This is a genomic window from Methylophaga sp. SB9B (genome assembly GCF_004832235.1).
In the GTDB taxonomy this organism is placed as follows: Bacteria; Pseudomonadota; Gammaproteobacteria; order Nitrosococcales; family Methylophagaceae; genus Methylophaga; species Methylophaga muralis.
Genome location: NZ_SSXS01000003.1, coordinates 179,768 through 221,369 on the forward strand (window position 1 = coordinate 179,768; position 41,602 = coordinate 221,369).

A 41,602-nucleotide genomic window follows, 5' to 3' on the forward strand; every position below is an offset into this window, starting at 1 on the left:
ATTCACAATAGGTATCTGAGCCGGTTAGATTAAATTTTTGATTAATTTGATAAGGATTTTCAATCGCACGGTTTTTGACCATTACAGCGAGTTCATCACTTTCATTTAAATGCGTCAGCAATACAACAGGCACTTCCATAAACTCAGCAAATAAATCGATCAGATCCTGCCATTGCTGGAAATAATCGTCGCTGACTACCGGATGAGACATATCTGCTCTGTTTTTCAAGGAGTTGATCCTTTTTGTAAAACTAATGTGGAGCATACAATAAATTTAAAACGAGTCCTTAACCTATTTAATATGTCACAACTCAAAATTACCGGTTACAGGTTAAAACCACTCTAATGCCAACAAACTATCGAATTACCGTTTTAGTATATTTAATGCTCTTGTTGAGCGCTTGCGACCCATTGGCAAAACCGGACACATTAATGGACGAATACGTGAAGCGTTTAGCAAATGTGCTAGATGTTGAGCCGAATTATTCGGAATTGGTGGCTATTGAAAGAATACCGAGATCCCGTGAGCGCACCTTATCGATAGCTGAGACTGATATAAACATGCTCGATTTTTTAAAGCTGTATGGTTGTGAACTGCAATTTGTGGTGGGTGAAAAAAATGCAATCCTTGGCCGTGTTATGCAGCCATTAAACAGTTTGCGTTATGAGTTACGTTTTATCGAAGCAGCCAGGACATGTTTAGCTGAAATAGATAATGAACAGCTAAGACAGAAAGTAGTTGTCGCCATCGAAACAAAACAACAAAACTTACCGAGGGTGATCTGGAATGCTACGTGGGGAACTGACGAAATAGCTCAGCTTACGAGCCTTTCAAATGGACTTTATCAACCGGAACAGAGCCAACACGAAATTTCACAATACGGAAATGATATTCAGTATCTGAATGATGTCATTGGAAAACTACAATCCGGTGATTATTCGGTAGATCTGACTTATCTTGGAAACATTCAACAAAGTTGGCAATACGGAAGCAGGGCAGGCCAGTTACATAACAGTGCAAGGTTGCTGATCACTCGTCTTGATGATGCTACGCAGATACTGCAGCAGCGGATTCACCAGCAGCCTTTATGCTCGCAAAGCAAGCCTAATAAGCAGGCGCGAGTTGTAGAGTCTATGTTTTATAGTGTGTATATCGGGAAAGTTCAGCCGTATATGGCTAGTGTTAATCGTGCAGCGGGGCAGTTATTCGAACCGCTATCTGAGTTGGCTCAACTTCAACAGCATGTTATGCCTGAATCCTTTAAGCCTTATTATTCTCTTAGCCTAAACTGGGATGACGAGACAGGTCTCTGGGCTTTATATCAACAGCGGGTCAGAGAACACACAGAGGCCTGGCAAGATTTGCTCGAACAATGTGGTTTACGACCCGCTGCATAATGAACAACTAGACTTTAAAGCGACCCATCATTTGTTTCATGTTATCTGAAAAGTGTCGGATTTCCTGAGCTAATTCTTCACCGGTTTCAGCAATTTCACTGGCCGATTCGGTCTGCTGGTTTAAACCGTGCAGATTTTTACTGATCTCTTCGGCAACACAAGTTTGCTCTTCTGTTGCTTGAGCCGTTTGGGTAGCCATATCATTAACACGATTTGAAGATTGCTGAATTTCGTTAAATACCGCATCAGCTTCAACAAAGGTATTGGCTGTTTCATCAGCATTTACCTTACCTTCAGAAATCGCTTTGGAGGAAGAGCTAACTGATAACTGCAATTTTTGAATGATCTTATCTATGTCATTGGTACTTTGTTGAGTTCGAGTTGCCAAGGTTCTGACTTCATCGGCGACCACGGCAAAGCCACGACCATGTTCACCGGCACGGGCAGCTTCAATAGCGGCATTTAAAGCCAGCAAATTGGTTTGTTCAGCAACACCTCGAATAACTTCCAGTACTGAAACGATGTTATTTGAATTGGCTTCCAGTTCTTGAGAGGAATTTAATACCAAATCCATATTGCGTATCAGTGCAGAAATTTTTTCGTTAGAGCTTCTGACAACCGCCATACCACGGTCCGCCAATCCCGCTGTTTTGTCTGCTTCGGAAGCAGAGTTAGTCGCTACCTGAGCCATTTCTTTATTAGCCAATGTCATTTCATGAACCGCACTAACAATCGACTCAGTAGATAAATTCAAATTTTGATTTATGCTTTTGGTGTGCACAGAGGCGTCTGACAAACTGGCCGTGAGGTTACCCAGGCTGCCAACTTGCGCGAGAATGTTTTTAATCAAATCCTGCAAATTGGTGACAAACACGTTGAAGGCAACGGCTAGATTACCGAATTCGTCTTTTGATGAAACATCAATCCTGGCGGTTAAGTCACCATCACCAGAGGCAATTTCATTTATCCGTTTAACAAGATAATTAATATCATCAGTGAGTTTTTTAGGGATGAGATAACTAAACGCAATGGCAATTAACAGTACGATACCAACAGCAATAAAGGTAATTGTCATTTTGGTCCGAATATCGGCGGCTAATTGCTCTTCAATCACCTGAAATCCGGTGATAACCGCTTCGCCTGATTTATCCAGAATATCCCGTAACTCAGCGAACTCCTGATCTTCTATTTGTTCAAGACTACTCAGTGATTGATTCCTATTAAAAGCATCAACCAGCGCATTAGAAGATGTCACCCATTCCTGATAAGCCTTATCAAATAAAGCTGGATCACCCGATATCTCGGGATAGTCCTTCAGATACTCTCGATATTCGGCATATCGATCGGCGACTTGTTGCATATTCTCCTGACGATCTGCTTCTTGCTGTGCACTGTCTGAGCGTTCGGAAATAATATTAAGTTGTGCAAGTTTTGCTTGATAAAGATCACGATCTGCATTGAGAATCACCTCACTGGCCGGCATGAAGTTTCGTGCCTGAATTTCTATAAGCCGATTCTGTAACGACATCATCCACCAAAACATTGAGATGACAATGATAATGGTCAACCCCATGACCAATACAGGTAAAGAGCTTTTCGTGCGAATACTATGAATATTCATTTTGGTATCATCCCAATGCTTCATTGCTTAAGTTTAAGCAGCTTTCGTTAATAGCTATATCAAATTTACTGCTGTACAGCATGGTTGTCGACTGAATATAAAAAATCTTTAGCTAAAATATAAGCTAAACATAAGACATAAAGACAATTAGATGTTTTTCAATATCTAAGTTGCTGAGTTTTATGAAATTTCAACAGGGCGAGAAGGGGAGTTGTGTGTCTCCAGACAATGTAGAAAATGCATGATTGTTTATATTCAGATCGAACTTGCCTTCTAAGCATATATACATAGTGATTATGCAAGCAACACCCAGGGCTAGGTGAGAATTTAATGACTCATTTTTTTGATTTGGATTTTTTTAGTTTTTTGACTTTATCTTTCTTTTTATCGGTTTTCTTAACTTTGATTTTTTTATCTGCTTTTTTGGTTTTTTTAGAATCAGATTTTTTTGACTTGCTATTTGGCTTGGATTCTCCTTCAGTTACCTCAGGAAAACAGGCAATACCGTTTGCTCGATAACGTCCCAGCCAGTAACGAACTTGCCCTAAGCTTAATGTTGTCTTTTCGGCCGCCTCTTCCTGGCTTGCCCCCTCAGATAAAATCAATAAAGCCTTAGCTCGAGTACTATGTACTGAGCTTTCATCACTTATTTTAAGAAGTTGTTTCTTGGCTTTTTTCTTTAATTCCAACACTGCTGTCGAGTCGTTCATGTGACATCCTCAAAATAAACAAACGATATCTTATCGTTAAATGTTTCAACAATACTGCGACTATATTTATAAATTGTGACAACTCAACCGGAAGCCAATTGAGCCATCGTTTGACGCAGTTGCTGGTCATATTCAGCGTTAATAATGCGCCCGTTATCAATATCAAAATTATCATAAAAAGAGGGGAGTGACATACTGCCTTTTATTTCTGCAGCAAAGCGAGGAAGAGAACTAACGGCAATATCCATCACAGTTGCACCACCACGCTCACCAGGCGAGGTCGAAAGAAGAATCGTAGGTTTTTTCTGAAAGATTTTTTGGTCGATTCGGGTGCACCAGTCAAACAGGTTTTTCCAGGCAGCCGAATAATTTCCATTATGTTCTGCAAAGGAAATAACTAATGCATCAGCGCTGCCCAATTTGTCGAGAAATGCTTGAGCCAGCGCAGGCTGACCGAGATCTTTTTCAATATCAACACTGAATAATGGCAACTCATAATCATTTAAATCCAACACTTCTACATCAGCATTGTCGATAAGACTTGCCGCGTAAGTAACAAGTTGTTTGTTGATAGATTGTTTACTGCTGCTGGCTGCAAAGGCGATTACTTTCATACTGACTCCATTATTTGTGTGCATTGTAGTGAGAGACATGAACGGTTGTTAAAAGTTGAGCATACTGAAAAAAAGTGAAAAAAAAAGGCATCCGAAGATGCCTTATTAATATTGCTGACTAATCGTAGCTGTAATGTTTTTTCAGCTGTTTGGTGACTTGCCACATGCTTTTCAAACCTGTTGGGAAAATCACGTAATCACCAGGAACAATCGTGACTGGTTGACCACCATCTGGAGTAACAACAATTTCACCTTCCAGAATGTAAGCTTTTTCGGTTTCATCGAAATCCAGACGGAATTCAGTAACTGGGCAATCCCAAATTTCCCAACCTGACACGCCTAATTCTTGTAAACGTGCTTCGCTCGGGTTTTTTTCAATAATAATTTCTGGCATAAAAATCCTGATATTTAAAAGTATGAATCATGGTTGTCATGCGACAAACCGATTGCTTTTCTCGTCGACCATGCCCAACAACATAGCGACATGTCAGTATTTGACCGGCAAATAATAGCAAACCTCATTAGTTAAATCTTGATTGTCTTCAATTGTTTTTTTGCATAACGCTTCATACTTATCTAAACGATAATGATTTGTATTTACTGTTAATCGGCCTCAGCGTAACATATGTTTTTTTTATCGGGGCTGGAGAAGGTTCATGCGAACAAAATTATCATCATTAGCGAAGTCAATAAGTTTAGCGTTGCTCGCAATACATTCAGTTAGCGCCGCTGAGATGGTAAATGATTCGGAAGAACTTGAATCTATCACGGTCACCGCCAGTGCGGATGCATCGGCTGAAGGTTTATCTCCAGCTCATAGTGGCGGCCAGGTTGCAGTGGGTGGAAGAGCGGGCATTCTTGGAACCCTTGATCATTTAGATAGCCCATTCAGTATCACGGCGTATACCAATGAATTTATTCAAGATCGTCAGGCACGAAGTGTTGGCGATGTTTTGCAAAATGATCCATCAGTAAGGGTGGCAAGAGGATTTGGTAACTTTCAGGAATCCTACTTTATTCGTGGCTTTGTGTTGAGTTCTGATGATATTGCTTATAACGGTCTTTATTCACTGTTACCTCGCCAGTATATAGCTACAGAACTTTTTGAGCGTGTAGAGCTTTTACGAGGTGCTTCTTCATTTCTTTCCGGCGCTTCACCAAGTGGTGGCGGCATCGGCGGTAATGTTAATTTACTCCCAAAGCGTGCGCCTAATGAGCCATTGAATAGAATTACGGTTGGAACAGAACACGGGCAGCAAGGGCTTGTTTCTGCCGATATCGCCAGACGATTTGGAGAAGAAAAACAGTTTGGTGTACGTGTTAATACGGCTTACCGCGATGGTGGCACTGCAATTGATGATGAAGAAACCCAATTAGGCTTGTTTTCTGTTGGCCTGGATTGGAGAGGGGATAGAGCCCGCTTATCAGCAGATATCGGTTATCAGGATAATCAACTGGATGAAACACGTACTAATGTAACTCTATTAGGGCTTGATCGCATTCCTTCTGCCCCAAACTCTGATAGCAATTGGGCTCAACCCTGGTCGTATTCTGATGAGCAAGACTGGTTTGGCACTATGCGTGGTGAATATGATGTCACGGAAACGACAACGGCGTGGGCTGCTTATGGATTACGTCGCACCGAGGAGGAAAACTCCTTAGCCAATATTCGTGTAACAGATGCTAATTCTGGACAAGGAAATTTCTTTCGATTTGATAATGCTCGTAAAGATGAGGTCGATACCGGTGAACTTGGTCTTCGTGGCTTATTCAATACAGGTAATGTAGGACATGAATGGGTAATGTCTGCTTCATTTTTTGAATTAGATTCAAAAAACGCTTATGGGACAGGAAGTACTTTATTAACCAACTTATACAATCCTGTTGATGTGTCACAACCACCACTTGGTTTTCAAACTAATTCAGATTTGACTCCCACTTTAACAAATTCAGTTCAACTTCAGAGTTATGCCATTGGCGATACTTTGTCATTCTTCGACGAGAAGTTTCTATTAACACTTGGTATCCGTAGGCAGACGATAGAAGTAAAAACCTATGATTACAGCACAGGTGACAAAACCAGTGACTATAAAGCAACAGAAAACACTCCTGTAGTAGGAATGGTTTATAAACTCACACCCCAGTTGTCTGTGTATGGTAATTACATTGAAAGTCTGCGTCAGGGGGAAACGGCCCCAGAACAGTTTAATGGTATCGACCTTGTTAATAGAGGTGAAGCACAGTCTCCATACGTAGCCGAACAAAAAGAAATCGGTTTGAAATATGACTCTGATTATTTAGGTTGGGGACTCGCATATTTCACCACCGATATGCCACGTTCTTTTACCGATACCTCAGATCCTGCCAATCCAGTGTTTGAAACTTCTGGCGAGAACAACCATCAAGGTATCGAGTTAACGACCTTTGGTTTATTAACTGATGATATTAAGTTACTGGGTGGTGTGACTTGGCTGGATGCTAAACAGGATAAAACAGGAAGTGATGATTTAGACGGGAACCGTGTAGTGGGCATTCCTGAATATCAAGCAAATATTGGCGCAGAATGGGAAGTACCACAGGTCAGTGGTTTGGCACTTGATAGCCGAATTATCTACACGGGATCAATGTACGCAGATTCTGCCAACGATTTGAAATTACCTAGCTGGACGCGAGTGGATATCGGTGCAAGGTATTTAATGCAAGTGAATGGTAAAGATCTCACATTACGAGCCAGAGTGAATAATGTTCTTGATAGAGACTACTGGGCTTCGGCAGGTGGATATGTAGGCGCTAATGGAACGGTTGGTACAGGGTATCTGGTATTGGGTGCTCCTCGCACAGTCACCCTAACAGCCACAATGGATTTCTAATCAAATAGTGATATCAGCTTATTCAAAAGGGCTTGTAGTTGTTCACTGCAAGCCCTTTTTTATCTTATACATTCACACGCTGGTAATCACGATAACGTGGTTTCCAGAAGTTATCTTCAATAGCCTGCATTAGTGAGGCTTCGGACATTTCTGGGGCTAATTGTTTTCGTTGAGCGAGTATTGCAACAGCAAAGGCAATTTTTTTACTGAGTTCGGCGGTTTCGGTCAGGGGTGGGAGAAGTTCCTGGTGACCATCGGTAGCCATCGGTGAGGCGCTTGCCAGTATTTCGCTTGTTACCATCAACATCTCATCGGTGATCCGTTCTATCTTGGCGGCAACAACTGCCAACCCCAATCCCGGGAAAATATAACTGTTATTGCATTGAGCAATGGGATAAAGCTTTTGCTGGTAAATAACGGGCATAAAAGGACTGCCGGTCGCAATAAGTGCATTGCCGTCTGTCCATTCGATAAGCTGCTGTGGATGAGCTTCTATCTGCTTGGATGGATTACTTAACGGGAAAATGATCGGTTTCTGACAATGCGAATACATGGATTTAATTATTGCTTCGGTAAAAATTCCTGCCTGACCGGAAACACCAATTAACACCGTTGGACGGGCATTCTCAATAACTTCCGCCAGATTGGGATTGATACCAGAGATATTCCAGTTAGCACACACCAGATCCAGTTGGGCAAGCTTTTGCTGAAACTCAGGTAGCCCGGGTAATGATTGGGTCAGTAAACCTGGTCGATCAATCATGAATATCCGTTGGCGTGCAGCGAGTTCGCTGGTACCTTCAGTCATCATTTGAGCGACGACTTGTTCGGCAATACCGCATCCTGCAGAACCGGCTCCAACAAATACGATGGTTTGTTCAGAGAGAGTTTGTTGTTTGGCACGACAAGCGGCCAATAATGAGCCAACAGTGACAGCGGCTGTTCCCTGAATATCATCATTAAAACAACATAATTCATCGCGATAACGATTGAGTAATGGCAATGCTTTGCGTTGTTCAAAATCTTCAAATTGCAGCAGCACATTGGGCCAGCGTTTTTTGATGGCAGTAATAAACAAATCCATAAACTCATCGTATTGCTGAGCATCAATTCTCGGATGCTGCCAGCCAATATATTGAGGGTTATTAAGCAAATCGGCATTGTCGGTCCCGACATCCAGCATGATGGGCAGGGTATAAGCCGGGCTGATGCCTCCACAAACGGTATATAAAGACAGCTTACCGATCGGAATGCCCATACCGCCAACACCTTGATCACCCAAGCCAAGAATACGACTGCCATCCGTCACTACAACAACTTTGACATTGCGTTTCGTGGCATTAAGCAGAATCTCATCAATATGATGTCGGTCGGGATAAGAGATAAATAAGCCTCTGGCCCGGCGATAGATCTGTGAAAAGCGTTCGCAGGCATCTCCCACTGTAGGGGTATAAATGATTGGCATCATTTCTTGCAGATGATGTTCGAGCAGGTAATAGAACAAAGTCTCGTTATTATCCTGGATAGTCCGCAGGTAAATATGTTTGTTAATCGGTTCGATAAAACTGGAATATTGCTGATAGGCGCGTTCAGCCTGTTGCTCGATCGTTTCAAAACGTTGCGGTATCAAGCCCTTAAGATTGAATTGCTGTCGCTCGGACTCGCTAAATGCTGTGCCTTTATTCAGTAATGAAGTAGCTAACAGGACTGGGCCAGCATAAGGGATATATATGGGTCTAAGCGACATTTCAATAACATTCCGAATTATGAAAAGTGATGACCAGTATAAACATCACTCAACGCCTAAATTCAAATGTTATTGGGCAATAAGTAGCAGTTTTTGATCATGGAGATAACGAAATTTACAAAAAAATGAAAAAAATTTGCCAATTTAGGTACTTAGCTGTTGACGAACAGCATCTTAAAGTCGCATATTGTCTCGAATTTAACTGAGAGCAGCGTCAACTTTGCGAGGAAAATCATGTCTTTAACATCTCTTATTTCAGTGTCAATGGCGACATTGTTAGTTTCAGCATCGGCATTTGCCGGGAATTCTTCTTCGCATGAAAGCAGCATGGCCTGCGGTGCCAATAGCATTACCATTGGTATGAGTACTGACGATATCAAAGCGATATGCGGACAATATTGGGAGCCGGCATTTGTCAGCGTGCACACTCGACCTGTGCTGCGTAAAGTCGCTGATTCAGATCAAGAAAATGACCAGTTTGAAAAATGGCTTTATCGGATTGTCGAAAAGCAGGAAACACATGTCATTATCAAGAATGACAAGATTGTGAAAATATTTAATACGCCACAACCTTGATAATCACATAAGCATATAAAAACGGTCTTTTCAGGCCGTTTTTTTTGCTCAGAGTAATTGTTTTGATGGCGGATTTTTATGATTTATTGATAGTCGTATCTATGCTGATATTTATATAAATCGTCGAGATGCTGATGAAAACACCTATGTTTCTGGTTCTACCCATTTTTGCTTCATTGAGCCTGCCACTTCTTGCAGACGAGATGGAAGACAACAAACAGTGTGAACTTATCGCCAATCTTACTGGCGATTATTACCATCACAAGCAGTCTGGAAAATCCAAACAAGAAGTTGAACAGAGTTTGCGCCCTGAATTTGCAAATGATGAATTTTTACGAGTGGTTGATTTGGCAATTAATCTCGCTTATACCTTCCCGAATGATCTACCTGAGGAAGCTGTTGAACAGCAAGTCTTTCAAGGCTGTGAGCAACATCAACCCTGAGCATAATTTCCCTGCTTATGCATTCCATTTGATCTGCATCAAAAGACTAGTTCTTAGACCAAACCTCACGGTTTCATCAAACATTTTTGGCGTACACTGCTCGCATTGATAGAGAAATATTGATGAGTGGAATAATTAGTCATTACGGTTCAATCTTTCCGTAGACTATCTGCCAACCAACACAAGATGGAAAAGCCACATCTATCCATCAATAACTCTGACTGTTAATCATTAGTATCGCTGTTCAAACTGGTTTGATTTTATAAAGGACGCTTCGGATGACAACCTCCCGAAATACTCACTTGTTGCGTGCCGCAATTCTCTTGGCATTTATTGCTCTGTCAGCATTCTTATTATGGCGTTTGTTTCTCGCTCCCGATCCCTATGCAGGTTTGGTTTATGGAAATGGCCGGATTGAAGCCACGGAAATAGATGTGGCTAGTAAAACCGCAGGTCGTATTGAGGATATTTTGGTTGATGAAGGCGAGTTTGTGACTGCAGGTCAGGTAGTCGCCAGGATGGATACAGAAAACCTGATGGCTCAATTACGAGAAGCGCAGGCCTTATTTCATCAGGCTGAAAGTTCTGTTGCCATAGCCAATAGTCAATTAGTGCAACGTGAGGCTGAAAGACAAGCCGCTTTAGCACTGGTTGCACAACGTGAAGCTGAACTGAATGTTGCCCGCAAACGGTATGAACGATCATCTTCACTGGCAGGGCGTGGGGCAACCTCACAGCAGGAATCTGATGATGATTTTGCCAGACAACAAAGTGCTATTGCGGCTGTAAGCGCGTCAAAAGCACAAGTTGCCGCTGCAGATGCAGCTATTGTGACAGCCAGGGCACAAATGGCGGGAGCTGAATCGGCTTTGTTAGGGTCGCAGGCGAGCATTGATCGTATTCAGGCTGATATTACGGATAGTGAACTCAAAGCGGTACGTGATGGCAGAGTTCAATATCGAATTGCTCAACCGGGCGAAGTCATTGCAGCGGGTGGCCGGGTTCTGAATCTGGTGGATCTGCGTGATGTCTATATGACCTTTTTCTTACCTACAAACCGGGCGGGTCGTTTGGCATTAGGTACCGAGGTCAGAATCATTCTGGATGCGGCACCCAACTATGTTTTTCCAGCCAACGTGTCATTTGTTGCCGATGTCGCACAGTTCACTCCGAAGACAGTTGAAACCGCCAGTGAACGGGAAAAGCTGATGTTCCGGGTGCGGGCACAAATCCCGAAAGACTTGCTGGATGCGAATATCCTCAGAGTAAAAACCGGGTTACCCGGTATGGCTTTTATTCTTGAAGACTCACAAGGAGAGTGGCCAGAACATCTGGCGGTGAGGATCCCTTAATGTCTGCCAAACCGTTGACGGAATTAAGCAGCCAGCAATTAGTGGCAATGCTGAAAAATGTCAGTCTTCGTTATGGCAAAACGATAGCGTTAAATGAGCTGAATCTCACGATTCCTGCAGGCGTGATGGTTGGTATCATCGGTCCCGATGGTGTAGGTAAGTCCAGTTTGTTTTCGTTGATATCCGGTGCGCATGCCATTCAACAGGGTGAGGTTGAAGTACTCGGTGGTGATATGCGAAACAAACAGCATCGTCAGAAAGTGTGTCCACGGATTGCTATATGCCACAGGGCCTTGGCAAAAACCTATATCACACCTTATCCGTATTTGAGAACGTCGATTTTTTTGCACGATTATTTGGCCAGGATCGGGCTGAACGTGAACAACGGATCAGCCAGTTACTTGATGCAACAGGTTTGACAGAGTTTGCGGATCGACCCGCGGGAAAATTATCCGGCGGCATGAAACAAAAACTCGGTTTATGCTGTGCACTGATACATGATCCGGATTTACTCATTCTGGATGAACCGACAACCGGTGTGGATCCGTTATCCAGACGTCAATTCTGGACATTGATTAATCGCATCCGCAGCGAAAACCCGACCATGAGTGTTTTAGTGGCCACAGCCTACATGGAAGAGGCTGCGGATTTTGACTGGTTGATAGCCATCAATCAGGGAAAAGTGCTGGCTACAGGCACCCCGCAGCAAATTCTTCAGCAGACTTCCACCACCTCACTGGAATCAGCATTTATTGCCTTATTGCCTGATGAACAGCGAGATCGCCATAAACCCGTAGTGATTCCACCACGTAATGCTACGACGCAGGATGAATTTGCCATTGAGGCGGATAAGCTGACGATGCGGTTTGGGCACTTCACTGCTGTCGATAAGGTGAGTTTTAAAATACCTCGCGGTGAAATTTTTGGTTTTCTCGGATCCAATGGTTGTGGCAAAACCACGACGATGAAAATGCTGACCGGCCTGTTGGCTGCGACAGAAGGCCAAGCCAAATTATTTGGCTTGGCAATTGATCCGCATGATCTGAGTATTCGCCAGCGAGTTGGCTATATGACCCAGTCATTCTCGTTATATGGTGAACTTACGGTAAGACAGAATCTGGATCTGCATGCACGTTTATTCAAATTACCCACCCAGCAAATTGCTGGCCGAATCCTGGAAATGGCCAAACGCTTTGAATTGGAAGCCGTGCTGGACAGCTTGCCGGATGCTTTACCGTTAGGACAAAGACAGCGATTATCCCTTGCAGTGGCGATGATTCACGGACCGGAAATGCTGATTCTGGATGAACCGACGTCGGGAGTGGATCCTATTGCGCGTGATGCGTTCTGGCAGATATTGGTGGATTTGGCGCGTCAGGATGGCGTAACCATTTTTATCTCCACACATTTTATGAATGAAGCAGAGCGTTGCGATCGGATTTCATTGATGCATGCGGGCAAGGTACTGGTGACCGATACCCCGGAAAATTTAAAAAATGCCAGACATTCAGCTTCTCTGGAAGATGCCTTTGTTGAATATCTGCAGCAAGAAGTGCTGCGTGAAGCTAAACCGCAAACTGGCATTAATGAAACGGTCAAACCTTCGATGCCTCCAACCAGCCAATCGAATCGAGCGGTTAGCACTACCGATGCGTTTAATCTGCGGCGTTTATATAGTTACAGTCGCCGGGAAACACTCGAACTACTGCGGGATCCAATACGCCTGACGCTGGCGATGGTGGGCACCTTACTGCTGATGTTTGTGGTGGGATATGGCATTAATATGGATGTTGAAGATCTCAAATTTGCCGTGTTGGATGCTGATCAAACAGCTACCAGCCGTGATTACAGATTAAATCTATCTGGTTCACGTTATTTTATTGAACAACCCGAGTTGTATAGTCATGCTGAAATAGAGCGGCGAATGCAATCAGGTGAGCTGAGTCTGGCAATAGAGATCCCCTATGGTTTCGGCAGAGATCTGGCACGTGGGCAGACCGTTGAAATTGGCGCGTGGATTGATGGTTCGATGCCAACCCGCGGTGAAAATATTCGTGGTTATGTGCAGGGAATGCACAGTCATTGGCTTATCACCAAATCAAGAGAAATACTTGGCTCTGCAGTTATTGCCCAGCCAGCCATCATCGAAACACGCTTTCGTTATAACCCGGATGTAAAAAGTCTGGTGGCAATCGTACCGGCGATGATTCCATTATTATTGATGCTGATTTTATCGATGTTGACGGCGCTTTCGGTGGTGCGTGAAAAAGAGCTGGGCTCGATTGTGAATCTGTATGTCACGCCAGTGACCCGATTGGAATTCCTGCTGGGTAAACAACTGCCGTATATCGCCCTGGGTATGTTGAATTTTGTGCTGCTAGTGCTGTTTGCAGTGTTTATATTTCAGGTGCCGTTTACCGGCAGCTTTTTCACCTTGGCATTTGCTGCATTGCTGTATGTTTTTTGTGCCACCTCACTGGGTTTATTGATTTCAGCATTTACCCGCAGTCAGATCGCAGCGTTATTTGGCACAGCACTTTTAACACTGGTTCCGGCAGTGCAGTTTTCCGGCATGATTGATCCTGTGTCTTCAATGCAAGGTGTCGGCAGGTGGATTGGTGAGGTTTATCCCGCTACGCACTTTTTGACGATTTCGCGAGGGGTGTTTTCTAAAGGCTTGTCCTATGCCGAATTACAACCGGCATTTATCGCGCTGTTTATTGCTGCACCGGTGTTATTGGTTATCGGTGTCATGTTATTGAAAAAGCAGGAACGCTGAAATGGCCGTTAGCAATATTTTGCATCTGGGAATAAAAGAGCTGCGTAGTCTGTGGCGTGATCCGGTGTTGATGATTTTTATTGTTTACGCATTCAGTTTGTCAGTTTATACGGCTGCCACAGCGATGATTGATTCGTTGAATAATGCACCGATAGCGATTGTTGATGATGATCGCTCTCCCTTATCAATGCGCATTGTGGATGCTTTTTATCCGCCGTATTTCAAACCACCGGTGCTGATTGAACAGCATGAAGTTGATGCCCGAATGGATATGGGGATTGATACCTTTGCCTTGCATATTCCGTCCAATTTTCAGCGTGATCTGCTGGCGGGGCATCAACCCGCCATTCAATTGAATATTGATGCCACGCGCATGGGACAAGCATTTACCGGTAACAGCTATGTGCAGTCGATTGTCAGTGGCGAAATCACCACGTTTGTAGAGCGCCACCGACAGGTCAGCGTGACGCCGGTGGATTTGGTCTTACGTGCCAAGTTTAATACTGAACTCAACAGCCAGTGGTTCGGTGCAGTTATGCAGGTCATCAATAACATCACCATGCTGTCAATTATTCTGACCGGTGCAGCACTGATTAGAGAGCGTGAGCACGGCACAGTCGAACATTTACTGGTGATGCCGGTGACACCTTTTGAAATCATGGCCAGCAAAGTCTGGTCGATGGCTTTAGTCGTGTTGGTGGCGACAGCTTTGTCGTTATGGTTAGTGGTGCAACTTTGGCTGGCAGTGCCGCTGCATGGCTCAGTCGGACTGTTTTTGTTTGGCACGTTGCTGCATCTATTTGCCACAACATCGTTAGGTATTTTTCTTGGTACCATCGCCCGATCTATGCCTCAATTCGGTTTGTTGATGGTATTAATTCTGTTGCCATTACAGGTGTTATCGGGTGGTACAACTCCCCGCGAAAGTATGCCGGATATTATTCAGCACATTATGTTGTTGGCGCCCAACACACACTTTGTGATGCTGGCCCAATCAATTCTTTATCGTGGAGCAGGGATAAGTGAAGTCTGGCCACAGTTTTTAAGTTTGATTCTGCTGGGTGGCGCTTTATTTGGTTTATCGTTGAGTCGTTTTCGCAAAACTATCGCCTCAATGGCCTAATGATAAGTTTCACGTTTTAAAAATATTGGCTTCATCACTTATAAAGGTACCAATGCCGCGAATTTGCGAATTTCGTTCAGCGGTTTGTTCAACTGCTAATTCAATTTCATTATTCGAGTTCTGTATCTGATGCATAGTTGAGCTTATTTCCGCTGAAACGGCGCTTTGTTCTTGCATCATTTGCGCGATTGATTGATTTAATTCACTGATTTGTGTTGAAAAGTCTGTGGAATGTCCAATCATTGAATTGGTTTTTTTGACCATTTCGAGAGCGGTTCCGCCATCTTTATTGCTTTCCAGTAGTTTACTCATCACGGTGTCCGTCGCCGCATTAATCTTTTCAGCAACAGCCATAATATCTCTTGAGGCATTTTGACTCTTCTCAGCCAGATTGCGTACTTCTGAGGCTACAACTGAGAAACCTCGTCCATGTTCTCCGGCTCGTGCTGCCTCAATTGATGCATTCAACGCTAACAAATTAGTTTGGGCAGAGATTTCAGTGATTAACAAAACAGAAGATTGAATGGCACTGGTATCATGTTGTAAACGATCAAATTCCTGTTTTACTTCGCTCAGCTTGTCGATAAGTGAATTAACTTTGGTAGAAGCACTATCTGCCATTGATTGGCACTCACCCAATTGTTTGACTGTTTGAGAAGAAAGGTTTGCGGCACTTTCTGTTGTTTTGGCTACTTCGTTGATACTGGCAGACATTTGTAGACTGGCTGAAGCAACAGCTTCAACACGTTGGCTTTGCACATGCAGAGATGAAAGGTTTTGTTTCGCACTAATAACCGATAAGTGTGTGAGATCGTCGAGTTGTGTGCCAGCGGATTTAAATTCATTAATGGTGCGATTCATAAGTGCATAAAAATCTTCTACTGATTTACTGAACGTTGAATCGTTTACATTTTTCGCCTGAATATTTTCTATCTTAATAGTCAAATCACTTTGCTGCGCTGCAACCTGCATCGCGGCCATAACTTGAGTGGATAAGCGGTATTGTGAATTCATTCGCAGACAGAAATATACCAATACAGCCGTTTCCAGAATGACAAAGGTTGCATGCACAGCAAACGTCGCCCAATCACAACCTTGACCGTAAACAATGTACGGTATACTGCCGATACTGGTTTCCGCTAATTGCAGCGGTACTGAAGCCGCATGATGTATGGCAATCACAGAGGCAGCAACCAGCATCACACGATAATCACGCCAGATAATTAAAAACGCTAATGCAGCAAAAATATGAAAATGCATTTCCAGTCGGCCTAGCTGCTGCATAATCAGGATCATCGACATCATCATCATGGCTGCTGACATCACACTTCTTGAAAACAATGTTCCAGGCAAAGTATGAAACACATACCAGGCGGCTAAAACCACTATAACAGCAGGAATGGCCCCTTCAATATGAGTTCCATAGCCTATCGGTACTAGAAAAAAGATGAACGGCAAGTGGGCCAACAATAACCATAAAACAAATTTGTCGTTACTGACGTTGTCCTGCCAATGGCGTTGTTTTATGTTTTCTTCAATGGTTTGTTGTGTGGTTGTTTGGCTATTCATATAAAGTAATTCCGCGTCTTTGCAGTATCAATAAATCGTCCAGGATGTGCTGGCTGTTTGGCGAACGATAGGTAATCAAACCTTTAGCATTCGGATGAGATAGGTATATATATCCGGAGTGATGAGCAGTGTTTTGCTGATCAGAGAAGTTTTCGGGCAACAGTGCCATTAGCTCACTTAGTGCCTGTCCATCCTTTGGGATTAGGATTTGCATAGCCGGAGCAAACTCCGACAGATATTCAGTTAACGCTTCAGCTGAATCATCGCCGGGCTTTAAATTGATAAACAAATAGCTCAAATCACCTTGATACCCTGTGTTGACCTTACGCAGTAGGCTGATATTGGCTGGACAGGTTGAGCGACAGCTGCTGAACAGACTGGTAATTAACAAAGGACTAGAGCTTGATTCACCTACGGCAAACGGTTTTTCTGTTAACTGCAATCTTGTCTCGATACCATTTAGTGAGCCGGGAATTACTGCAGCAGTGAGCTTATGAGACGTTAAAATCAATACCATGCCAGTAATAATTAATAACAGGGTGAAAACTATATGCAGGATAGATTTGAGGGTTAAACTTGACTTCACTCAATGCTCCGATGGTTACTCTGAAGCATCAGTTGATGAAGAGTAGTTGTTAATTCAGATTGTAATTATTGGATTTGAGGAGTGAATTGGCTGTGAAGATCAGACCGAAAATCGGTTCGTTCAGTAAAGCTTATTGGATTGTGTGAAGAAGGTCACAGTTCAGCTTGGCATAACGCCATTAGCCGATGTTCCGACCAGGAAAACTGTTCAAGCGAACTGATTTCAGAATGGATATTGGTGAGGATAGAAGCTTCGGCAATACGCCGGGGGTTGACATAAATAACCTGCATTCCAGCTGCGTGCGCCGCTCTAACACCGGTTGGAGAATCTTCAAAAACCAGACAATGCTGTGGATCTACCTTTAGGTTTTCAGCACTTTTCAGATAAATTTCCGGATGGGGTTTGGTGTTTTTGACATCATCGGCAGTTTGAACTGATGTGAAATACGTTTCAATTTGTAGACATTGCAATACGGTATGACATACGGGTTTTGGCGCGTTGGTGGCAAGACCAATAGGAAAATTCATTGTGTGGATTTGCTTCAGTAAATTCAGAGCACCTTGCATCGCCACGGGTGTTTGCTGAATCTGTTGGCAAACTCGCTGAATAACGTTCTGTTCTGACTCTTCAAGTGAGAAAGGAGTCCGGGCCTTTTGAGACCAATATTGCGATACTTGCTGCATATTCATATTGCGGGTATTCAGCTGGTCAGACTCAGTTATATCGATACCGTAGCTGGAAAACACGTGTTTTTCGGCGTCATCCCAGATTTGTTCGGAATCAACAATCACACCATCCATATCAAAAATAACGGCTTTAATCATGCAGTAAGGCAATCAACGGTTTTAATAATTTGAAAGTACATATTTAAATCAGTCATCAGGCAACATTTCAGCTATAGATAGAGTCAGATAATCGGTTGGCATGAGAGCGACAGGTTACTGTTCCAACAGTGTCAATAATTCTGACCAGATGTTGTCGAGTAATTGAGGTTGCGCTTTTGCCGTTGGATGAATGCCATCAGCCTGCATCATTGCCTCACCATCATAAACGTCGGCAAGGAAAAAAGGCAGGAAGGCGAGATTATATTCTTCTGCCAGACTGGAATAAACATTGGCGAAAGCCGTGGTATAACGAGGACCATAGTTAGGTGGAATTTCAATGCCAACCAGTAATACTTCAGCCTCACGCTGTTGTGATAATTCAATCATTCTGGCTAAATTGTTGCGAATAACATCGGGTGGAAAGCCGCGTAATCCATCATTACCGCCTAACTCAATGACGACAATGGCAGGATCATGTTTTTCCAGTAAATCCGGTAATCTGCGTAAACCACCGTCGGTTGTTTCACCACTGATACTGGCATTGGCAACATTCCAGCTACCAGGGGTTTCCTGTTCAAGACGATCTTTAAGTAGTTCAACCCAGGCGGCATCACTGTCGATGCCGTAGGCAGCACTGAGACTGTCACCAACAATTAACAGTTTTTCCGCTGTGGTTCAGCCGCTTGCAGCTGAAAGCTGAACAAAACGAACAGCAGATAAATAAACAATTTATGTGTAGGTAATAAGGTTTTCATAACCGCCAATTAATTTTGTGAGGAAAGCATGTCCACAGATAGACAACCGAATCCATCAAACGACTTCATGATTGAGGTACAAAATCTGTCGCATTCTGTTGATTTGGGTACTGACTCACTGACGATTCTGCAGCAGGTCAATCTCAGCATCGGCAAAGGTGAATCAGCTGCAATCGTTGGTCGCTCAGGTTCCGGTAAAACCACACTGTTGGGTTTGTTGGCAGGGCTGGATTTACCGACCAGCGGCACCGTGCATCTTGATGGACATCTTATCAGTGCTTTGTCGGAAGATGAACGTGCCAGCCTGAGATCCAGACGTGTTGGTTTTGTATTTCAATCATTTCAATTATTACCTACATTATCTGCTATTGAAAATATCATGTTACCCATAGAGTTAGCTGGCTTACCTGATGCAAGGTCTAAGGCTGAGGGGTTACTTGATAGGGTGGGTTTAGCTGAGCGCATGCAGCATACCCCGCGACAATTATCTGGGGGCGAACAGCAACGTGTCGCCATTGCCAGAGCGTTTGCTGTGGATCCACAGGTGTTATTTGCCGATGAACCCACCGGTAATTTGGATACTCGCACCGGCGAAGCAATCACCGAATTGTTAATGACATTAAATCGTGAGCAAGGGACAACGTTGGTGATGGTGACACATGATCAACAGCTGGCAGATCGTTGTCAGCGGCACTTTGTGATTGAGGCAGGCGTTTTGCACGAAAAACAATCTGACAAGCAAACGGTGACAGCTGCATGAGTGTGACCAGCAAAGTTATCTCGTTCAGTCAGGACTTACGTGAGCGAAACGTTAAAGTGATGTTGCTGGCAATGATTATTGCCGTAGCAACAGTCGCGACAATTAATGCGTTTGCCGATCATTTACAGCGCACCTTAATGACATCGGCCAGTGGCTTTTTAGCGGCGGATCGGCAGTTAAATAGTCGAACTAATGCCCCTATACCAGAAGCCTGGTATGCAGAAGCCATTAACCAGGGACTGGAAGTAGGCCGGATGGTGGAATTTGGCACCATGGTATCCAATGAAACACAGTTTCAACTGGTGGCAATTAAAGCCGTTGATAATGCCTATCCACTTCGCGGTGAGCTTGAATGGCAAGCTAATCTGGATAGCACTCGAGAAACAATCACATCTGGTCCAAAACCGGGTGAAGTCTGGTTAAATCCGCGGTTAATGCGCTTATTGGAACTGCAGCCCGGCGATTCATTGGAAGTGGGGGCAACTACGCTTACAGTGAGCGGTGTTATCGTGCGGGAGCCCGATGGCGGTTTTCGGCTTTCTGATCTCGCGCCCAGGGTAATGATGCATATTGATGATGTCGCAGCAACTGAGGTGATTCAACCGGGCAGTCGTGTTCGGCATCGTGGTCTGTTTGCCGGAAATACAGCTGCATTAGCGGATTTTGAAGCATGGTTAGAACCACAGCTCACTGAAAATTATCGGTGGATAAATGTCCGGCAAGGGGAAACCCTGGGTGAGTCGCTGGATAAAGCCGAAGGTTTCCTGTTACTGGGCGGCAGTCTTGCCGTATTACTGGCAGTAGTGGCGATCGCGGTTGCCAGCAGACAATATGCCCTCAGCCAGCGAGATCGTGTGGCCTTGTTAAAAACCATGGGATTAACCGGTAAACGCATTCGTAAACTGTATATCTCCCGACTGGTTGTGTGGGGGTTAATGTCAACGTTGATTGGCGTCATGCTTGCGATTCCGGCTGCCTGGTTATTAGCCTCGATGACAGCACAATTAATGGATCAGCCATTACAGTTTGAAGTGGATTTCTGGCAACTTTGGCCTGCAATCCTTACTGCATTAGTGGCGTTATTTGCTTTTGCCTATCCACCCATCGACCGTTTGCGTAATACACCTGCAATGCGGGTGTTTCGCAGTTTGCCAAGCAATGATTCATCAGCTTTAGCAAAGGATTTGCTGTTAGCGGTGATAGTGATATTTGGTTTGTTATGGGTATATGTCAACGATATTGTGCTGGTAATGGCGTTGCTTGGAGCGGTTGTCGCATTGGTGGTTTCATTAGCGATTGCTGGCGCGGGACTTATCTGGATATTACGCCGGTTTCCGGCAGGAAAGGGCAGCTGGCGATTGGCAGTGATTGCCTTGTACCGACATCGAAATGCCACCTTATCGCAAATGTCAGTGTTTGCCATGACCATTATGTTGGCTGCCACATTGCTTCTGGTGCGTTCTTCGCTGTTAGCCGATTGGCAGGCACAGTTGCCCGAAGATGCACCGAATCATTTTCTGCTGAATATTGCACCGGAATCAGTTGATGAGGTAGAGGCTTTCTTTAATCAACATCAGATAAACCGTAGTCCGTTATATCCAATCATTAGGGGCAGATTAACGGAGATCAATTCTCAACCAGCTGTAGAAGTCGCATTAAACAAAGATGATGACGAACTGCGCCGGGAATTGAACCTGACGATTTCCGATTCCTATCCTGACGACAATCAGGTTATTGCTGGGCAATGGTTTGAAGCCGATGAGACCAAGGGACTTTCAATTGAACAGTCATTAGCTGAGTCATTGGGTGTTGAAGTGGGGGATGAACTAGGCTTTACCGTCGGGGCTGAAAAAATAACCGCCACCATCACCAGTATTCGCAGTGTGCAATGGGACAGTATGCGACCTAACTTTTTCCTCATCTTTCCACCGAAAGGGGCGATAGATGGACTGCCTAGCACCTCATTGACCAGCTTTTATCTTGCTGAGCAGGATAAACAGTTACTCAATGATTTTGTAAGGCAGTTCCCAACCATTTCAGTACTCGAAATTGATCATATTATCGACCGCATTCAGCAAATCATTCGGCAAGTAACGCAGGCTGTTGAAGCGATATTAGTGATGATTTTATTAGCTGCCATTGCAGTGATGGTGGCGGTGGTCAGTGCCACGATGTCAGAACGTCAACGTGAGGGAGCCTTATTGCGAACCCTTGGTGGTCAACAACGATTATTAGTCAGAGCGACCATGCTGGAGTTTGCCTTAATTGGTTTTCTGGCAGGCATTCTGGGTGTGCTGGCCGCCGAAATAGCCGTATGGGCGTTGCAATATCGTATCTTTGACGGTGAGTTTCGCTGGCATTGGCCGGTGGTATTGAGCATGCCGTTTATCAGTGCCGTTATTCTTGCGATATTGGGACGTTGGCAATTAACACCGGTATTAACCGTCTCGCCAATGTTGTTATTACGAAGACTGGAATAGGCTTAAAGTTAAAGCGTGTTTGGATATCGCAGTATTAATCAATGTTGCATGGCTAAAATAAACGTCTCATTATGTGCAGGTTTGCATCATTGAAGATGCCTATTTTGTTTAGGAATGACTGTGCGTCGAGTGTATCGTTTTATTTTCCGTGTGTTGCTGCTAACGATATTGGCGTTTGTATTGCTGAGCGTGTTGCTGGTTTTGCCATTTCGCTGGGTGAACCCGCCGATCACGATGGTTATGGCGGATAGATGGATACATTCTTCGGAAGACTTTCAGTTACAAAAGAGTTGGTTAAGTTGGGATGAGATTCCAAAACATGCGGCTTTAGCTGTTGTGGCTTCTGAGGATCAGAAATTCCCTTTACATAAAGGCTTTGATGTAGATGCGATACAGCAGGCTTTAAAAGAGCGGGAACGCAGAGGCGGACTTCGTGGAGCCAGTACCATTAGTCAGCAAGTCGCAAAGAATATGTATTTATGGACTGGCCGCAGCTGGTTCAGAAAAGGCCTGGAAGTCTGGTTTACCTTGTTGATAGAACTCTCTTGGAGCAAACAGCGCATTCTGGAGGTGTATCTAAATATTGCCGAGTGGGGGCCTGGCGTGTTTGGTTTGGAAGCTGCCAGTCAATATCATTTCAACCGAACCGCGGCAAACCTGACACCGATGCAGGCAGCATTACTGGCCTCCTCATTACCCAGCCCGTTAAATTACAATCCAGCGAGACCTGCACAACATCTGCATAAACGTGCCGAGTGGAATCTTCAGCAACAACGTAGACTTGGAGGTGTGCAATGGCTGGCACCTTTAAATAACGAATAAGGTCATTTGCCAGGTATTAATGTGAGCCGTATCACATGTTTACCGTAAATTATTGAATCTTCACATTAAATAAACATCATCTTCATAAAATGCTCATCAGTAATTGATTGCTCTAGGATCAATTAACATTTTTTATAAAAGGATGATTACGATGAGAATGAATCAAATGGCGTTAGATCTTGAAACATGGGCTCGTCATTACGCTGAAGAGAATGTTTTCGAACATAATGGCGAAATTATTGATAGTGAAAAAGCATTTTGCTCAGCTGGTTTACATGCACAAGCGAATCCCAACTATCATGAATGGCTTGCCTCAAGATCCTAATTAATTTCAGATTGCTATAAGTTAATGACATATTAGATTAATCATCAGACTATGTTCATCTGTATCAAGCTTGGAGCTAGTTTCCTTTGAAACTTTACTGAACAAGCTTGGCTTTTAGATTTGATATTATTTTTATCAGTAAGATTAACGAGGTGAACTTTTATGGATATGACACAGCATACGATGGAAAATCTTTTTTTACAGCTAGGTCTTGATAACAGCGAAGAGGCCATTGAACAGTTTATTAAGCAACATGACCTGCCTGAAGGCGTGAAATTGGAAAATGCCTATTTCTGGTCACCATCCCAATCTGCATTTATAAAAGAATGTCTGGCTTTAGACTCCGATTGGGCTGAAGTGGTTGATCAATTAAACGTTCAGTTAAGGCAATAATCCTGCTGCCAAGGTTTGTAGTATAAGCACTTTAATTTCATTAGCCTTGTTGGCCGCAATGGACCTTTTTATTTTATTAACCAATACCAAAAAGCGTATCCAAAACCGGTAGCTAAGATAATCCAGCAAGCAACTATTACAATGGCTGCGTAACGATTTTCGGGCAATTTAACGGGGTTGGTTTTGGCCTGAGTCAGACTATCTCGCCAAAGTTCATCAGGTACCATTTTCATAGCAATATAAATTCCCAATGGCAAGATAAGCAATTCATCTAAATAGCCAATAATCGGAATAAAGTCTGGAATTAAATCAATCGGGCTTAGTGCATACGCCACCACAATAACAATCAACCACTTTGCACGCTTAGGCATTGCTGGATCTTTACTCGCTATATACAAAGCCGACAGCTGAAGCATCATAGTTTTAGCAAATTGTTTAAATTTCTCAATTAGCATTAATTCGCATTTTAATAGTATTAATAATATTTATTAATAAATGATAGATATTTCTGTTTGTAATTAATTTTCAATATGAGTGATTAAGATTTAAAACACTTGACAAAAAATTCACATATCTTGCACTTAAATATTGTTATTAATTCTATTGATTTATGCACAAAAATGCGTATTAATTAAGAAAAAAATAAATATAAAAATGCTGGAGAGGGGATGAAAATGTTCAATAAATTACTCAAAGCCGAGTTGGCTGAAATTCGGTATCAATATAACGAACTTGAAAGTCTCATTGATTCCATTGATGCTTCTGTCGCCACTATACGATTTAGCCCAGATGGAATCGTTGAAGCCGTCAACGATAACTTCTTAGCAGTTATTGGTTATGATAAATCAGAAGTTATTGGTCAACATCATAAAATTTTCTGTGATCCCGATTATGTTAAATCTTCTGAATATAAAGGATTTTGGGAAGATCTTCGTCAGGGAAAGAAAAAAGCCGGCACCTTTAAACGTATTACTAAAACTAACAACGCGCTTTGGTTGGAAGCAACTTACTTTCCTATTGTTAACAAAGACAACAAAGTGACCGCTATTTTTAAAATAGCTTCTGACGTAACCAATATGGACAATAAAATTCGCGATCTTGAGGCTGCTTTCAGTGCATTAAATCGTTCCATGGCTATCATTGAGTTTACCGCCGATGGTCATATTTTAAACGCCAACGAAAACTTTCTGGCAGCGGTTGGTTATTCATTAAACGACATCGTAGGTAAGCATCATCGCATATTCTGTTTTGATCAGTTCTATGAAGAAAATCCCAATTTCTGGTCTCAAATCGGTTCGGGACATTTTTTTACCGGTCAATATGAGCGAAAACATGCTTCAGGTCAGACCATATGGCTAGAGGCGTCTTACAATCCGGTACTTGATGATACAGGTAAGGTGGTAAAAGTGATTAAGTTTGCCAGTGATATTACCAATAAAATCGAGTTAAACCATAAAGTTATGCGTGCTGCGGAAATGTCATTTTCTACCGCTGAAGAAACTGCACAAATTGCTAAAAATGGTGCGGAGTTGCTTACAACATCAGTGCAAATGTCCAACATCATATTGCAGCATGTCTCTGAGACCTCAGGAAATATTGAACAATTAAACGCTGAATCAAAAAATATCGAAAACATTGTTTCAACAATCAATGATATCGCCGAGCAAACCAATTTGTTGGCGTTAAATGCAGCTATAGAAACTGCTCGTGCAGGTGATCAAGGACGGGGTTTTGCGGTAGTTGCTGACGAGGTAAGGAAACTGGCATCAAGAACCAGTACTTCAACCGATGAGATCAAAGAAGTTGTCAGAAAAAACCGTAAGTTGACGAGTGATGTGACGTTAAAGATGGATAGTGTTAAAGAGCGTGCAATGGCCAGCAATGATCAACTTAATGCAGTATCGTCGGTAATGAATGAAATATTACAAGGAGCTGAGGATGTTTCTCGAACAGTTTCATCATTGCTATAGCTCAGAGGAATGATTTCTTTCGGATTAATTTCAGGAATGCGTCTGTTAAATAATTAAAGTCCTGAGCTTTTGGTACGCCATAATGATAATAATCATTCAAACCAATGATGGAAAAAATGATGGGCCTGAAAACTTTATTAATATCACTCATCTTTCTCATCACAGCGTGCACGTCCGAAAATGTTGATGACCTTCCTTTAAAATTAGCAGGGGTAAATTACCTCGGTGATTTGCCTACTCTTGTCGCCAGCAAAAATAATCTTTTTGAAAAAAACCATTTAACGATTAATGTCTCATTTACAGACTCCGGGAAGCAAAATCTTGATGATTTGCGTGCTGGTAAAGTCGATTTCGCTTTAATGTCTTCTACCCCTTTTATTCTCGACAAATTAGCTAATGCAGGTAATGAGTTATCCGACAATGAACCGGTTATTCTGGGCAATCTGTTACATTCAACACAGGTGAATCAGATATTAACTACGCAAGGTAGAGACATCCAAACAGTTAATGATTTGAAAGGCGGCAAAGTAGGTTTAGCTAAAGGTACAAATTCTGAATATTTGTGGTGGTTATATTCAGTTTTTTATCAAGTAACGCCGGGTAGCGTAGAAATTATTGATTTACCGGTATCTGAGTTAGGAGAAGCTCTGCAAAATGGTGAGGTTGATGCCATTGTCGTTTGGCAGCCATGGACAAACCAATTTATGCAGCAGTATGACGGCCAGTTGAAGCAAGTTGAAGGCAGTCATGTATATAGTGCTAAATGGTTACTGGTCACCACCAGAGAAATGGTGCGTGACAATCCTTATTATTGTCAGCAAATATTAAAAGCTTATGCGCAAGCTATCAACCTTATACAGACTGACACTGAAAAAGAGATGCTGATTTATAGTGAGCATGCCAATAAAGACCAATATGCCGACACTAATTACCAACCTGGCCTACACCAGCTAAATCTGAATTGGGCTTTAATTGCAGAGCTACATCAAGGTATTCAGTGGGCAAAACTCCATCATTTTCCAGGATCTGATCAACCAACCGATGTGACTTCGTGGTTCGCTCCTGAACCCATGCAAACAATAAAACCGTTTTTAGTAAAAATTCCAACGGTAAGTTCTACAGAGACCTTGCCATGAAAATGGTTCAGATATCTGTTTTATTTATCAGTACATGCTTGCTAGGCTTATTTTTTCTTATTGTTTTGGCTGCCTGGAGTTACGGCCAAGTCGAATCTAAACGCGATGAACTGAATGCTCTTGGTGCCATTAAACATAAAATCGATGCCTTATCAGTCGGCAGCGATAATTTATTGATTTTTCGTGGTGATGACAGGTTATGGCAGGTTTTTTTAAATGATGCACGGACCATCCAGGCGCAGCTTGATGCATTAGAAAAAGGTAAATTCAATGCTCAACGGGCGATACGCCACATCGATCAATTAATTCAATCGATGGAAGATGCTTATCATACCCCGCCCGAAAATAGTAATCTTATAAACAATGACTTAAGTCTAAATCCACTAGCCTTACCTTTGAGATCTCGACTAATTATCAATCAGGTTGCAGATCATGGCATTGCCATTGAGAGTGCGATAGATCAGTTAATGCAAGAAAACCAACAAATTATTGAAAGTCATATCAACCGAATTCTGTTTGTTTATATATTCTCCGCACTGGTTTTTGGCATTTTGTGTGTAATCGCCTTCGGAATGATGTATCAACGAATTGCTGTTCCTACCCGAAATCTTATTAACACGATTACCAGAATATCTGCCAGTGATGAAACAGCCAGGGCTGAGGTAATTGGTAAAGATGAAATGGCTGAACTTGCCGTTGCATTTAATGCTTTACTGGATCAAAAAGATCTTTCCAAAAAACATATCATTCAACAACAAACCGAGCTGAGTCAGCAGGCTAATTTATTGGAAATCGCCGGAAGAATCACACGATTCGGCGGCTGGTATGCGGATATGGAGACTAATCAGCTCAAATGGTCGGATATGGTGGCTAAAATTCATGGAAAGCCATTGGGCTTCTCGCCCTCACTTGATCAGGGACTCTCTTTTTACATCCCCGAGCATCAAGCTCGAATCAAAGAACTGTTTACCGCATGTTATGAGCAGGGGACTCCCTATGATGCTGAATTACAAATTATTAATTCAGCTGGTGAGCCTCTATGGGTACGTACATCAGGAGAAGCTGTCCGAGATTCAAAAGGTAAGATCATTGGTGTACACGGTGCTTTTCAAGATATATCAGATCGTATGGAACTGGAAAATCGTTTACGTCAATCTCAAAAACTGGAAGCTGTCGGCCAACTCACGGGCGGGGTAGCACACGATTTTAATAATCTATTAACAGTGGTTATCGGTAATTCACAGATTCTCACTGAGACGCTTGAAGAATCAAACAAGCTTAAACCGTTAGCCGAAATGATTTTGCAAGCTGGTTATCGTGGTGCAGAGTTAACCCGCAGCTTACTGGCTTTTGCCCGCAAACAACCACTCGATCCTAAACCGGTCAACATTCAACAATTAATTAAACAGCTGTGGCCTTTGCTAGAGCGGGCGTTAGGCGCTGAGATTTCCATTCAATTTCATGCAGATGATAATTTGCAGCAGGTGATGGTCGATCCAGGGCAGTTTGAAAATGCATTACTCAATATTGCCCTAAATGCTAAAGATGCGATGCCTAGTGGCGGACGCATTGTTATAGAAGCTCAAAATACCCATTTACCTGATAGATATGCTGAGAATCATCAAATTGATGCAGGTGAATATATCGTTATTGCCATTTCAGATTCGGGGTGTGGTATTGCTGCAGATAAGCTCCAGAGAGTGTTTGAACCGTTTTACACCACCAAACCAAAAGATAAAGGAACTGGTTTGGGCCTTGCGATGGTGTATGGCTTTATCAAACAAAGTAACGGTCATGTAAATATATATTCTGAGCCAGAACAGGGCACTACTGTCAGATTGTATTTACCAATTGCTACCTCTAATGATTCGTCTGCCAGAAACACTCAACCTTCCATTAGTGAAATACTTCCGGGGTATGAGCATATTCTGGTTGTCGAAGATGATGCTTTAGTCCGTGATTATGTTGTCTCGCAATTAACGGCTTTTGGTTATCAAGTCATCTCTGCGAACGATGGCCAGCAGGCGATAGAAATTCTGGAGTCGGATCAAGTCATCGATTTGTTGTTAACCGATGTTGTTTTACCAGAAGGATTAAATGGTCGGCATATTGCTGAAAAAGCCGTTAAATTGCGACCATCATTACGCGTGTTATATACCTCCGGTTACACTGAAAATTCTATTGTGCATCATGGGCGATTGGATCCGGGCGTCATGCTGCTCTCTAAACCCTACAGTCGTGAAGAATTAGCTATTAAAGTACGAATAGCTTTAGATGCTGGGGTGGCAGAGAAGTAACAATCAGCTTATTTGCTTCGTTTGTGTTCTTATCCGTACATTCAAAGCTTACAAACATGCATGATAAAGAAATCTGAACGGCAAAATATCCCTTATTAATACGGTATATTCCATTTAAATAGCGGTTTTATTGTTTCTACAAATAACCTGAAAGTTTTCCTCCAGACTTGTAAAAATTACATGATTTATTCACATGAATTATGTGAATCGTACATCGCTATATGACGGGTTTATAATGATAAACACTCTTAAATATCATCTATAACTAGCTGATATAAATAGTTTATATTATTTATTTTGTACACGGTTAAATAGTCAGTTGAAAACATGGCACAAGGTCTGCAATAACTCCAATACAAGGGAAGTATCTTCGGCACTTTCTTTGATAGAAATTCTTTTTAGCTTCACGTTAGCTAAACTCATAGTCGAAATTAAATTAGGAGAATGAAATGTTTAAACAACTATTTCTTTCAACTGCACTTGCTACAGCTTTTATTGCCACACCTGCATTAGCAGGGGATCATGACAAACATGATGCTCAAGGTGAGACCCAAACCTACGACAAGGTCGATAGAGATGGAAAAAAAGTAACGCCTGATAAAAAAGCATATGACAAAAACAAATCTAAAGATGGCAACGCGCAACATCCAGCTCATGAAATGGGCGAAGGTGATCCAGCGAGAGAACAAGGCCAATAACCAATAAGCTTTATAGTTATTAGGGTTAATGGGGGCGTAGCGTTTTTAACGGAGTAAGAATTCTCAAGTCGATTTCTCAGTGTCGGTTTGAATAATTACTTAGGGAAAGTAACGCTACGTTTTCATTTCTTTTTTGGCGTTCTCATCAATCTTAATGACAACCTAATTAACTTCTTATTAGGCAATAACAGTTAAAAGCTGTACCTACATTCAAGGGTGCAGTTGTTATTTGTTGAAGTCTGCATAATCCAAATCACTACACGTTCGTATCGCGCTATCCATTCATAGGGGAACATTATGTTCAAACATTTGTGTATATCCACGATCATGGCAGGCAGCTTTATTCTGACACCTGCTTTGGCAGAGAATAATAAAATTCAAAATAATGCATTGAGTAGCCAGCAAAATATTCTGTTGGCAGAAAATGACAGTGATCGGACTTCCAAAGATAGCTCTAGCCGGGGCAGTGTGACTCAAGGCGTGATTGGGGCTGAAGCCAAGGAAAATAGACAGCTCGTTCCTGAAGAATCCGCCGCTGAAAAGAGAGAACAAGATCCGTCACCCAATATTCGTTTACCGGATGATAAACAGGATAATGTAGATTCAATACCACCAGCCGCAGAATAAAATTAGTTCAATCCAGCTTTAACGCCTTAGTTTATAACTGTTTAAGAATCTGACAGGCATTGCGCCCTTCGCTTAATAAGATGATGTTTTTATGAATACAGGCATCCGTCCAACCAAATACATTATCCGGAGCGGCGTGCTTGGAAAAAAATTCCAAATCAACAGCCCTGATATTGGCAAATTGATACAACTCTATGTGTTCACTGTTCCAGCTTCCTACCCAACCATCCGTAGCATTATTGATTAATGTTTGTCGTTGATAATGTTTCTCAAAACCTGCCGCTTCAACATCGGCTATCTGAATCAGATGTTCATTGAAACTAATCTTGTATAACAACATCATTGCGACTATAAAAGTAACAATACTTATGCAATGAATAAGATGATCTGTACTGGTTAAACCAGGATTTTTGGTATAACACTGGACACACGATTTAGCAGTTTGAGTCACCTGATATTCACATGTTTTACATTTAACGAGTTTTGCCATTATGAAATTCCCTTTTTTGTAATCGCTATTGAGAATTAACTGGCGAGTTTTCGATAATTATCAATGATCCAATGTACTCTCTCACAGGCTTGAATATATTCAAGAATCATTGAAACAGGAGGGGATTGAATGGTTTCAATACCCAGTCTGGTATATTCCAGACTATGAATTAGATTTCCCAAACGGGGATCCAGAACGGTAATTTTGCCCATTTCGATTTTGCCTTGCATAATCGAGTCTGTATTAATCTTCTGTGTCGTAGTAGATAAACCATAGAGTTGTTTCTCCAATACATCCCATGCTTTGCGCATAGAATATATTGGAAAAAGGGTCGCTTCTTTTTTGAGGGAAGCCCATTCCGTTGAGGCTTTTTTTACATGACTGGTATCCATAAATCACCACTCTTTTCTTTAATAGTGCAGCGGTAGTCAGGCGTTTAAGAACGACTTAGCTGCTGTTTACGCTCAGTAAGCTTTTCACCGAGCAATAATAAATCCAGACTACTTTTTTCCATCAACGGAAACATTTCTTTTTCTTCTTCCTCGACATGATGCTCAATATATTCAGAGAGCACTTTAACTTTCGCGTCGAACAATTCTTCATCGGCCTGCATTTGTTGAATTTCCTCAATCAGCGTTTTGGCGCCATCATGTTCAACTTGTGCTTCGTCAATCAGATCTTTTTGACCAGAAATTTTTTCAAGAAACGCCGGATAAATAATTTCTTCTTCTAACTGCGTATGCACTATCAGCTCGGCACAAATTTTATCGGCCAGTTTCTTTTTTCCGACGTATGCTTTTGGGCCCAACTCTTCATATTGGGCGAATGCCTCTTCAACCTCGCGGTGTTCTTTTTTCAAGAATGTTATGGCATCGCTATGTTTAATTTTTGAGTCAGTCATTTTGTTTTCCTATGTTTAATTGACCTGCTATTGGTTTGATTGCAATTAATGTACCCATCAATCCAAATCATTCATCAAGCCCTTCTAGGCTTTAATGTGAGAAAGTTTTATGCAGAAGAGCGTGATATAGGAAAATCGAATATCGGTAAAATTTACTGTCGCGAGAGAAATATTTATAGGTAGATCGCCATTTTGTCGAGTCACAAGTTTCTGCTCAATTCAGCTGATAAAGCCGTTTAAGCCTCATTTTGTTGCATGGCATAAGGATTGCTGGAATGGTGTTAACCATTACGCTAGTAAATTGATTTCAATTAATGGTCTGACAGAAGAATGTCGGCATGGAGCATGCCTTGATGTAATGAGAAATCACAAGCTGAAACAGGTCTCTAAATTTTTGTATTAGACGTTCTGGACCTTGTTTTAAAATAATTTATAAGGAGTAACCATGTTCAAAACAATAGTGTTTACCGCCACTCTTGCTTTTACATCCTTTATGTTGTCAGGATGTTCGGATGAGCAAGATAATCAAGTAGGACAGGACGTTAATCCTGAATGGAGTGAAAACCCTTATGAGGATGAACGAGCTGTTCAAAACCCGGAACCTACTGATGAAATAAATCGTAATCGAGAAGGGGACCAGCTTAACGAAAACAATACTGATAGCGACGAAACTGGCTTAGATGAAGCTACCGAGCAAGGTATTGGCCAACAGTATTGATTTTATTCATCTATTAGCTTTGCTTGATAATCTAACTCAGACTAGCCCAATAAACCGTTATGGTTTATTGGGTTTTTTAATGGATTTTTACACCATTTGCAGCGGTAGGCTGTGGTCGCCACGGTTTACCATCACAAAACGCATAATTTTTACAGTTTTTTGTACAGCCTCGACAAGGTAAACGCTGGATCTCGACCTTTTTCTTTTCGGTTTGCTCGGGTTTGTTTTCATTCATTACACATATTCTCCAAATTCAGCATGAGACAATACGATTTATTGGGTGAATACAACGTGAAAAGTGACAAAGTGTTTTAACAAAGAATGCTTTTATTATTCGTTAAAAATGCTGAAATAAGATTATGCTGTCCCACCAGTAATAACTGAAAACACGTCAGCATCCAAGGCTATTTCACTCGGTATTAAAGGAATCACCTATGCGTTGGAAAGGTAGACCGAAAAGCAGCAATATTGAAGATAGACGCTCAATGCGTCCTTCAGCAGCAGGGGGAATGGGGGGCGGCTTAAGATTGTTACCGCTGCTGTTTCGGTTTTTAGGCTTTAAAGGGACATTGCTGTTAATCGCTGGTGTATTGGCCTATGGCATTTTTACCGGAAGTCTTGGCAGCATGTTGTATGCGCTTGGACTTGGTGGCAATTCTCCCACCACTGTTACCACAACCGCGTTAAATGAATCACCGGAAGAAAAGCAATTAGTTGAGTTTGTGTCTGTCGTATTGGCCGATACGGAGCAGACTTGGAGCACGATATTTGAAGAGAACGGTCAGCGATATCAAGAACCTCGCTTAGTGTTGTATCGTGGCGTGGTTCGGTCAGCTTGTGGCACCGCACAATCGGCAGTTGGCCCGTTTTATTGTCCTGGCGATCAACAGATTTATCTCGATTTGAATTTTTTTGATGAACTCGCCAATCGTTTTGCAGCACCGGGAGATTTTGCTCAGGCTTATGTCATCGCCCATGAGGTGGGACATCATATTCAAACCTTGATGGGAATATCGGCTGAGGTTCACGCTGCACGAAGTAGATTAAGCACAGTTGAAGCCAACAAACTTTCAGTAAAACAAGAGCTTCAAGCAGATTGTTTTGCCGGGATTTGGGCCAATCATGCTAACGATAAACGACAGTTGCTCGAAACAGGGGATATCGAAGAGGGGCTTCGGGCAGCCAGTGCAATTGGTGATGATACTTTGCAAAAGCAATCACAAGGACATATCAGCCCTGATTCATTTACCCACGGTAGTTCACAACAACGTATGCAGTGGTTTACTACGGGATTTGAAACAGGTGATATCACGCGTTGTAATACGTTTGAAGAGTCTTAAAAGCGTATGTCTAACATCAATTTACGCTTTTTGCGTATCTTACAAAATAACTGTATTCAATAAATGTTAATGAGTAAGACGCTTTATATATCTCTATTGCCATTCTTAAAGAAATATATCTGAAATAGAAATAGAGCTGGTTGATAAGGCGAATACACCTTTTGGATAATTGCTTGCGGGCAGAGATACCATCAACATAGAATGGCACGTTTTTTCTTGTAATTATTTGGAGTTTAACTATGTCAGAACCAGTTTGGTTTAGAACCGCTGAAGCCACTGTATTTGCCAGTGAAGATCAAGGCACCGATGCTATGCCGGAAATTTTAATTGGCAGCACCAAAGGGCCTGCTGGCCAGGCATTTGCCAATTTGATGGGGCAAACAGAAGGCCACACTCGTATGTTCGCCATTCGTGCAACTAACCAGCAAGTTAAACCCCCCACCATGATTGTGCCTAAAGTCACAATTAAATCAGGCAGTTATGTTGCTCTGTTTGGTGGCCCAGTTCAGTCTGCAATCGCTGACGCGGTGTTGGATAGCGTTATTGAAGGTGTGATCCCTAAAGAACATGCCGATGATTTGTGTATCGTTGCAATGATCTGGATCTCTCCAGATGCAGCAGCCAATCCGGATGTTGATCGTAAAGATTTATACCGCACTAACTATGAAGCCATGAAATTAGCAATCAAACGCGCTATGTCAGGTTCACCAACAATTGATGAGTTAATTGCCAACCGCAATAAAATCCATCATGAAATGTATGATCCAGAAACTGGCGAATCAGCCTGGTAAGAAAAAATAAATCAGCCCCCGACTTTATAAAGAATTTTAAAGTCGGGGGATTTGATTACTGCCGCTTGAATGCAAGAAACTGATTTGCTTCTCCGACAATATAAATAACACCCTCATCATCTACCGCAACGCCTTCAGGTTGCCAAAACCAGCCAAGCAGACCGAACGGATCGCTGCGTAAACTCAAGCGTGATAGTTCATTACCTTGCATATCCACCACATGCAGGCTGTCCGATGACTCGCTTAAAATCAGCAATTTGTCGACTTTGCCCGGCAATACTTCCATTCCAGCAAAATCCCGAACATTCAGACGAACTTGGCTTAAGGCTGTAAGTGTAGCCGAGAAATTGTGGCTTTCAGTTGGCTGATAAATAATCAGCGGTGGTTTTTCCTGCACAGCAAATAAACCAAATTGCTGTGACCAACCAACACCTTCGAGTCCATGATTATCATTGTGCCCGATATCCACATGGTAAATAGTGGCATCGGAATATTGTATCGTGTCGACATTGTCTGGCACTTCTACTTTGACCAAGTTCTGCCGTTGCTCTTCAGCAATAAAAAAATAATTATCGTAAGCGTAAGCAATCGATTCGGTATCACGAAAGCCCTCCAGCTTAATGCTTCTGACTAATTCACCGGTTTTTGTCAGAATATGGATCTGCCGTGGTTTGTTAGTTACGGCATATAAATGTCCGGAAGGCGGGTGGTAGGTTAAACCAGAAAGGTTATCGTCAATTCCTTCGATACGGATGGTTTTTCCCACCGGATGGTATTGAGTCAAATCCCATTCGGATTCAATGCCACTTAATGGTGAGTTGTCAGGAAAATGCCAGGAAACCCAGATTAATAATAAAACTAATGCTAAAAACAACCATATCAAACGTTTTTTTTGACGTCTGGATTTACTCATTAGGATTACCTTGTTAAACAGCTTTTCTGAAGAAATACAATACTTTATAAGTTTGGCGAACATCATTTCCTGCAATTGGCTGGCTGAGTTTGCTGAGCCAAAACAACCACGGCATGCTTTTCGCTAAATTAATTGCAGACTGACAAATCTCACCGGCAGCATTTTCACAATATCTATTCCATACTGCAGAAATTACCGGGTTATCCGCTTCATAAAAACGTACAACACTGTGCATAAACAGAAAAATATCCCGGCTCATGCATTGAACAGGTGTTAGGTAACTTATCGGGTTTTCTTCAAAATCAATCAGCGTGACTTTTTCACCATCCCACAGTATGTCTTTTAACGCAGGACGGCCGTGCCATGCACCTAGGTTATGCAAGTTCGCCAAAGCAATGGCTGCTTGTTCCAAAATATGTTGCAGTTGTTTATCGCTCAGTTCAGAGCGTTTAAATAATTTCTGCAAAGTGATGCCGTGATCGGCTGTGGCAAACCAATTTTCACCTGAAGCAATAATTTGTGGGACCGATGCACCTTCATTTTTCAACTGATTAATTCGTTGAATTTCACCGGTTAATGCAGTGTTTCCATCGATGGTGACGGTTGGTGTGAATAAGGGATTGTCAGAAATTTTGGCGATAATAGAACTTAAATAATGCCAAATCGTTGAGCTACTGGCTTCAGCCTGTTTTATCCAAAACCTAGAGCCCTGTAATTTGACATCAAAAACACGCTCATCATTTAGCGGAATTTGTTTAGAGATTAGATTTGTGAGCGTAGTATTTTTCATTCTAAATGCCAGCGTTATTATTTCTAGATCTAGATGATTCGGCGTAACCAATAAAACTCGTGATGGTTATTTTAAAAAAGTAAATCAGCAGTTCATTATAAACTGCTGATTATTAGCTTAACCCTATAACGAAAAAGCCTGCAAATTCTCAACAGGCTTTAATTCAGTGATTATGAAATATTAATGATTGTTGTATAACTTTTCATAAAAGCTGCGTTCAAAATCTCTCAGTGGTTTGCGAGCAACATTCCGGTTATCACTCTCTGGATGATAGTTAGACAGTAACTGAACAAAATAGAGGGTTTTACCCGATTTAGTATTGATTTTGCCAGCCAGATTGTACACCCCGTATATAGAGCCAGTTTTTGCTGAAACTTGACCGGTTAACGGTGCATTGACCAAACTACTGCGATATTGCAGTGTTCCTGATTGACCAGACACAGGCATGGTTTCGATTAATCCCAGCTCTTTATTACCAAAAATATACTGTACGACCTGGACTAACTGTTTTGCCGTCACACGATTGTTACGTGACAATCCCGAACCATCCATGATGATGGCGCGTGATAAATCAATATTGGCTTTTTCTTTTAATACCGCTTTGGCCGCAGCAGCGCCATTTTCATAACTGCCAGGACGTTTGTAATAAACCCGGCCTACCGTTTTGAGCAGGTTATCGGCAATCAAGTTATCAGAACGTTTCATCATGATATCTATGAGTTTCATCAAGGGTTCTGATTGATGAAGCGCTATCACCGTACCTGTGGCTTTATCGTTACGCATGATTTTGCCGTTTAACTGTATTCCGGCGCGGTCCAGTTCTTCCTGCAGAATTTTACTTAGATACAGCGTGGTATTTTGTACTGCCAGATGAAAATTGACGGGTAAGCGATTAGAAGCCACACAACCATCCAGTGAATAACGATTGTTGTTATCTGCAGTGAGTTTCAAATCACAATCGATATTCTGGTTTTCCAGACCTTGTCGAATAATAATGTCACCGGCACTGATGTTTATATAAGGAGAGCCACTAGCTTTAAGCGCTTTGACAGGTGCTTCGGTGGTTCCTTCGATTTTTCCGTAGATGCAATTAGCATTCATGGTAATACTGCTGGATGGCGCGCTGTAACATACACCCAGAATATCCCATGGCACCCCGACTGCACGTTCAGAAGTATCAAAAGCGCCACCATTCAAATAAAGATTTCCTGGAATAGTGGTTTGCTTGAGTTTGATTTTTTCAACCAACGCACGCAAATGAGTGCGGGTAAAGGTGGGATCACCACTGAAATTGATAATGACATCTCTGTCTGTTGTTTCGACGGTGGTTTCAAAACGGAAATCTTTATCTAGCACTAAACGAGCTGCCAAACCGGTAATGATTTTTTGCAAGCTGGCAGGTTGCTGAAACTGTTCTGCACGCTCTGAATATAATTCTTTGCCGTTGGATGCATCCAATACGTATAACGCAATATCGGCACCTTCAGGTGTCGGATTACCATTCAAAGAGGGGTTGGTGAAAACTTGTGTAGCATAGCTTGGAACACTAGTGAAAAGCAGCAGCGAGAGAGCAAGATATTTGGTCATACAATCCAGTAATACGTAAGGTTAAGGTAGAAGGACTGCAAAGCCTAACATGAAAAACGACGCTTTATTTAAAACAAAGTGTCCCTGTTTGGGCGTATCCCTTAAGGTTACTGAATTTGGCGATTACTGGTTGCTATACATAGGTTTGTTATCCGCTACATTGATCCAGCCTTTTGCGATTCGATAAATGACCCAGATGACATTTGCCAGCAGAATAAAATAGCCAATCACCACAGCACTTAAAAATGCCCCCAGCAAACCCCACAACAGCAAAACCAGAAGGTGCGAATCTGCCAGCGGAAATGTGATTCCAGCCAAGTGCCACGAACATCATCACGTTTGATGTAGTTAATAATAACGGCAACTAAAAACGTCAAACCGACAATAAATGATGCAGCTTGCAGAGCATAAATAATGATGGTTAAGGTTTTCGCTTGATGCTGATTGTCATTAGTTTGCTGTTGGGGATTCGGAATAATCCGTGGGTTTGACATATTAAGATCCTATGATAATGCTGCCCGAAAAGCATAATGCCTTCCGGGCAGATATCACAATTTAATATGGAGAAATAAAAATAGGGGAAATGACTAAACGAGTGAGCTTCACTAGGTTCGCGTTTAGTGAGGAGTAGAATCCGAGCAATGAGAACATTCACTTATAAGGTGTGCCTGATTATAGAATTTTCTTCTGGCCACATGAATTGCCGTTTTGCAATCTGGCAGATCGCCCAGTTCAATTCGCTCAATCATTGGTGGCAAATTTGGGCAGGTTTCCGGGCAAACATGATGAATATCACATCCCTTATTGGGTAAGTTAGGATTTGAATCTAAATAGTAACTAGCCATAAAAATCTCCCTGATTTTAACAACGTCTTCGTTTTCCGCTAAGCCAAAATTGAATTAACGGGTAAGTCGCATGCTTATTATTACTACGGTTACTTTGCTTACAGTGAGTGAAAAATTCCTTTCTTAGCTGGAAAATGTTCCCTTGTAAGTCTCAGAAAAATCCTAAACCCCTTTGTTTACAATGGCTTATAGTCGTAAATTTATAGCGTTTATTTCTTAATAATTTCAATTAAAGACATCAAATGGTGTAAAAAGTGTTAACTGTGTCACATATTTGCGCAGTAAAAGTTTAATAAATGTTAACTGCGTCACAAAAAAGTAATAAAAAATGGCAGTAAGAGTTCTTTGTCAAAAACGTTTATAAATCGTTTTAAACGATTATATTTACATGAATTACCTGTTTTACAGATTAATGTCCGTTCAGTATCGTGACGACTATCAACCAACAAAATTTCTCGATATTTAACTTAAGGCTTAATCAGATGAACACAGTCACTCAAATGGCAGATATTGGTATTGTCGGGCTTGCAGTAATGGGGCAAAACCTCGCATTAAACATTCATGATAAAGGCTTTAAAGTTGCAGTTTATAATCGGACAGCCAGTAAGGTAGATGAGTTCATGCAAGGTCCAGCAAAGGATAGTCAGATTATTGCCTGTCATGACTTAAAAACATTTGCCGATTCTCTGCAAAAACCACGCAGAGTAATGTTGATGGTTAAGGCAGGAGAGGTTGTTGATAGCTTTATCCAGCAACTTTTACCTTATCTGGAAAAAGGCGACATCATTATCGATGGTGGCAACTCATTGTTTAATGACAGTGATCGGCGAACTCATGAACTGCACAAACAAGGCATTTTGTTTATAGGCAGCGGTGTATCCGGTGGTGAAGAAGGTGCTCGTCATGGACCTTCGTTAATGCCCGGCGGAAACAAGGCTGCCTGGCCTGCAGTAAAAGAGATCTTTCAATCCATCTCTGCTCAGGTAGACGGTGAACCGTGTTGTGACTGGGTCGGAAACGATGGAGCTGGTCACTATGTGAAGATGGTGCATAACGGCATTGAATATGGCGATATGCAGCTGATTTGTGAGGCATATCAAATGATGCGTGAAGGCATGGGTATGTCGGGCGACGAGATCCAGCAAGTATTTGCAGAGTGGAATGAAGGCGTTTTAGATTCTTACCTGATTGAAATCACTCGTGACATTCTGAGTGTAAAAGAACCTGATGGCAGTTTGTTGATCGATCACATCCTGGATACGGCAGGTCAGAAGGGCACTGGTAAATGGACTGGGATGAATGCCCTGGATTTGGGTACACCACTTACTTTGATTGGCGAAGCAGTATTTGCCCGCTGTTTGTCGGCGTTGAAAGATGAACGGGTAACGGCATCACAGGTTTTACCAGCTAAAGCAGCACCTTTTAGTGGCGATAAACGCGAAATGATTGATGCCATTCGTGACGCTTTATATGCATCAAAAATTATTTCCTATGCGCAGGGTTACATGTTGATGCGTGAAGCGGCAGCAACCTATGGTTGGGAACTGAATTATGGCGGCATTGCGATGATGTGGCGAGGCGGCTGTATTATTCGCAGCCAGTTCTTATCGAAAATCCGTGATGCGTTTGAACGTAATCCAAAGTTGCAAAACTTGTTGTTGGACGAGTTCTTTATCGATGCCATTACCGAAGCATTGCCAGGCTGGAGAAAAGCTGTCGTTCAAGCTATCGAAATCGGTGTGCCGGTGCCGACGTTCAGCAGTGCATTGTCATTTTATGATGGCTATCGCAGTAAACGCCTGCCAGCAAACTTGTTACAGGCCCAACGCGATTATTTTGGTGCTCATACCTACGAGCGTCTCGATAAACCAAGAGGAGAGTTTTTCCATACAAATTGGACAGGCCGTGGTGGAAAGGTTTCGGCTAGCAATTACGACGTTTAAAGTTATCTGATATCCCAGCGATATGATCTTCTTTCATATCGCTGGGGTGATATTCAATGTTGAGTGTATGGATAAGGTCAAACTTTAAAGCGATAACCCACGCCTTGCACGGTTTCAATAAATCTTGGCTGAATAGTTTCTTCACCGAGTTTGTGACGAAGCTGACGCACCAAAACACGCAGATAATGCGTTTCCTCAACGAAACTTTCGCCCCAGATGTTTTGAGTCAGATAACGATGCGTCAGAATATGCCTTGGCTGCTCTGTAAGTAATCGAAGCAACTCAAATTCTTTGCGTGATAAATGGATCAGTTGATTATCCAGTTTAACTTGGTATTCGGCGAGATCGATAAACAATCCATTTACCTCGCGCTTACTGTTTGAATTAACGGTATTGTCATTTATCCTCAGTAATGCTCTAACACGGGCCATCAGCTCACTGATGCCAAAAGGTTTAGTGACATAATCATTGGCACCGGCGTCCAGGGCCTGCACTTTTTCTTCTTCGCTGGATCGAACAGACAAAACAATAATCGGAATTTGCGACCACTTCCGCAGGGCTTTAATGACATCCTGGCCATCCATATCCGGCAAACCAAGATCCAGAATAAGTAAATCAATCTGCTGCTCAACTAACATGGCTAAACCTTGTTCACCCAACCTGGTTTCAAGCACCTGATAATCATGTGCTTCAAGACTGATTCTTAAAAATTTCTTAATCTGGGCTTCGTCTTCAATAAGTAATATGGTTGCCATAGGTGAATGCTTAATAGGTAACAGTGTTCAAAGGTGTGATTGGCAGCTTGACCG

40 protein-coding genes and 3 pseudogenes (1 of these 43 only partly in view) are annotated in these 41,602 nt (G+C 42.3%); 23 read left to right on the top strand and 20 right to left on the bottom strand.

What is annotated here, in order from left to right; all coding sequences use genetic code 11:
• On the bottom strand, positions 1-229 hold the 5' portion of the coding sequence (locus E8Q33_RS04870; protein WP_247869932.1) for a sensor domain-containing diguanylate cyclase. The gene continues 779 nt to the left of window position 1, outside the view; only the first 229 of its 1,008 coding nucleotides appear in the window; its start codon is at positions 227-229; its stop codon lies beyond the left edge, outside the window.
• A 116-nt stretch (positions 230-345) separates the two neighbouring features.
• Here E8Q33_RS04870 and E8Q33_RS04875 point away from each other — a divergent pair, with 116 nt between their 5' ends.
• On the top strand, positions 346-1,398 hold the full coding sequence (locus E8Q33_RS04875; RefSeq protein WP_247869933.1) for a DUF3080 family protein: 1,053 nt from the start codon (positions 346-348) through the stop codon (positions 1,396-1,398).
• A gap of 7 nt (positions 1,399-1,405) precedes the next feature.
• On the opposite strand, the gene E8Q33_RS04880 is transcribed toward E8Q33_RS04875, so the two are convergent.
• From E8Q33_RS04880 to E8Q33_RS04895, 4 genes are all read right to left on the bottom strand, one after another.
• Positions 1,406-3,019 carry a methyl-accepting chemotaxis protein gene (locus tag E8Q33_RS04880; RefSeq protein WP_136553215.1) on the bottom strand — a complete coding sequence of 538 codons (1,614 nt, stop codon included), beginning with the start codon at positions 3,017-3,019 and terminating at the stop codon, positions 1,406-1,408.
• 335 nt (positions 3,020-3,354) lie between these two features.
• A complete protein-coding gene (locus E8Q33_RS04885; RefSeq protein ID WP_136553217.1) occupies positions 3,355-3,729 on the bottom strand; it encodes a helix-turn-helix domain-containing protein in 375 nt (124 codons plus the stop codon).
• A gap of 83 nt (positions 3,730-3,812) precedes the next feature.
• Positions 3,813-4,343, bottom strand: a complete 531-nt coding sequence (locus E8Q33_RS04890; RefSeq protein ID WP_136553219.1) for an NADPH-dependent FMN reductase — start codon at positions 4,341-4,343, stop codon at positions 3,813-3,815.
• A gap of 118 nt (positions 4,344-4,461) precedes the next feature.
• Positions 4,462-4,737, bottom strand: a complete 276-nt coding sequence (locus E8Q33_RS04895) for a cupin domain-containing protein (RefSeq protein ID WP_069296819.1) — start codon at positions 4,735-4,737, stop codon at positions 4,462-4,464.
• Between the two features lie 262 nt (positions 4,738-4,999).
• Between E8Q33_RS04895 and E8Q33_RS04900 the strand changes: the two genes are divergently transcribed.
• Positions 5,000-7,213: a TonB-dependent siderophore receptor gene (locus E8Q33_RS04900; protein ID WP_136553221.1), complete on the top strand. Its 2,214-nt coding sequence runs from the start codon at positions 5,000-5,002 to the stop codon at positions 7,211-7,213.
• A gap of 64 nt (positions 7,214-7,277) precedes the next feature.
• Here the strand turns inward: E8Q33_RS04900 and E8Q33_RS04905 are convergent, their stop codons facing one another.
• A complete protein-coding gene (locus tag E8Q33_RS04905) occupies positions 7,278-8,960 on the bottom strand; it encodes an NAD-dependent malic enzyme (protein ID WP_136553223.1) in 1,683 nt (560 codons plus the stop codon).
• Positions 8,961-9,194: 234 nt separating this feature from the next.
• Between E8Q33_RS04905 and E8Q33_RS04910 the strand changes: the two genes are divergently transcribed.
• The 6 genes and pseudogenes from E8Q33_RS04910 (at position 9,195) to E8Q33_RS04930 (ending at position 15,233) form a co-directional block, all read left to right on the top strand.
• Positions 9,195-9,536, top strand: coding sequence for a DUF2845 domain-containing protein (locus E8Q33_RS04910; protein ID WP_084003073.1), 342 nt, complete (start codon positions 9,195-9,197; stop codon positions 9,534-9,536).
• A gap of 134 nt (positions 9,537-9,670) precedes the next feature.
• Positions 9,671-9,979, top strand: a complete 309-nt coding sequence (locus E8Q33_RS04915; RefSeq protein WP_136553225.1) for a hypothetical protein — start codon at positions 9,671-9,673, stop codon at positions 9,977-9,979.
• Between the two features lie 278 nt (positions 9,980-10,257).
• Positions 10,258-11,331, top strand: a complete 1,074-nt coding sequence (locus E8Q33_RS04920) for an HlyD family secretion protein (RefSeq protein ID WP_069296815.1) — start codon at positions 10,258-10,260, stop codon at positions 11,329-11,331.
• A gap of 125 nt (positions 11,332-11,456) precedes the next feature.
• Positions 11,457-11,534 (top strand): annotated as a pseudogene (locus E8Q33_RS16660) (hypothetical protein); the annotation flags it as partial.
• A gap of 77 nt (positions 11,535-11,611) precedes the next feature.
• Entirely contained in the window at positions 11,612-14,110 is a 2,499-nt protein-coding gene (gene rbbA / locus E8Q33_RS04925) for a ribosome-associated ATPase/putative transporter RbbA (protein ID WP_256369437.1), read from the top strand.
• A 1-nt stretch (position 14,111) separates the two neighbouring features.
• Positions 14,112-15,233 (top strand): ABC transporter permease, encoded by a 1,122-nt coding sequence (locus tag E8Q33_RS04930; RefSeq protein WP_069296813.1) that lies wholly within the window; start codon positions 14,112-14,114, stop codon positions 15,231-15,233.
• Positions 15,234-15,242: 9 nt separating this feature from the next.
• Here the strand turns inward: E8Q33_RS04930 and E8Q33_RS04935 are convergent, their stop codons facing one another.
• The 4 genes from E8Q33_RS04935 to E8Q33_RS04950 all read right to left on the bottom strand — a co-directional run bounded on the left by E8Q33_RS04935 (position 15,243) and on the right by E8Q33_RS04950 (position 18,872).
• Positions 15,243-16,802, bottom strand: coding sequence for a methyl-accepting chemotaxis protein (locus E8Q33_RS04935; protein ID WP_136553227.1), 1,560 nt, complete (start codon positions 16,800-16,802; stop codon positions 15,243-15,245).
• The gene (locus E8Q33_RS04940; protein WP_136553229.1) at positions 16,795-17,388 is read right to left on the bottom strand and encodes an SCO family protein; all 594 of its coding nucleotides are present in this window, start codon (positions 17,386-17,388) and stop codon (positions 16,795-16,797) included. The genes E8Q33_RS04935 and E8Q33_RS04940 overlap by 8 nt, the downstream gene beginning before the upstream one ends.
• Positions 17,389-17,540: 152 nt before the next feature.
• Positions 17,541-18,212, bottom strand: coding sequence for an HAD family phosphatase (locus tag E8Q33_RS04945; protein WP_136553231.1), 672 nt, complete (start codon positions 18,210-18,212; stop codon positions 17,541-17,543).
• Positions 18,213-18,326: 114 nt separating this feature from the next.
• Positions 18,327-18,872: an arylesterase gene (locus E8Q33_RS04950; protein ID WP_136553233.1), complete on the bottom strand. Its 546-nt coding sequence runs from the start codon at positions 18,870-18,872 to the stop codon at positions 18,327-18,329.
• Positions 18,873-18,995: 123 nt separating this feature from the next.
• Between E8Q33_RS04950 and E8Q33_RS04955 the strand changes: the two genes are divergently transcribed.
• The 5 genes from E8Q33_RS04955 to E8Q33_RS04970 all read left to right on the top strand — a co-directional run bounded on the left by E8Q33_RS04955 (position 18,996) and on the right by E8Q33_RS04970 (position 23,747).
• Positions 18,996-19,727 carry an ABC transporter ATP-binding protein gene (locus E8Q33_RS04955; RefSeq protein ID WP_136553235.1) on the top strand — a complete coding sequence of 244 codons (732 nt, stop codon included), beginning with the start codon at positions 18,996-18,998 and terminating at the stop codon, positions 19,725-19,727.
• Positions 19,724-22,207: an ABC transporter permease gene (locus tag E8Q33_RS04960; protein ID WP_136553237.1), complete on the top strand. Its 2,484-nt coding sequence runs from the start codon at positions 19,724-19,726 to the stop codon at positions 22,205-22,207. The genes E8Q33_RS04955 and E8Q33_RS04960 overlap by 4 nt, the downstream gene beginning before the upstream one ends.
• Positions 22,208-22,321: 114 nt before the next feature.
• Entirely contained in the window at positions 22,322-23,029 is a 708-nt protein-coding gene (gene mtgA / locus E8Q33_RS04965; protein WP_069296808.1) for a monofunctional biosynthetic peptidoglycan transglycosylase, read from the top strand.
• 151 nt (positions 23,030-23,180) lie between these two features.
• Positions 23,181-23,354 carry a hypothetical protein gene (locus E8Q33_RS15435; protein ID WP_168800144.1) on the top strand — a complete coding sequence of 58 codons (174 nt, stop codon included), beginning with the start codon at positions 23,181-23,183 and terminating at the stop codon, positions 23,352-23,354.
• Between the two features lie 162 nt (positions 23,355-23,516).
• Positions 23,517-23,747 carry a DUF2789 domain-containing protein gene (locus tag E8Q33_RS04970; protein WP_136553239.1) on the top strand — a complete coding sequence of 77 codons (231 nt, stop codon included), beginning with the start codon at positions 23,517-23,519 and terminating at the stop codon, positions 23,745-23,747.
• Between the two features lie 68 nt (positions 23,748-23,815).
• Here E8Q33_RS04970 and E8Q33_RS04975 read toward each other — a convergent pair whose 3' ends face one another.
• Positions 23,816-24,202: a YkvA family protein gene (locus tag E8Q33_RS04975; protein WP_247869934.1), complete on the bottom strand. Its 387-nt coding sequence runs from the start codon at positions 24,200-24,202 to the stop codon at positions 23,816-23,818.
• A 219-nt stretch (positions 24,203-24,421) separates the two neighbouring features.
• Between E8Q33_RS04975 and E8Q33_RS16665 the strand changes: the two are divergent.
• From E8Q33_RS16665 to E8Q33_RS05000, 6 genes and pseudogenes are all read left to right on the top strand, one after another.
• Positions 24,422-25,186 (top strand): annotated as a pseudogene (locus tag E8Q33_RS16665) (PAS domain-containing protein); the annotation flags it as partial.
• A gap of 156 nt (positions 25,187-25,342) precedes the next feature.
• Positions 25,343-25,717 (top strand): annotated as a pseudogene (locus tag E8Q33_RS16670) (methyl-accepting chemotaxis protein); the annotation flags it as partial.
• Positions 25,718-25,833: 116 nt separating this feature from the next.
• Positions 25,834-26,853, top strand: a complete 1,020-nt coding sequence (locus E8Q33_RS04985) for an ABC transporter substrate-binding protein (protein ID WP_168800154.1) — start codon at positions 25,834-25,836, stop codon at positions 26,851-26,853.
• Entirely contained in the window at positions 26,850-29,150 is a 2,301-nt protein-coding gene (locus E8Q33_RS04990; RefSeq protein ID WP_136553243.1) for an ATP-binding protein, read from the top strand. The genes E8Q33_RS04985 and E8Q33_RS04990 overlap by 4 nt, the downstream gene beginning before the upstream one ends.
• 449 nt (positions 29,151-29,599) lie before the next feature.
• Entirely contained in the window at positions 29,600-29,848 is a 249-nt protein-coding gene (locus E8Q33_RS04995; RefSeq protein ID WP_136553245.1) for a hypothetical protein, read from the top strand.
• Positions 29,849-30,145: 297 nt separating this feature from the next.
• Positions 30,146-30,475, top strand: coding sequence for a hypothetical protein (locus E8Q33_RS05000; protein ID WP_136553247.1), 330 nt, complete (start codon positions 30,146-30,148; stop codon positions 30,473-30,475).
• 31 nt (positions 30,476-30,506) lie between these two features.
• On the opposite strand, the gene E8Q33_RS05005 is transcribed toward E8Q33_RS05000, so the two are convergent.
• The 3 genes from E8Q33_RS05005 to E8Q33_RS05015 are packed head-to-tail and all read right to left on the bottom strand — an operon-like array spanning position 30,507 to position 31,866.
• Positions 30,507-30,965 carry a hypothetical protein gene (locus E8Q33_RS05005; RefSeq protein ID WP_136553249.1) on the bottom strand — a complete coding sequence of 153 codons (459 nt, stop codon included), beginning with the start codon at positions 30,963-30,965 and terminating at the stop codon, positions 30,507-30,509.
• A gap of 35 nt (positions 30,966-31,000) precedes the next feature.
• A complete protein-coding gene (locus E8Q33_RS05010) occupies positions 31,001-31,357 on the bottom strand; it encodes a hypothetical protein (RefSeq protein WP_069297027.1) in 357 nt (118 codons plus the stop codon).
• 44 nt (positions 31,358-31,401) lie between these two features.
• Positions 31,402-31,866, bottom strand: coding sequence for a hemerythrin domain-containing protein (locus E8Q33_RS05015; protein ID WP_136553250.1), 465 nt, complete (start codon positions 31,864-31,866; stop codon positions 31,402-31,404).
• A gap of 445 nt (positions 31,867-32,311) precedes the next feature.
• On the opposite strand from E8Q33_RS05015, the gene E8Q33_RS05020 reads away from it, so the two are divergent.
• The 3 genes from E8Q33_RS05020 to fae all read left to right on the top strand — a co-directional run bounded on the left by E8Q33_RS05020 (position 32,312) and on the right by fae (position 34,715).
• Positions 32,312-32,584: a hypothetical protein gene (locus E8Q33_RS05020; protein ID WP_069297029.1), complete on the top strand. Its 273-nt coding sequence runs from the start codon at positions 32,312-32,314 to the stop codon at positions 32,582-32,584.
• Positions 32,585-33,018: 434 nt separating this feature from the next.
• Complete coding sequence (locus tag E8Q33_RS05025; RefSeq protein ID WP_136553252.1) at positions 33,019-33,924, top strand: neutral zinc metallopeptidase; 906 nt, start codon at positions 33,019-33,021, stop codon at positions 33,922-33,924.
• A gap of 239 nt (positions 33,925-34,163) precedes the next feature.
• Positions 34,164-34,715, top strand: a complete 552-nt coding sequence (gene fae, locus E8Q33_RS05030; RefSeq protein ID WP_136553254.1) for a formaldehyde-activating enzyme — start codon at positions 34,164-34,166, stop codon at positions 34,713-34,715.
• Positions 34,716-34,770: 55 nt separating this feature from the next.
• Here fae and E8Q33_RS05035 read toward each other — a convergent pair whose 3' ends face one another.
• From E8Q33_RS05035 to E8Q33_RS05055, 5 genes are all read right to left on the bottom strand, one after another.
• Positions 34,771-35,628 carry an SdiA-regulated domain-containing protein gene (locus tag E8Q33_RS05035; RefSeq protein WP_136553256.1) on the bottom strand — a complete coding sequence of 286 codons (858 nt, stop codon included), beginning with the start codon at positions 35,626-35,628 and terminating at the stop codon, positions 34,771-34,773.
• 13 nt (positions 35,629-35,641) lie between these two features.
• Positions 35,642-36,418 (bottom strand): lipopolysaccharide kinase InaA family protein, encoded by a 777-nt coding sequence (locus E8Q33_RS05040; RefSeq protein WP_136553258.1) that lies wholly within the window; start codon positions 36,416-36,418, stop codon positions 35,642-35,644.
• Positions 36,419-36,598: 180 nt separating this feature from the next.
• Positions 36,599-38,005 (bottom strand): D-alanyl-D-alanine carboxypeptidase/D-alanyl-D-alanine-endopeptidase, encoded by a 1,407-nt coding sequence (gene dacB, locus E8Q33_RS05045; protein ID WP_136553259.1) that lies wholly within the window; start codon positions 38,003-38,005, stop codon positions 36,599-36,601.
• Positions 38,006-38,244: 239 nt separating this feature from the next.
• Positions 38,245-38,499 carry a hypothetical protein gene (locus E8Q33_RS05050; protein WP_247869935.1) on the bottom strand — a complete coding sequence of 85 codons (255 nt, stop codon included), beginning with the start codon at positions 38,497-38,499 and terminating at the stop codon, positions 38,245-38,247.
• A gap of 123 nt (positions 38,500-38,622) precedes the next feature.
• Positions 38,623-38,850: a hypothetical protein gene (locus tag E8Q33_RS05055; protein WP_136553261.1), complete on the bottom strand. Its 228-nt coding sequence runs from the start codon at positions 38,848-38,850 to the stop codon at positions 38,623-38,625.
• 482 nt (positions 38,851-39,332) lie between these two features.
• Between E8Q33_RS05055 and gnd the strand changes: the two genes are divergently transcribed.
• Entirely contained in the window at positions 39,333-40,793 is a 1,461-nt protein-coding gene (gnd, locus tag E8Q33_RS05060; protein ID WP_084003038.1) for a decarboxylating NADP(+)-dependent phosphogluconate dehydrogenase, read from the top strand.
• A 77-nt stretch (positions 40,794-40,870) separates the two neighbouring features.
• Here the strand turns inward: gnd and E8Q33_RS05065 are convergent, their stop codons facing one another.
• Positions 40,871-41,548, bottom strand: a complete 678-nt coding sequence (locus E8Q33_RS05065; protein WP_136553263.1) for a response regulator — start codon at positions 41,546-41,548, stop codon at positions 40,871-40,873.
• Positions 41,549-41,602: the final 54 nt, after the last annotated feature.

Excerpts from the sequence above, each read along its gene's own strand:
- E8Q33_RS04875 (WP_247869933.1), top strand. The coding sequence starts at position 346 with ATGCCAACAAACTATCGAATTACCGTTTTAGTATATTTAATGCTCTTG.
- E8Q33_RS04880 (WP_136553215.1), bottom strand. The coding sequence starts at position 3,019 with ATGAATATTCATAGTATTCGCACGAAAAGCTCTTTACCTGTATTGGTC.
- E8Q33_RS04885 (WP_136553217.1), bottom strand. The coding sequence starts at position 3,729 with ATGAACGACTCGACAGCAGTGTTGGAATTAAAGAAAAAAGCCAAGAAA.
- E8Q33_RS04890 (WP_136553219.1), bottom strand. The coding sequence starts at position 4,343 with ATGAAAGTAATCGCCTTTGCAGCCAGCAGCAGTAAACAATCTATCAAC.
- E8Q33_RS04895 (WP_069296819.1), bottom strand. The coding sequence starts at position 4,737 with ATGCCAGAAATTATTATTGAAAAAAACCCGAGCGAAGCACGTTTACAA.
- E8Q33_RS04900 (WP_136553221.1), top strand. The coding sequence starts at position 5,000 with ATGCGAACAAAATTATCATCATTAGCGAAGTCAATAAGTTTAGCGTTG.
- E8Q33_RS04905 (WP_136553223.1), bottom strand. The coding sequence starts at position 8,960 with ATGTCGCTTAGACCCATATATATCCCTTATGCTGGCCCAGTCCTGTTA.
- E8Q33_RS04910 (WP_084003073.1), top strand. The coding sequence starts at position 9,195 with ATGTCTTTAACATCTCTTATTTCAGTGTCAATGGCGACATTGTTAGTT.
- E8Q33_RS04915 (WP_136553225.1), top strand. The coding sequence starts at position 9,671 with ATGAAAACACCTATGTTTCTGGTTCTACCCATTTTTGCTTCATTGAGC.
- E8Q33_RS04920 (WP_069296815.1), top strand. The coding sequence starts at position 10,258 with ATGACAACCTCCCGAAATACTCACTTGTTGCGTGCCGCAATTCTCTTG.
- rbbA (WP_256369437.1), top strand. The coding sequence starts at position 11,612 with ATGCCACAGGGCCTTGGCAAAAACCTATATCACACCTTATCCGTATTT.
- E8Q33_RS04930 (WP_069296813.1), top strand. The coding sequence starts at position 14,112 with ATGGCCGTTAGCAATATTTTGCATCTGGGAATAAAAGAGCTGCGTAGT.
- E8Q33_RS04935 (WP_136553227.1), bottom strand. The coding sequence starts at position 16,802 with ATGAATAGCCAAACAACCACACAACAAACCATTGAAGAAAACATAAAA.
- E8Q33_RS04945 (WP_136553231.1), bottom strand. The coding sequence starts at position 18,212 with ATGATTAAAGCCGTTATTTTTGATATGGATGGTGTGATTGTTGATTCC.
- E8Q33_RS04955 (WP_136553235.1), top strand. The coding sequence starts at position 18,996 with ATGTCCACAGATAGACAACCGAATCCATCAAACGACTTCATGATTGAG.
- E8Q33_RS04960 (WP_136553237.1), top strand. The coding sequence starts at position 19,724 with ATGAGTGTGACCAGCAAAGTTATCTCGTTCAGTCAGGACTTACGTGAG.
- mtgA (WP_069296808.1), top strand. The coding sequence starts at position 22,322 with ATGACTGTGCGTCGAGTGTATCGTTTTATTTTCCGTGTGTTGCTGCTA.
- E8Q33_RS15435 (WP_168800144.1), top strand. The coding sequence starts at position 23,181 with ATGAGAATGAATCAAATGGCGTTAGATCTTGAAACATGGGCTCGTCAT.
- E8Q33_RS04970 (WP_136553239.1), top strand. The coding sequence starts at position 23,517 with ATGGATATGACACAGCATACGATGGAAAATCTTTTTTTACAGCTAGGT.
- E8Q33_RS04975 (WP_247869934.1), bottom strand. The coding sequence starts at position 24,202 with ATGCTAATTGAGAAATTTAAACAATTTGCTAAAACTATGATGCTTCAG.
- E8Q33_RS04985 (WP_168800154.1), top strand. The coding sequence starts at position 25,834 with ATGATGGGCCTGAAAACTTTATTAATATCACTCATCTTTCTCATCACA.
- E8Q33_RS04990 (WP_136553243.1), top strand. The coding sequence starts at position 26,850 with ATGAAAATGGTTCAGATATCTGTTTTATTTATCAGTACATGCTTGCTA.
- E8Q33_RS04995 (WP_136553245.1), top strand. The coding sequence starts at position 29,600 with ATGTTTAAACAACTATTTCTTTCAACTGCACTTGCTACAGCTTTTATT.
- E8Q33_RS05000 (WP_136553247.1), top strand. The coding sequence starts at position 30,146 with ATGTTCAAACATTTGTGTATATCCACGATCATGGCAGGCAGCTTTATT.
- E8Q33_RS05005 (WP_136553249.1), bottom strand. The coding sequence starts at position 30,965 with ATGGCAAAACTCGTTAAATGTAAAACATGTGAATATCAGGTGACTCAA.
- E8Q33_RS05010 (WP_069297027.1), bottom strand. The coding sequence starts at position 31,357 with ATGGATACCAGTCATGTAAAAAAAGCCTCAACGGAATGGGCTTCCCTC.
- E8Q33_RS05015 (WP_136553250.1), bottom strand. The coding sequence starts at position 31,866 with ATGACTGACTCAAAAATTAAACATAGCGATGCCATAACATTCTTGAAA.
- E8Q33_RS05020 (WP_069297029.1), top strand. The coding sequence starts at position 32,312 with ATGTTCAAAACAATAGTGTTTACCGCCACTCTTGCTTTTACATCCTTT.
- E8Q33_RS05025 (WP_136553252.1), top strand. The coding sequence starts at position 33,019 with ATGCGTTGGAAAGGTAGACCGAAAAGCAGCAATATTGAAGATAGACGC.
- fae (WP_136553254.1), top strand. The coding sequence starts at position 34,164 with ATGTCAGAACCAGTTTGGTTTAGAACCGCTGAAGCCACTGTATTTGCC.
- E8Q33_RS05035 (WP_136553256.1), bottom strand. The coding sequence starts at position 35,628 with ATGAGTAAATCCAGACGTCAAAAAAAACGTTTGATATGGTTGTTTTTA.
- E8Q33_RS05040 (WP_136553258.1), bottom strand. The coding sequence starts at position 36,418 with ATGAAAAATACTACGCTCACAAATCTAATCTCTAAACAAATTCCGCTA.
- dacB (WP_136553259.1), bottom strand. The coding sequence starts at position 38,005 with ATGACCAAATATCTTGCTCTCTCGCTGCTGCTTTTCACTAGTGTTCCA.
- E8Q33_RS05050 (WP_247869935.1), bottom strand. The coding sequence starts at position 38,499 with ATGTCAAACCCACGGATTATTCCGAATCCCCAACAGCAAACTAATGAC.
- E8Q33_RS05055 (WP_136553261.1), bottom strand. The coding sequence starts at position 38,850 with ATGGCTAGTTACTATTTAGATTCAAATCCTAACTTACCCAATAAGGGA.
- gnd (WP_084003038.1), top strand. The coding sequence starts at position 39,333 with ATGAACACAGTCACTCAAATGGCAGATATTGGTATTGTCGGGCTTGCA.
- E8Q33_RS05065 (WP_136553263.1), bottom strand. The coding sequence starts at position 41,548 with ATGGCAACCATATTACTTATTGAAGACGAAGCCCAGATTAAGAAATTT.